This is a genomic window from Bifidobacterium thermophilum, from assembly GCF_037482445.1.
GTDB classification, from domain to species: Bacteria; Actinomycetota; Actinomycetes; order Actinomycetales; family Bifidobacteriaceae; genus Bifidobacterium; species Bifidobacterium thermophilum_B.
Genome location: NZ_JBBHLY010000003.1, coordinates 288357 through 346027, shown reverse-complemented (window position 1 = coordinate 346027; position 57671 = coordinate 288357). Strand labels below are relative to the sequence as shown.

The following is a 57671-nucleotide window of genomic DNA, read 5'->3' as shown; positions in this document are numbered from 1 at the left end:
TTCAGGCGCAAGGCCATATCCCAGGCGCGCGTGCCGGACACCGCCGCTACTCCGGTGCCGCGCAGGCCGGTGAAATCAACGTCCCACAGCCAGCTCATGTCGCGGCCGTCGGCGTATTCGTCGTTGATGATGATCATCGTGTCGTGGCCGGCGGGCGGGAACGAGGCGAGCGACAGGCGGAAGCCCATCGGGTTCTTGACCAGCAGCAGCTCGACAGGCGTGCCGCCGACGCTGATGGTCTCGCCGCGGCCGAACGCCGGGGTCACGCGGGACAGCGATTCGATCAGGCGATTGTCCGGGACGAGGCCTTGCGGGGTGTCGGCGGTGACCGCGCGCACGACCGTCGCGGCTGCGGCTGCATTGAACAGGTTGTAGACGCCTTCGAGCCTCACGGATGTGGCGATGTTGTGGCCGGCGATCCGGTAGGTGGCCTCGTGGTCGCCTACGTGGGTGAGTGTCACGTCGGCATTGAGGCGGTCGGGGGTGCAGGCGGCCGAAGAGGTGGCGGAGGCGATGGTCTGTGCGTCGGTGGACCGCATTTCGACATCCTGTACGTCTCCTGCATGCACGTCAGCGGACTGCATGTCGGCATTGTGCATGTCGTCATCGGATGGGAAATAGCTACGCAACGCCTGGGACAGGCCGAAATAGCGCACCTGCACACCCGGCTGCACCTCGTCGGCGAGCCGTGCGATACGCGGATCCTCGCGGTTGAGCACCACGGTTCCGGTGGTCGCGCGCGCCACATGGGCGAGCAGGCGGGCGGTGTTGTCGATTTCGCCGAAGCGGTCAAGCTGGTCGCGCATCACGTTGAGCAGCAGCGCGTATCTTGGCTTGATCTGGCGGACGAAATGCACGGCGTACGCTTCGTCAAGCTCCAATACCGCGATATCCGCATGCAGATGCCCGAAGGCACTCACCTGGGTGAGCAGGGAGGAGACCACACCGCGCGTGAAATTCGAGCCGGTCGGGTTCGTGAACACGCGCAACCCCATGTCGGAAAGCATAGAGGCGACCATGCGGGTCGTGGTGGTCTTGCCGTTCGTGCCAGACACCAGCACCACCCCGTACGGCAGCGAGCCCAAGGTGCGGGCGAGGAAGCCCGGATCGATGCGCTCGACCACCTTGCCGGGCAACGCGCTGCCGCCATGATGCAGCAGGCGGGACGCATGTCTCACGGCCCGGCCGATTGTCGGGGTCGCGAACGCGTACCACGGGTGCTTGGGCGCGGGCGCGGACTGAGCGGGCGCAGACTGGGCGGAATCGACGAGCGCGGCGGAATCCTGCCGTCCGCCCGATACCGGGGAAAGCTGTTGCGCCATGTCATACCTCCTGCTGTTGCTGATAATCCTGCGGCATATCCTTGAACTTCGACGTGGCGCCGAGGAAGGCGAGATGGAACGTTTCCGTCGGACCGTTACGATGCTTCGCCATGATGATATCGGCCTCGCCAGGGCGGTCCTCTTTATCGTAGAAATCCGGGCGGTGTACAAGGAACACCACGTCGGCATCCTGTTCGATCGAACCCGATTCACGCAGATCGGACAACTGTGGCTTGCGGTCGTTGCGCATTTCCGGGCCGCGGTTCAGCTGGCTCAGCGCGACAACCGGCACCTCAAGCTCCTTGGCGAGCAGCTTCAAGGCACGGGAGAATTCGGAAACCTCCTGCTGACGGCTTTCCACCTGCTTGCCGGAACTCATGAGCTGCAGGTAATCGATCACCACGAGTTTCAGGTCGTTCGTCTGCTTGAGGCGACGGCATTTCGCGCGAATCTCCATCAGGCTCATATTCGGGCTGTCGTCAATGAACAACGGTGCATCCTGCATCTTGTTCCAGAAATTATTCAGCGTATTCCACCGTTCCGGCGTAATGTCGTCCGCGCGGCGCAACGCGACCAGCGGGATGTTCGTCTCCGCGGAGATGATACGCTGCGCGAGTTCCACACGGCTCATCTCGAGGGAGAAGATGATGGTCGTCATATTGTGGTGCAGCGAGGCGGAACGCGCGAAATCGACGCCGAGCGTGGACTTGCCCATGGCCGGGCGGCCGGCGACGACAATCATCTGGCCCGGCTGCAGGCCCTGCGTCACGTCATCGATATCGCGGAAGCCGGTCGGCACGCCACGCTCGACCTCGCCGTTCTGCAGTTTGTCGAGCTGGTCGAGCGCGTCATGAACCACCGGGCCGATGGCCGAATAATCCTGACGGACCTTGCCCACGCTCATCTCGTAGACCTCGGCTTGGGCCATATTCACGACGTCCTCGGCCTGCGAGCCTTCCGCCGAATAGCCGAGCTGCGCGATTTTCGTGCCTGCCGCGATCACATTGCGCAAAATCGCGCGCTGATGCACGATTTCGGCGTAATACGTGGCGTTTGCGGCGGTCGGGACGGAGGCGACCAGGCTGTGGAGGTAATCGGCGCCGCCGACCTTTTCTAGGTCCCCGTTTTTCATCAGCTCGTTTGCGACAAGTACGGCGTCGACCGGCTGCGAGGCTGAGAACAGGTCGATAATCGCCTGATAGATCGTCTGATGCTTCGGCTGATAGAAGTCGGACACGCTGATCATCTGCGAAACCTCGCCGATGGCGTCCTTGCTCATGAGCATGCCGCCGAGCACGGCCATCTCCGCATCATCGTCATGCGGGGGCACACGGTCGAACACCGCGTCGCGCACGGGGGAACCGGTCGTGCCGGGCACGTACCCCGTACCTTGCTGCCGGTTATTATCCCACGGATTTCCTTCTGCCATACCTTTGAGTATAGGGGGCGGAATGTAAGGGAACCGCACTGACACCTTATACATCTCTATGGGCCGATGGTCCCGCACACTGCCTCCTCCGCACTCGAGAGACTGGGCGTCAATCCGCATCGTATGGAAAGGATACTGAAGGGCGGCAGACGGCGGCGGGAGCCTGCGGAATGAAAGATCGTTGGAATCATGCGGTTTGTTGACCACCACCGACTGTCCCGGCTCACCTCGGATGGCCGATATCCCTCCGTACCGGCGCAATCAGCCACCGATCCGTTTCGTGTGGAAAGGATACCGTGGGAGAAATGGGCGCACGCGGTATACGACGGGGAAAAGAGTGGCGGAATCCCGCGGTTTCCGGATTCGCATCCTGCTTTCCCTCGCCCGCGGGCGTTCCGCGCCCCTCCACACCCGCAGAATCAAACGTCTATCCGCTTCATGCGGAAACGCAACCGTGGCGGTCATGATGCAGGCCAGCACCTGCGGGAGCAGACGCGTCATGCGCAATCGGTCGGCTCGTGCATCGATCCCGATCCGGCGAGGCTGCATGCCCGGGCATACACAACCCGACAGATGCCGACCGGTACCGTCATCATGCATGGGGTTCCGGCCGGTTTCGCATGTCTCGGCATACGCCATCCGTAGAATCCCGCCAGAAGTCGCAGCTGTCGATGGCATTCCGTCAAGTTGCGTATGCCCGGGCATACGCAACCGGATAAGACACCCACAGCCAACAAACCCGCCACCGTGTGAGCCGATGCTCACACGACGACAGGTCGGAACCACAAATCCGAACCCAGCATCACCCAACCGCCCGGTGTGCGAACCAATCCTCACACGGAGACACTCCGACAGTCCCGGATAGTCAATGGGGACTCGTCCACCCATCTCTGTGTGAACCGATCCTCACACGATGACCCGCCCGGCAGTCCAAATGACCGAATCCCGCCATCAGACACCCCACTGTGCGAGCCAATCCTCGCGCGACGACGGGCCAGCTTCGCCGGGTGACCGGTTCCAACCAACCTGCCGCCATGTGAACCGATGCTCACACGCTGACACCGCCGGAACCACAAACCCGAACCCAGCATCACCCAACCGCCCGGTGTGTGAGCCAGTCCTCACACGGTGGCACCTCAACAGACCCGGATGGCCGAATCCAGCCGTACAACCCGCCACCGTGTGAATCAATCCTCCCACACAGGCGCCCTTCATTCCCCGCCAGCAGCAATCACGGCCTGCAACCCGCCGTTGTGCGAGCTGATGCTCGCACACAAGCAGCACTTGGATTTTCAGTGCCGCACATTCATCTTCGCTTCGCCGTGCCGGTACGCGGTTCGCGCGCTGTTTACCTGCACGACACGCGGATGCCACGAAATGTGGATAGAAAATCGAGTTATCCACATTGTGGGGATAACCGTGTGGATAACGCATAAAATTATCCACATATTGGGGATAATTCTGTGGATAGCTTGGGGATAATCCGCCGGTGGCACTACACCGACTTGCATCAATCCCGCCAAAGTGCTATGCACAACAATCCCAGCGAGACGCACGTCCTCGCCGCCTGCCCTGCAACCAACCATCTGCAAACGCCCATCACCATCACGCCCCCTGTATGGCGGCAACAACTTTCGGAATTATTGACGCTGGTGTCAGAAATTCCGAAAGTTATGGACGATTGTTGCGGCGGGCGCAGGACATGGGCGGGGACAGTTGCGCGAGTTCGGCAGCCCGACTCAATCCAGCCCGATCCAACCAGCATTGCCGCCATCCGGCCCACCGTTCGGCCCGGCTCTTGCCTACTCCGGCAAGCTTCACAACAGCCCCGTCAGCCCTGCCCCGTCAGCCCAGCCCAGTCTTGCTCAGCCCTCCATCGCCTCGCGCGCGGCCTGGTACATCATGCGCACGGTCGCTTCGCGCCAGCGCGACCAGCCGTACTGCTTGGTGATCGCCTCGCCGGATGTGGCGCCCAGCGACGAGCCGTCCGCCCGCGTCAGGTCGAACAGCATGTCCAGCAGCACGGGATCGCCGCCCACGCGGTCGGCGAGTTCGCGGCCGACCGCGGGATCCTCCGGATCCTTGCCCGTGGCGAATTGCGAAAGCGTCAGATGCTCGCGCACCAGCAGCGTCGCCCGGCGGACCACCTGGCCGTCGTAGCCCAAACGCCCCAGGATGACCGGCACGTGTCTCGCGCCTTCGGCCGCATGGTCGCGCACGCCCGGCCGCTTGCCGATGTCGTGCAGCAGCCCCGCCAGCAGCAGTGTCGCGTATTGCGTGTCATCGTAGCGCATGCCGCTCGGCGCCTCACGTCCAAGCCGTGAGACGACTTCAATCATATGGCGGTCAATCGTATAGCGGTGCGCCGCGGACGCGGACGGCCGGTTGCGCACGCCCAGCCACTCGGGCATCCACCGGCCCGGCAAATCAACGAAATCAAGCTCCTCCCACACCGGCGGCAGTGCCTGACCCGTGGCCAAGAACCGGATAAACAGTTCGCGCGTCTCGCGGTCCCAACTTTTATCGGTGACCGGGCAATGCTTGAGATTCAGCAGGGTTGACGGGTTAATCGGCAGGCCGTATTCCGCAGCCGCCACCCCGACACGCAACGGGAGGGTCGCGTCCCGGCTCGGCTCGATACCCACGGCGAGGGCCACCTCCTGCTCATGCTCGACCACACCGGGCGCGATGGCTTTGAAGGTCGGCGCCTCACGTTTGCCGCCCGCACGGGGTTGGAACATCTGGAAGAACGCGAACCGCGGTTTTTCGTGGGTGAGCGTGTGCCGTGCGTGCGAAGCCGTGGAATCAAGCGAGAACGCGATGCGGCGACCCAGCGTGGCCAGCAGGGTTTGCAATCCTTCAACCGCATCCGCCTCGCGCTCGCCTTCCGGCAGGGTCGGGTCGGCCAGGCCAAGCATCGCGGCAACTTTCGGCTGGTAGGCGGGCAGCAGCAAGTTGGTTTCCTTGCCTGCGACCACATGCAGGCAGTCGCGCACGTCCAGCAGCCGTTCGACCGCCTCGTCATACGAGCCATGGGGACGGTCGGCGAGCCATGATGCGGCGAGTGCCGACACCAGCACAGTGTCACGCAATCCACCGCGCGCCTCCTTGATATCCGGCTGGTTGAGGTACGGCAGCCGGCCGAACTCCTCAAGCCGCGACGACGCCGAATCAAGCAACTCCTGCAATCGTTTGCGCGCCGCTTTGCGCCAGCGTTCGAGAATGGATTTCGCCGTTTTTTCGATGAGTTCGGTGTCCCCGGCGACCGGCTGTACGAACAGCCAACCCATTGCCGCCGGCAGATCATGGTCGGTCACCGACTCGCACTGCTGCCGGGTGCGAACCGCATGGTCGAGGTCGAGACCGCTGTCCCACAGGGGGTACCACAGTTTGTTGGCCAGTTGGTTGAGCTGGTCGTCCTTCAACGTGTGCGGCTCGACCATGAGTACGACGTCAATGTCGGAGCTCGGGCCGATCTGCCCGCGCGCAAGCGAGCCGACCGCGGCAAGACCCACACCGTGTTCGGGCACGTCGAAGGGCACGGATTCGACCGCTTCCTTCCACAGTTCGCGCAGGCTGGTCATCGCGATTTGCGTACGCTGCTTGCGTTTGTCCTTGCCGTGACGGTAGACGCCGTCGGCGTCCGGCTTGCTGACGTCCATGAAGCGTTGTTTCAATCCATCAACCGCAGAAGCCATATCCCCTCCAAACGAGCCATGTTCCCCGCGATTGGGGCGGACCGCGCATCAGACGCGACCCACACCCGCACGGGTGACGAATGCGCTGGCGCACCGCCCGCCAACAGTCCGCTGGAACCTCGATACGAGCGTATAAAGAATCCCCGCACTGCGCCAGCACGTGCGGGGACCTGTCTTATCAATACCCGACCGTCAGCGCCGCGGCAAACAGACGAAACCGCGACACCGGGGACGGGAGCTTTCAGATGGCGGCCGAACCGGTTTCGCCGGTACGGACGCGGGTGACGGAGTCAAGAGGAGTGACCCAGACCTTGCCGTCGCCGATGGTTCCGGTGCCCGCGGACTTGACGATCACGCCGACCAGCGTTTCCGCGTCGGCATCGTCGGAGAGCACTTCCACGCGAATCTTCGGGATGAGATCCACCGTGTACTCGGCGCCGCGGTAGACCTCGGTGTGGCCGCGCTGGCGACCATAACCATTGGCTTCCGAGACGGTCAGGCCATGCACGCCCGCAGCAGCGAGCGCTTCCTTGACATCATCAAGCTTATGGGGCTGAATAATAGCGGTAATAAGCTTCATCTCACTTCACCTCCTTGAGGACGGAGCTGGCAGTGCCAGCGAAATCATATGCACGCTCGCCCTGGTCGGCCATATCGATGCCGGAGACCTCCTGGGCTTCGGTGACGCGCCAGCCCATCGTCTTCTCAAGCGCGAAGACGATGATCGAGGTCACCACAGCGGAGTAGAGGATGGCGATGAGAGCCACCAGGATCTGGACGACCAGCTGACGCCAGCTGCCACCGGTGAACAGGCCAGTGCCGACACCGAAGAAACCGATGAGCACGGTACCGATCAGGCCGCCGACGCCGTGAACGCCGACCACATCGAGCGAATCGTCATAACCGAACTTGAATTTCAGACCGCACGCCAAGCAGGTGACCACACCGGCGATTGCGCCGATCACCATGGCCCACAGCGGGGAGACCACGTCGGCCGCAGGGGTGATGGCGACCAGACCGGCCACCATACCGGATGCCGCGCCGACCGCGGTGTAATGACCGGAACGCACCTTCTCGGTGAAGCCCCAGGCGAGCATTGCGGCGGCCGCAGCAGCGGTTGTGCTGACCCACGCGTAGCCGGCAGTGCCGTTCGCGCCGAACGCAGAACCGGCGTTGAAGCCGAACCAGCCGAACCACAGCAGGAACGCGCCGAGCATGACGAACGGAACGTTGTGCGGGCGAATCGGCTGCGTGCCGAAGCCCTTGCGCTTGCCGATGATGAGCACGGTGACAAGGGCCGCGGTAGCCGCGTTGATGTGGACGACCGTACCGCCTGCGAAATCATGCGCGGCGGCGCCGAGAGCCTGCGAAATGGCACCCGTCGGGGACAGCAGGCCGCCGTTCCAAACCATGTGCGCCATCGGGGCGTAGTCGAAGGTGATCCACAGAGCCACGAACAGCATCCAGGTGCTGTACTTCACGCGTTCAGCGATCGCGCCGGTGATCAGCGCGACGGTGATCATCGCGAAGGTGGCCTGGAATGCCACATCAATGCTGCCCGGATAATCCCCGGACGTGTTGGCGGCGGTGAACACGCCGTCCTTGGCTACCATGGAGTCCTTGAGCAGGAAGCCGGTGGCCGGATCGCCGAAGATCCCGCCGATATCCTTGCCTGCGTATGCGATCGACCAGCCCCAGAACGTCCAGATGATTGCGGTGACCGAAATCGCGGCCGCCGACAGCATCAACATGTTCAGAACGGCCTTCGCGCGGACCATGCCGCCGTAGAAGAACGCCACACCAGGCGTCATCAAAAAGACCAGAGCCGCGGATGTCAACATCCACGCTGCATTTCCGGTGTCCATACATTACCTCCCTCTCCGGCGCCCGCCTTGGACGAGGCGGGCGGGCGAGCGAACCACTCACTTGTAATCCCCGTGTGAGGACTGACATGGTCATGGAACGCCCGCCGGGTTTTCGGAACGTTACGGAATGTTACGCCAAAGTTACAGCGTATTGGACATTTCCGCGTTCTCGTCTCGAATTCCGCGCTTTGCGGGGGACTGTGGGCGGGACATCCCCGCCCGTGTTGATGACCACATTGTGGGCATTGTCCAACGGCAGGCCACAGGTGACGGGCCAGAGGACGGCTACCTCGTGCTATTTGGCGGCGGCGGCCTCCTTCGCCGTTGCGCCGGTGGCACCAGCGGCCTCGGCTTCAGCTTCGCGGGCGACACGGGCCTCATAGGCGTCCTCGCTCTTGGTGAGCACGCTCGGCTCGAAGTCAGCGTAGGCGGCGACCAGGCCGTGTTCAGGCAGATCAAGGCCGGACAGCTCCTCCTTGGCAGAGACGCGCAGACCGATCGTATGCTTGATCGTCCAGAAGATGATGATCATGGTGACCGTGGTCCAGGCCGCAACCACGACCACGCCCAGCAGCTCCACGCCGAACAGCTTCAATCCGCCGCCGTAGAACAGGCCGCCGTCCTTCGCGAACAGGCCGACCAGCAGGGTGCCGCCGGCACCGCAGCAACCGTGGGCGGCGAACGCCCCGACCGGGTCATCGATCTTGAACTTGTTTTCGACGATGGACGCGGCGTACACGTAGATGAACGCGCAGATCAGGCCGATGAAGAAGGCGCCGACCGGGCTGACCACATCGCAGCCCGCGGTGATGCCGATCAGGCCGGCGAGCGCGCCGTTGATGGTCAGGCCGACATCCGGCTTGCCGTACTTCTTCCACGCGAGGAACATCGCGGTGAGCGCGCCGACAGCAGCCGCAAGGTTCGTGGTGATGAAGATGCTGCCCATCTCCACCCAGGTGTCCTTGCCGTCAGCGGTGATTGTGGAGCCGGGGTTGAAGCCGAACCAGCCGATCCACAGCAGGAAGATGCCAAGCATGGCGAGTGTGATGCTGTGGCCGGGGATTGCGCGGGCCTTGCCGTTCTTGTCGAACTTGCCGATACGCGGGCCGAGGAAGATCGCGCCGATCAGCGCGGAGATGCCGCCGACCATGTGCACCACGGTGGAGCCGGCGAAATCATGGAAGCCGAGCTGGGCGAGCCAGCCGTCCGAGTTCCAGCACCAGTGGCCGGAAATCGGGTAGACGATCGCGGAAATCAGGGCGCTGTAAATCAGGTAGGCGGAGAACTTCGTGCGTTCCGCCATGGCGCCGGAGACGATGGTCGCGGATGTCGCGCAGAACACAGTCTGGAACATCAGGTAGACCATCGTCGGAACGTATTGGTTGTACTGGTAGCTGCTTGTCACGAAGAAATCAGGCTTGCCGATGATGCCGCCGATGGACGGGCCGAACATGATGCCGAAACCGAAAATCCAGAACAGAACCGTGCCGATACAGTAGTCCATCAGGTTCTTCATGGCGATATTGCCGGCGTTCTTCGCTCGCGTGAAGCCTGTCTCAAGCATCGCGAAGCCGGCTTGCATCATGAACACCAGCGTCGCGGCGAGCAATGTCCAGATGACATTGGTCGATGACATGGCACCCACTTCCTTTCCTCTCTTGGGGATGGCTGTCTGAATCCGACAGGCTTGGACTCGGTATCCGCCACAGGGGCCGGCCTCGACCGCCCCTGCACGCCCCGGATTCTGGCAACCATGCTAAACAGGCGGATTTCAGGGGAATGCAAGCGCTGTTACGGGCGTATCACGTAGATTGCGCCCATGTAACGGCCGATACCGCGGCGAGATTACAGTAATTCCATATATATGAAGGCGTTGGCCTGCGGATTGTACAGGCGGCAGGAATACGTACATTCTTGTGCGCATATCTGTACATATCCGTGCACGCCGAGAGCGGTGGGGCGCCGATGGCCGAAATGTCCAAGGCGCCCGGGAAGGAAGGTTCCGATGGCGGTGTTCGTCGCAACGTTATGCGCGATCCTGGTGCTGACCATGCTGTCCGGCGCGATATGCCGGAAAACCGGGCTGCCCGAGGTCGTCGGGCAGATCGTGGTGGGCATCGTCTGCGGACCAGCCGTACTCGGGGTGATGCAGCCGAGTGATTCCACCGAACTGTTCAGCAATATCGGCATCATCGTGCTCATGTTCCTCGGTGGCGTGGGCTGCGACCTGGGGCTGCTCAAACGTTACTCCAAGGCGGCGCTCATCGTGGCGTGCATGGGCGTGATCGCACCGGTGCTCATCATGGGCGGGGCAAGCATGGTGTTCGGGTTCGATCTCATGTCGTCGCTGTTCATCGGCGTGGTGTTCTCCGCGACATCCGTATCCATTTCGGTGGCGGTGCTCAAGGAGGCGGGGCGTCTTGACACGAAGGAAGGCGCGTCGATTCTGGGCGCTGCCGTTGCGGACGACGTGATCGGCGTGATCCTGCTCAGCGTGATGAGCACGCTGATCAGCACCGGCAGCGTTTCCGTTCAGCAACTTGGGTTGATTGCACTCAAGCAGGTCGCGTTCTTCGCGGGGACGGTGGTCGTGGTGCTGTGGGTCGCGCCTTGGCTGATGACCTTGGCCGCGCTTATCAAAGCGCCGAGTGGCATCGCGATTATGGCGACGATCATCTGCCTGGCAATGGCCTGGTGCTCGGAGCTTGTGGGGCTGAGCTACGCGGTGGGCGCGTTCTTCGCGGGCATCGCCGTGAGCCGCAGCGACTACCGCGAGCAGGTGGACCGCGACATCGAACCGATCGGCAACTGCTTCTTCGTGCCGCTGTTCTTCGTGAGCATCGGTCTGAACACCGAAGCGGTGCATGATATGCATCTGATGTGGTTCATCGTGGCGATGACCTTGCTGGGCGTCATCACGAAGATCGTCGGATGCGGACTGGGCGCGCGGATGGCCGGATTCAACGGACGCAGCTCCATGGTCATCGGCACGGGTATGATCCCACGCGGCGAAATGGCGCTGATCACCGCGCAAATCGGTTTCTCGCAGCATATTCTGTCGGACAACTACTATTCAACGATCATCTTCACGATCTCGCTGGTGACACTCATCGCGCCGCTGTTCCTGAAGGCGGCGCTGCGGGGCGCGCCAGCTCGGGATGATGCGGCCGGAGTTGATAGCCCGGCGAGCGAGGCCGGCACAATCGGCGCCACAGCAACAGTCTCCTGATGCGCTGCGGTGAGCCAGTCACCCCACACCGGCGATTGGCTTGCAATATCTACAAACTGGTGGCGCATAGAAGCACGTCAGCGTAACCAGTTTTGAATGACAACGACATTCGGATACGCGAGGTAGGTACCGGCTGTCGCGGAAGGCGCATGATGATGCCGCCGACACGCTTCGTTGCGCACGGCGGCATCGTCACGCTGTGGTGGCGCTACCACGCTGCGGCAGCACCACACCGCTTCGGTTCCGGGCTCCAGTTTCGGACTTCAGTGTCAGGCGAGGATGCCGTCGACGAAATCCTCCGGTTTGAAGGGCGCCAGATCGTCCGGGCCTTCACCCAGACCGACCAGCTTGACCGGCACACCAAGCTCCTTCTGCACGGAAATCACGATGCCGCCCTTCGCGGAACCATCCAGCTTGGACAGCACGACACCGGTGATGCCAATCGCCTGGGCGAACACCTTCGCCTGTTCCATGCCGTTCTGGCCGGTGGTCGCGTCGAGGACGAGCAGCACCTCATCGACCGGCAGGTTCTTCTCGGTGACGCGGCGGATCTTGCCAAGCTCGTCCATGAGATTCGCCTTGTTCTGCAGACGGCCCGCGGTATCGATGATCAGCACGTCCGCGTTCTCGTCCTTCGCGCGCTGCGACGCCTCGAACGCAACAGAAGCCGGGTCGGCGCCATCCTTGTCGGAACGCACGACCGGCACGTTGACCTTCGCACCCCAGGTTTCCAGCTGGTCGGCGGCCGCCGCGCGGAAGGTATCCGCCGCGCCGAGCATCACGCTCTTGCCGTCGGCGACGAACAGGCGCGCGAGCTTGCCCGCGGTCGTGGTCTTGCCGGTGCCGTTGACACCGACCATGATGATGACGCTCGGCTTGTGCGCTTCGGGCTTGTCGGCGTTCAGACGACGGTCGGTATCCGTACCGACCATCGCGAGCAGCTTGGAACGCAAGGCCTCGCGCACCTGAGCGGGGTCGTGTGTGCCGGTGATGCGGGCGTCGTTGCGCAGTTCATCGACCAGCTGCTCGGAAGCTTCCGCACCGACATCGGCCATGAGCAGCGTGTCCTCGACATCCTCCCAATCAGCCTCGGACAGGTGGTCCTTGGCGAGGATGTTGAACAGGGCCTTGCCGAAGGGGTTCGCGCTGTTCGCGAGGCGCGCCTTCAGACGGGTCATGCGGGAGGTCGCGGATTCCGGCGTCTGCGGCTGGGATTCTGCGGTCTGGGAAGCCTGGCTCTCAGGTTGGGCGGATTGGGCCGAACCGGCGGATTCGGTTGGCGAAGCCGCTGATTGCGCTGATTCGGCTTGTTCCGTCGATTCGGCCGATTCAGCTCCCGCCTTCTGGTCGGACGGTGTCGGTGCAGCCCCGGCTTCGGAACCGGCTTCGGAACCGGCAGCCTGTTTCGCCGCAATCGCCTTGTCGGCGGCCGCTTTCGCCGCGGCCTCACGGTCCTCACGGGCCTGCTCGGCCGCATCGATGCGCTTCTTGCGCGAACGGTCGGCAAGCACGCCGGCGACAATGAGCGCGATGGCGATAACCGCCACCACAACAATCGCGATAATCTGTTGAGTATCCATACCCCCAGCCTATGGTTTTCAAGGGACAGGCGAGACTAGACGCGCAAATCCAGAATGCCGGACAGACGCAACGGCAGCAACCCACAGATGGGCACACAACCTCGGCAATACCAAAGAGATACGTACACATCTGCCGACGCCCGCACCACCCCACGCCCGGCAACCGGCAGATGGGAACGCATCCCCGACAAGCCGACACCACCCAACCACAACAACCCGCAGATACGCGCACATCTCAACAGCACCGGCGAAATACGCATCCAACCGCCGGGTTCTGCGCCGCAGGGCGAACAGGAACCTCGAGATACCTTGCTATCTTTGGGTGCCTTTGAGCGCCAGCGCCCCGGGACGAGGTATCCGCCCCCGGCGGCACCGCCGACCCACCATCCCGCCACACAGCTGAAATCCACAAGGGGTGAGAAACTAGACACTATGGCAGGTAGTTCGAGGATGACGTCGTATCAGCGGCGCGAGCAGCTCATTGCAATCGGGAGGGCATTGTTCGCGTCCAAAGGGTTCGAAGCGGTGAGCGTCGAGGAAATCGCCGCCAGCGCGAAAGTCAGCAAGCCCATCGTCTACGAGCATTTCGGCGGCAAGGAAGGCTTGTACGCCGTGGTCGTCGACCGCGAAATGCGCGCGCTGACCGACGCACTCATCGGTTCCCTCAGCGACACGGACGCCCACCCCCGGCAGATCGTGGAACGCGCCGCCCTCGCACTCCTCACCTACATCGAGGAGAATCCGGAAGGCTTCCAAGTCCTGGTGCGGGATTCCCCCAGCACCGACCCGACCGGCTCGTTCAGCTCGCTGCTCGGTGATGTGAGCTCAAAAGTCGAACAGATCCTCGTCGAATGGTTCAAACGCCAGCATCTTCCCGTCAAAAGCGCGCCGTACTACGCGCAGATGCTTGTCGGCATGACCGTGTTCACCGGCCAGTATTGGGCCGACCGCCCCAAGCTCGGCAAGGAACAGCTCGCCGCGCTCATCGTCAACCTCGCCTGGCATGGTCTGTCCCGACTCGAAGCCAAGCCGGAACTGCGCTATGAGGGCGCGAAGGCCAAGCGTGCGCGCGAAGCGGCTGAAAAGGCGGCGCAGAAGACGAAGCGCGGCGATGGCGGCGAACAGCGCAATCCGCCCGCCGCAGACGCCAACTCCGTCGACACCGCCGACACCGCCGACACCGCGGAACCGATTCCGCCGGCTGCTGCAAATCAGGCGGATTCTGTGCCTCCAGAGAACGCGACCCCGGAGAACGCGGCATAATCCGGGCACCTTCCGCGACTTGAACCTGCGGTAACGCCTTTGTGAAATCCTCATGCAAATCAGGCGCCGAAACCCGCAAATCGGGCAAGCCCCGCCACGCCGCCACACTCCCCGTGATAGCCTTGCACGGGACATACAGAAGGTGAAGCAATGACTAATTTCACGGACGCCACGCCGGATTCTCACCACAGCGTTCAACGGGGAACGTCACAGCAGGCCAAGACGTTGACTTTCGTTGTGCCCGCATACAACATGGAGCAATATCTCGAGCGTTGTGTCGCCTCGCTGCTCGACACGCCCGATACCAGCGACATTGAGGTCCTCATCGTCGACGACGGTTCGTCCGACACGACCCCCGCGCTCGCGGACCGGCTCGAAGCCGCGCATCCCGGCACGGTCAGGGCGGTCCACCAGCCGAACAAGGGCCATGGCGGCGCAGTCAACACCGGCATTCGCGAAGCCGCCGGCATGTACGTGAAGGTCGTGGACGCCGACGACTGGGTCGGCAGCGACTCGCTCGGCAAAGTCATGCAAGCCTTGCGAGCGCAGCGTACAGAGCAGGAACCCATCGACCTGCTGGTCACCGATTACGTGTACGACAAGGTCGGCAAGCGCAACAAGCATGTCGTGCATTTCAGCAACGTGATGGATGCGAACCGGCGGCTCGGCTGGGACGATCTGCGGCATTTCGGCATCTCGCAATACATGATCATGCACGCGCTCACCTTCCGCACCTCGGTGGTGCGCGAATCAGGCATGATCTTGCCGGAGCACACGTTTTATGTTGATTTTATTTATTCGTATCAGCCGTTCCCATGGGTGCGCAGGCTCATGTACCTGGATACGCCGTTCTACCATTACTTCATCGGGCGCGAAGGCCAGTCCGTGCAGACCGATGTGATGATCCGGCGCGTGCGGCAGTTGCAACTCGTCAACCATCTCATGCTCGAGGCGACACCGGAACGCGGCACCGTGCCGGACGGGCTGTACAGGTACATGATCCACTTCCTGTCGATCAACAGCGTGGTGACCAGCGTTTTCCTGATTCTGTCGCGCGACCGTGAAAATTACCGTCAGAAGGACCGGCTGTGGCACGACATCGATGTCACTTCGCCGCAAATCGGGCATGACGTGCGGCATAAACTCGTCTCGCGCGCAATCAACCTGCACGGGCGGACCGGGCGATTCATCATCCGGCACGGCTACAACATCGCCGAACACGTCGTCGGTTTCAACTGACAACCGTTGTCCCGGGCCGGCTACACCGCAACGGGTTTCGGGCGGTAGCCGGTCCGAGAGCCTAGGGCGCTCAGCGGTCGGACATGGCGAAGGCGTTGCGCATCAGGTTGCTGGACGTGTACAGCACCTTGCTGAGCAGCTCCTGGGTTTGCGAACGCAAGTAATCCGCCATCTGCTGGTTCGCCTGCTCGAGGGCGTCGCACGCAGTACGGCAATCGGCGGATTCTCCGGAAGTAGCATCGTCGGCCGCCTCGACGGGTGCATCCACGCGCACGCCGTTATGCTTGATGCCTTCGACATCCTCGATATCGGCGCAACTCACGGCATGTCCAGCACCGGCACCCGCGACACCCGCACCAACGCCCGTTGCGCCCCGCAGCGCGGCATCAACACGCGCGATATGCGCATGCCCTTGCGACATGACATTCTCACGGTAATGCTCGATCGCGTTGCTGTTCGACACATAATGTGGGTCGGCGAGCGCCGCGATAATCCGGCTCGTCCAGTAGAACGAGTCCGTCGACACCTCCGCGCCCGTGTCACGCAAATACGCGGGCGTGTCGCGCACATTCGTGTAGAACGGTGTGAGCGTGGTGAACGGGCCGGACCCGTATTGCAACCACATCACCGACCGGTTCGATTCCGGCTCGTACGGGCGGATTTGCAGCAATCCCATCTGCCCGGTGCGGTTGATGCCAATCGGACGATACCGATGCCGCGTCTCATCCGTACCGCGCGTACCATACGGGTCGTACGGCGTGTCCTCGAAATGCGAAGCCATCAAAAACGCGACATCCTCTACCGTCACGCGGTTCTCCGGTCGGCGGCACCATGGAATGTCATCAGATATCGGCGTGTACCGGGCAGCAGGCGAGTCCCAATCCTCGCTCGGGTTCAGATAACGCTCCATATACCAGGCGCGCGGGGTGTTGTAAATATGGTCTTTCGTCGTGCGCGTGCCGAACAGCGTGCGCGGATTGAACTTCTCCGCAAACCGCACGCCATTACCCACGCCATTGCCCATGCCGCGGTCGAGATGATTATCACGGATGAACTCCACCAAATCGGCGCTGCACATATGATCGTGGGCATCGCCGAACGCATCCTCCACATCGAAATCGTCAAGCCCCAACTGGTTGGGAATCGCAGCATAGCAGTCATCCGGCACACGCTTGGCAATCCAATGGTGTCCGCCAATCGTCTCCACATACCACACGTCGTCCACATCCGAAATGGCGATGCCGTTCGCCTCGTACGTGCCAAACCGTTCCAGCAGCTCGCCCAGCCGACGCACACCCTCACGCGCGGAATGCACATACGGCAGCACCAGCGTGATGAAATCCTCCTCGCCGATGCCACCAGGGATTTCCGGCCGGTAATCATCATCGCCGGGCTTGCCGTGGGCCGGCTGCAATTCGACCATCGGGTCGGCGCCGAGCACCCGCTCGTTCACCGCGATCGTCTCGGTCGCGCTCATCGCGATATTGCGCTCGCTGATCCCGCATTCCGCGAGGATTCCGCGGCCGGGCAGTGCGTTCGGGACAATGCTGTAGCGGCACGGGTCGTCCGGCAGGTCGATGCTCACGTGGCTCAGTTCGCTGCGGTAATGCCGCGGCTGGTCGCACGGGTTGACGGCGATGAAGCGTTTCGGGTCGTAGCGGCCGGAACCGGAATCATCGTTGCGGGCGATCATGGTCGAGCCGTCAATAGTGGCGGATTTTCCGACAAGAAGCGTAGTACAAGACATGATTCTACTGTAGAACGGCATCGGGATGGGCTGGGCAGAGGCGGGGTCGGGCTGATAGCCCGCGATAGGCGATTGGTATAGCCGCGCCGGAAACGGTCACCGGCCCGACCTATACAGTTGATAGATACGAATCCGCCATATAGGTCCCGTGAAAGGAGCGTCAATGATCACCATCCGCGACGTGCATAAACGTTTCGGCGAGCATGATGTGCTCACCGGTATCGATCTTGATATTCCGCACGCGGCGACGGTTACCGTCATCGGTCCGTCCGGATCGGGCAAATCCACGCTGCTGCGTGTCATCGACGTGCTCGAACATGCCGATAGCGGCACCATCGATTTCGGCGACGGTCCGGTCGATTTAGCGACCCGCGACAAGGCGACGATCCGCGCAATCCGCTCACGCATCGGCTTCGTGTTCCAGAACTACAATCTGTTCGCCAACAAAACGGCGCTGCAGAACGTGACTGAGCCGTTGATCTACGCGCAAGGCAAGCCGCGCAAGGAGGCGGAAGCCATCGGGCGCGAGCAGCTTGACCGCGTGGGGCTCGCCGACTTCGCCGACCGCTACCCCAGCACCCTGTCCGGCGGGCAACAACAACGCGTGGGCATTGCACGGGCCATCGCTGCGAAACCCGAACTTCTGCTGCTTGACGAGCCCACCTCCGCCCTCGACCCGGAGATGGTCGGCGGCGTACTCGAAGTCATCCGGCAGCTCGCCTCGGACGGCATGACCATGCTGATGGTCACCCATGAGATGCGGTTCGCTAGGGAGGCTTCCGACCATGTCGTGTTCTTCGAGCACGGCGGCATTGTGGAGCAAGGCACGGCAAGCGACATTTTCGACCATCCGTCGCAGCCGAGGACCGCGGAATTCCTGCAATCCTTCGCTTCCTGATCCTCGTCTCAGGCCACACGCCAATCGTCGACTGCCTGCCAGCGCAGTCCCCGCAATCGGCACGCCTCTGCCATATGCCAAACGTCATACGTCATCGTCGGCAATCAATCACCATCAATCACATACAAATACAAGGAGAGCAACCATGACCACACGCACACGCCACACCCTGCGGCTCGCCGCCGCGGCCCTCGCCGCCATCACCCTGATCGCGCCCCTGGGCGCTTGCGGTTCCTCCAGCTCGTCTACCAGCGCACTGCAGGAAGTCAAGAACAAGGGAACGCTGGTCTTCGGCACCGAAGGCACCTACGCGCCCTACAGCTACCATGATTCGAAAACCAACAAGCTCACCGGCTACGACGTGGATGTCGCCACCGCCGTTGCCAAGGACCTTGGCGTGAAAGCCGAATTCTCCGAAGCGAACTTCGATTCGCTGCTCGCCAGCGTGGATTCGAAGAAAACCGACAGCGTGGCCAACGAAATCACCGTCACCACCGAACGCAAGGCGAAATACGATTTCACCGAGCCGTACGCCTACTCCTACGGCGTGGTCGTCACCCGCAAGAACGACAATTCCGTCAAATCCTTCGACGATATCAAAGGCAAGAAAGACGCCGGGCAGAACGGTAGCAACTGGGCGAAAGTCGCGCAAGACAAAGGCGCGACGCTCGTACAGGTCAACGATTTCTCACAGGCCGTGGAAACCCTGACCTCCGGGCGCGCCGACGTGATCGTCAACGACGGGCTCGCCGTACTCGACTATCTCAAGCAGAAGCCGAACGCCGACATCAAAATCGCCGTGAAAAGCGAGAAAACCCCGGCCGCGTACTTCCCGCTGCGCAAGGGCAGCGACGACCTGACTCAAGCGATCAACAAGTCCATTGCCAAGCTGCGCAAGGACGGAACGCTCAAGAAGATCTCTGAGAAGTACTTCGGCGAGGACGTCTCCACCAAGTAGCCCTCGGTTTCGCAGGGAATTGAAATCCGGCATAGAGTACGAAAGGAGCCGCAATGGACGGCAGGGTCTGGCAGATTGTCGTCGATTCATTCGGCAAACTACTGATTCCAGGAATCACGGTGACGATTCCGCTCACCTTGGTCTCCTTCGCCATCGGCCTGGCGCTGGCGATTATCGTGGCGCTCACCCGCGTGGCGCACACGCCGGTGCTCACGCAGATCGCGCAGTTCTACGTGTGGGTGTTCCGCGGGACCCCGCTGCTCGTGCAACTGTTCGTGATCTTCTTTGGCCTGCCGTCCATCGGCGTGACCATCCCGGCGATTCCGTCCGCTATAATCGCGTTCTCGCTCAACGTGGGCGCCTACGCGTCCGAGACCTTGAGAGGCGCAATCGAAGCGGTGCCGCGCGGGCAGTTCGAGGCGGGGTACGCGACGAATATGTCGTACGTGACGATCATGCGGCGCATCGTGTTGCCGCAGGCGTTCCGGTCGGCGTTCCCCGCGCTGTTCAACACGTTCATCTCGCTGGTCAAGGACACGTCGCTCGCCGCGAATATCACCGTCGTCGAGATGTTCATGACCGCGCAGCGCATCACCGCGGTGTATTACGAGCCGCTCGCACTGTACCTTGAGGTCGGGGTCATCTACCTGCTGTTCTGCACGGTGCTCACCTGGGTGCAGCACTGGTGCGAGCGGCGGTTGGCGGCACACAGCTGATTGCGGGGCGCTGTCCGTTTTGCGCGGACTGCGAATCCCGATGCCGGACAGCTGCATCAGCCATCGTCTTGCCTTAGCATAGGCAACCAACGCGCGGGGCGAACGGACGGGAGCCCCGCCGGCAACCATCAACGAAAGAAGGAACCATGAGCGATATCAACGTGTACGGCGCAAGCTGGTGCGGCGACTGCAAGCGGGCCAAGGAGGCGCTGAACCGGTTCGGCGCGGCGTTCGACTGGCACGACATCGAGCAGGAGGACGGCGCCGCTGACAAGGCCGTGAGCATCAGCGGGCAGAAGCACATCCCGGTCGTCCAGTATGCGGACGGATCGTTCCAAGTTGAGCCGTCAGCCAACGATATCAAGGCGAAATTGCAGGAGCTGGGCGCGCTGCCGGCGGAGGCGTAAGCGCGGCCTGGCGCAACCATGGCTGAACCGCGTGGGCGGCTGAGGCGTGAAGCCGTGGCTGAGTCATAAGCGTGCTGAAACGCAAGCACGACTGGGGTCCGCGGAGTCACTGACCGAAACCGTCGAAAGGCGCAGGCGCGTTGGCGGTTGATTCCCGCGAGCCCCAGCCGCTCACGCACCTCCATCGGCAATGACCGGCGTGCCGGTCGAGCCATGGTGTACAATACCGTTTGTTGCCCCTCTAGCTCAATTGGTTAGAGCAGCGTCCTTTTAAGTCGTGGGTTGTGGGTTCGAGTCCCACGGGGGGCACTTTTCTCAGAGTTCGCATGTGGTGTAGATTCGCCGCGCATACAGCAAATTCCCCCGCATGGATTGTCCCCAATTTGCCACGTAAGGGACTGCTTCCCCAAACTGCGTTGATACAATAAATGATACAATAAATGATACAAAACACGGCAAGGATGGCCGCATATCTGTATCAAGAGTGATGAACTCCCCTTTCCTTTCGCCTGATGGCTGTTGGGCGATTTGTTGCAATGTTGCCGGGTCATCTGCCTGATGGCAGCGAATCTGCACAACACAAATAAGTATGATAAGAGGCGCGGCGAGTCTTGCGACGCGGGCTGCGGGGGACTACTGTGACAACCACGGTATGTTCGTAGCGGCAATCACCGAGGATTGTTGCGACAACCGAAGCACGGAGTGGAGGGCGAAGATGGACGACAAGCACAGCAACAACCGCAACAGAGCGATTCGTGCGGCTTTGGCGGCGGTAGTCGTCGCGGCAATGATTATCGCGGCGACGGTCGCGCTGACGGGTATCATCGGCGGACATGCCGAGCGCGGCGGGCACGGCGGATATGCTGCGAAAGAGCAGGCATCCTCGGCAACAAGCCCATCAACCTCAACAAGCGACACATCCAAAGGCAGCACCGGCGGCAAACGTGCGACGGCTCCGAAACTTCCGGCATCATATACGCGGCAAATCGAGGAATCGCTCGACGCCGGCAAGCTGGCAATCGAAAACGGTGACGGCGAGCCCGCAGGCGCGGAGCTTGTCACGCAATTCGGCCCATCGCCCAGCTATTCCACCGGAACATACGGATTGCGGCAGCTCAATGTCGCGCACAACGTGGAGAACCTCCAGATCGAGGCGGGAACCTATCAGCTGACGGTGTACTGCATCGGCACGGGAAATCTGACGGCTGATTACGAAATCGGTAGCACCGCGAAACGCGGTACCGTACGGTGCGACGACAAGCGGGTGGAACAAACAACGTTGAGCATCGACTCGGACGGCAACGACACCGCCCGTATCGTCACCATCACCCCGTCCTACGGCACCGCCTGCGTGTTTGCCTATCAGATTCTGCGCTTCCCGCAGTGACCGCCGTATGGGTGGTGGTGTGCGGTAGATTTCCGACGATTTTGCGGGAACCCGGCTTATGCGTGGCGGATTTGTACCACAGGTAAGGCTGATAGGACCGACCGGACCGCCGCCCCGGCATTTTGGGCGGCGAGGGTCATGTCCGACTGGTGACGGTTGAGGTCTTCGTACGCCTCACCGCAACGGTTGCTCATCGCCCGCACGGCCAGGAAAGGCACGCGGTTCTTGGCACACACGTGGGCGGCGGCTGCGCCTTCCATCTCCTCGCAGTCGCCATGCCAGACGCGGCGGGTGTGCTCGAGCACGTCGGGATCGGTGTTGAACTGGTCACTGGTCGCGATTGTGCCGAGCGTGTACCGACGGTTGGAATCGTTGTCAGTGGCGGCAGTGGCGGCAGTGGTGACGGCGGCAGTGGCAGCACCGTCCATTTCGGCCAACGACGGCACGCGACGATACCCCTGCTCGTCCAGCACCTGGCAGGCGAGCGCAGAAAGACGGTCATCGGACGTATACGTGTGCAGGAAGGGGTCGCATTCGGCAATGATGTCGTTGTTGGTCTCCAAGTACACCAGCGAACCGCCGACCACAATATCCCCGACCTCCAACAGCGGATTGAGACTGCCAGCAATACCGCTGAATATCAGGGCATCCGGATGATATTCGCAGATCAGCATCTGGGCGGCGGCACCTGCGGCGACCTTCCCCATACCGCCCACGCACACGACGACAGACACCTCACCAAGCTGCCCGGTGACCAGATCAGTGCCGTACCGGCGGTTGCGCTCGATTCCATGCAACGTCTCGACGATGGGTTCAGCTTCCTGCGGCAGCGCACACAGCACCGCGATGCGATGATGAGTCTCCATACTCCGATCGTCGGGCACGGTTGCGACATTCGGCGGACGGTCGACACGCCCAGCGGGAGACGGATGGCGGCAGACGAATGGCGGCGGGCGGATGGCGGACGATTACCCGGCCGTTGTGCGACGTGGCAGTTGCACGACGGGCAGGATAGCCTGATGGCACAGCCGTGCCCCCGTGATATCTGGCCGCCCTGCGATCGGGCAGTCACACGGCGGAGAGATATCCCAATCCCATCGGCAGATAACCGCCAAATCCGGCCGGGATGCGACCGAGCAGTCGCACGGCGGGAAGATAGCGCGACGACAGAACCGAAATCCGCAGATACCTCACAACCATGCGGCACGTCAGTCGCACGGCAGGAAGATACCTGACGAACAACAATCCGCCTGCTAGGACACCACGCTCCCGTGCGACCGGGCAGTCGCACGACGGAGAGATAGCACCTCCCCACTGCCGATAGCCACCGGTATCCGGCCGATTTGCAACCGGGGAATCACACAACGCTGAGATAGCTCAACGACAGAACCGAAACCGGCCGACATCTGACAGCCATGCGACACGTCAGTCGCACGGCAGGAAGATACCTGACGAACAACAATCCGACTGCTAGGACACCACGCTCCCGTGCGACCGAGCAGTCACACGGCAGGAAGATACCCGGCAGACAGCAAGCCAAAACAGGGCGCCCACCGCGATACGCCAGTCGTGAAATCCGCACCGCAGCGCGGACGGCCCGGAACCAAACACCTCCCCCACACGTATTATTGCCACTATGAGTAACACACCAATCTGGACCAACCCGCTGCGCGACCCGCGCGACCTGCGTCTTCCGCGCATCGCCGGCCCGTGCAGTCTGGTGATTTTCGGCGTAACCGGTGATTTGGCTCAGAAGAAGCTCCTGCCAGCCGTCTACGACCTGGCGAACCGCGGTCTGTTGCCGCCGAGCTTCGGTCTGACAGGCTTCGCCCGCCGCGACTGGACCAACGAACATTTCATCGAATTCGTCAAGAAGGCAGTCAAGGCCCGTTGCCGCACCCCGTTCAAGGAATCCACGTGGGAGAACCTCGCCAAGGGCATCCGTTTCGTACAAGGCACCTTCGACGACCCGGCTGCATTCGAACGGCTGAGCAACACCGTGCAGGAACTTGACCGCGACCGCGGCACGCAAGGCAATCACGCCTTCTACATGTCGGTGCCGCCGCGCGCGTTCCCGCTGGTATCCAAGCAGCTCGCCGCATCCGGCCTGTCACGCTCTACCGAAGGCGCATGGCGTCGCGTGATCATTGAGAAGCCGTTCGGCCATGACCTGGAAAGCGCCCGCGAGCTTGACCGCGTGGTGTCCGAGGTCTTCGACCCGAGCTCGGTGTTCCGCATCGACCATTATCTCGGCAAGGAAACCGTGCAGAACATCCTCGCGCTGCGATTCGCGAACGAGATGTACGAGCCGATCTGGAATTCGAACTACGTCGATCACGTGCAGATTACGATGGCCGAGGATATCGGCATCGGCGGTCGTGCCGGCTACTATGACGGCATCGGCGCTGCACGCGATGTCATCCAGAACCATCTGCTGCAGCTCATGGCGCTCACCGCGATGGAGGAGCCGGTCAGCTTCTCCGCGCAGGATCTGACTGCTGAGAAGACCAAGGTGCTGTCCGCCGTCCGCCTGCCGAAGGACCTGCGCGCCCACACCGCCCGCGGCCAGTACGCCCGCGGCTGGCAGGGTTCGCACGAAGTGGTCGGCTACCTGGACGAAAAAGGCATCGACAAGTCAAGCACCACCGAAACGTATGCAGCGATTCGCCTCGACGTGGACACCCGCCGCTGGGCTGGCGTCCCGTTCTATCTGCGCACCGGCAAGCGTCTGGGCAAGCGCGTCACCGAAATCGCCGTCGTGTTTAAGCGCGCCCCGCACCTGCCGTTCGAGCAGACCGCGGTCCGCGAACTCGGCAGCAATGCGGTCGTGATTCGCGTGCAGCCGGACGAGGGCGTGACCATGCGGTTCGGCGCGAAAGTCCCCGGCGGCTCCGCGATGGAAGTACGTGACGTGTCCATGGACTTCAGCTATGGCCGTTCATTCACCGAAAGCTCCCCGGAAGCCTACGAACGCCTGATTCTTGACGTGTTGCTCGGCGATCCGCCGCTGTTCCCGACCACCGAGGAAGTGGATCTGAGCTGGAAAATCCTCGACCCGATCGAACAGTTCTGGTCGACGCTCGGCCAGCCGCAGCCCTATCGTTCCGGCACGTGGGGCCCGGCTGAAGCCGACGAGATGCTGGCCCGCGACGGCCGCCATTGGAGGATGCCATGATTATCGACCTGCCTAATACACGAACCCGCGAAATCTCCGCGAAAATCGACGAGCTGCATGAGGAGCGCGGCGAATCGGCGACCGGGCGCGTGCTCACACTGCTGATCCGTACCGACGACGCCGAGCTTGAGAACTCACTGGAAGTCGCGAATGCGGCGAGCCGTGAGCATCCTTGCCGCGTGATTGCGATTGTGCCGAACACGCATGCCTCCATCGCTTCCGGCGCAGCGAAGGCCGAAGGCGAGGATGCGTCCAAGGAATCCAATCTCGACGCGCAAGTGCGATTCGGCGCGGACGCAGGCGCCGGCGAAGTGATTGTGCTCCGCCCGCGCAACGGCCTGGTCGATCATCTCGATACGCTGGTCATCCCGCTGCTCGTGCCGGATGCGCCGGTCGTAGCCTGGTGGCCGACGAATCCACCCTCCAACCCGTCGAAGGACCTGTTGGGCGCCATGGCGTCGAGCCGTATCACCGACGCGATGCGTTCCAGCAACCCGGAAGCCACCATCGAACGGCTCCGTCGCAACTGGTCCGCCCAGGATGTGGACCTGTCGTGGACGCGTCTGACCGTATGGCGTGCCATGCTCGCCTCCATGGTCGACCAGCCGCCTCACATCCCGATTGTGCGCGCCCGCGTCATCGCGCCGAACGACTTCCTGCCCGCGGACCTGCTGTGCGCGTGGCTGCGGCTCAAGCTCAATGTGCCGGTTGATTTCGAAGCTGACGAGCATGCTGAGGCGGTCACGGGCGTGTATCTGACCCGTCAGGACGGCGGCGTGCTGTCGCTGGAACGCCCGCACGAGGACCAGTCAATCATCAGCATCCCCGGGCAGACCCCGCAGCCGATCAGCGTGCCGGTGCGTACGCTCGAAGACTGCCTGACCGAGGAGCTGCGCCGCATGGACCCTGACGAGGTTTACGCGGACGTCATCAACAAAGGCTGGGATCTGATCTGGCACTGAATCAAACGGATTGACGGCCCCGGACCTGATGACCGAATACCGGTTATTCGGTCATCGGGTTCATCACGATAACGCGACGCCCGGCTGTGCGGCGCCGACTGGGAATTGCTTCCCGATCGGTGTCACGCAGCCGGGTGTTGCTGGTGTTGCTGGCGTTGTCGGTACTTGGAGCCAAGCGGCACGAACACGACCATGTTGGCGCCGGTGCGTTCCTTCATGGTGCGCAGGCTTTCGCGGGCTTCGTCAGTGGCGAGTTCGCCGCGGCGGGCGAAGGGGCGAAGGTGATGCCGTGGATTTGTTCGGGCAGCATGTGGTTCTCCTTTGATGTGCTGGCGCTGGCCACGCATCGTCAAGTTGATGCGTGCGCAATTTTCGCATTCCCAGCATAACCGCTTAAGTTGTTGCGACAGGCCGAATTTGAAGATTGATTTCACGAGCTCGACTTGGCAGGGACATCAGGAAGTCTTACGCGACGCAGACGGCTGCGTAATCGCACAGAGCCGCGCTGATGTCACGCAACCAGTCACGCAATAGACCACGCAGACGTCCCCACACAGACAGTCACGCAGCCAGTCACCCGCCCGGTTACCGCGCTGCGACTATGCTGGCAAGAAGATCGAGAACATGCCCGCCGAACGCAACCGTTGGTATGGGGCACGCGGAATCAGGAGGAATCATGGCCCAACGCACACTCGTGGTATATCCGATCAAAGACGCGGTCGCCCAAGCCGGGGCGCAACGTCTGCTGCTTACTATCGCCGACCTGCTCGGCGAACGGCTCGCCGGCGGCAAGACCCGCGCCCGCGTGGACGTGGCGCTCACCGGCGGTTCGGACACCATCAAAGCGTTGGAATACATGGCGTCCAACCCGTTGACCGACACCATCGACTGGACGCGCGTGCACCTGTGGTGGGCGGACGAACGATTCGTCGCCGCCGATGACGACGACCGCAACGCGCTGCAGGCCCGCCGCATGCTGCTCGACCGGCTGGTCGCCGAAGGGCGGCTCCCCGAGTCCAACATCCACGAGATGGCTGCGGATACCCGAAATGCTGCGGATATCGCGGCCGCCGACGACGCGACAACCGATGCGCTGCTCGATGAGGCGGCGCACGCGTACGAGCGAGAACTGGTCCGTGAGCTGGGTGCCGTGCCGGTGATGGATATCGCCGTGATGGGTATGGGCCCGGATGGCCATTACGCGTCGCTGTTCCCGGGGCATGCCGAGGTGTCCGTCACCGACCGGCTGGTCGTCGGCGTGAACCACTCCCCCAAGATGCCGCCGCTGCGTCTGAGCATGACCGCGCCGCTGCTCGCACAAACACGACGCATGTGGTTCCTGACCGCCGGCGCCGGAAAGGCCGACGCGCTGGCCCACGTATTCGCCACGCGCAACGACCCGGCATGGCCGTCATCCTTCGCGGACGCCACCGGCGAGCTCGTCTGGTTCACCACCCCTGACGCCGCCGCGCAGCTGTGAAGCGTCCGATGCGCGTGCAACAGGCAAACTCCCCGTCTGCCCCTGCGCACGAAAGCAGGCTGTGGGATACCCCGGGGTACGTGCCGTGGTTCGCGGCGGACACTGCAACGGCAGTCGGCGTTGCCTTGCGGTATCTGGCGGTCTCCCTGATCGGCTACAAGCTCACTGGATCGACCACGGCCGCAGGTTGGTTGGGCTCGCTGGCCGCAATCGCGCAGCAGGTGACCGCCGTGTTCGGAGGCACATTCGCCGACCGGCACGACCGCAAGACACTGATCATCGTGAACGCGACGGCGGGTGTCATCTGCTGGGGGTCGGTCGCCGCGCTCCTCATGGCCGGCAAGCTGGTCTTCCCCGTATTGCTCGCTATCGCGGTGTTCGAGTCCGCGGTCAACGGGTTTCTCGGCCCCGCCTCGGATGCAATGCTGAAATCCATCGTTGGCATTCGCTCATATCCGAAAGCACGCAGTCTCAACGAAGGCCGTGACGCGACCATCAATATGGCCGGTAGCCCAGTCGGCGGACTGTTGTATGGCATCGCCCCATGGCTGCCGTTCCTGTCGGCTGCGGTCATGTATCTGCTGGCAGGCGTGGCTGCGACACGCATCCGGGTCGGCGGGAATCCGCGGAACGGTAGCGATAGCGGCAGCGGCAATAGCGACGATGACAGCGAAAATGCAGGCGGCACATCGTTCTTCCGTGATTTCGCCGAAGGATGGTCGTGGTCGCTGCATCGCAGGATGCTGGTGCTGACAATGGTGTCGTCCGCACTGGCAAATTTCGGGGTCAATGGCTTTCAGTATGCGATTCAGCTGCATCTGATGCGCACCGATGTGAACGCGACGCTCATCGGTTTCGTGAATACTGGCGTATTCATCGCGATGCTGGCTGGAGCGTTCATCGCTGGGCGGATCAGCGATACCGCACCGGTCGGGCCGGTGACATGCTGCGGATTCGTGTTCATCTGCATCGCCTCACTGCCGATGCTGCTGACCGACAACTACTGGGTACTGCTTATCGCCAACGCCGTGATGTGCCTGCCGTTCCCGATCATCAACGCGTTGCAACTCGGGTTCATCTTCGGCAAGACGCCAGACACGATGCAGGGGCGGATTACCGTGACGCTTACCGTGCCGGCCCAAGCACTGTCCGCGTTCTGCTCGGCGACGGCCGGGAGCCTGCTGCCCGCGCTCGGATTCGGCGGGACGATGCTGGTGTTCTGGGCGGTGATGCTCGTCAGCATGCTGCTAATCGTCAGTTCGCGCAGCCTGCGCACCATTCCACGCGCCGACCAGTGGGATCGCACACCGCTGGAGTAGCCGCGGAGGGCCGCACAACACACCGGACTATGCGCCGCCGCACATTGTCTTCTGCACATGTTCCCTATTCCGCAAACTGGCCACGCTTGCAGGCCGCGCGCGAATCACTCGCATCTCTATACATCGCATCTCTGCCCCGCAATCCTCGCGCCTTTCTCCGCGCCCTCGCTTCGCAATCCTCACTTCGCCACTCCCCGCGCCCTCGCTCCGCAATCCTCACGCCTTTCCTACACCCTCACTTCGCAACCCCTGCGCCCCTTCTTGCATTCCTTACGCAATCCTCATCTCCTTTCCTTTGCGAACCGCCGTATCATCAGCCCCTCATATCCCCCCTCTCACAAACTGGCTACGCTGAGTGGGAGATGAGCGTAACCAGTTTGTGAGGAATCTCAAAATCTCGATTCAGACGGCTCGATTTACGAGTTATTGAGACTTCAGTCTGAAAATCTCGACGGGAAAGGCAGATTCCGAGAGAAATTGAGAGATCGGGATGGCCACCGGTTCGACCGGTTTCACAAGAACCGCGGAATTCCAACGATTTTGGGACAGTCGATCGAGACGGCATGAGCACGGAATCTCAAAAACTCAGTCAGATGGCGATTGCTGCGAGATTTTTAGATTTTTCTCTATAAATCTCGCAGCAAGGTGGCGTAATTGAAAGATTTTAGGATTATCGAGATTGGCTGCTGGGTATCGAGCGTCCCAGTAACTGAACGGGATATGGCCGGGCGAATATGACCAAAACCGATGTGGGAGTTCTGTTACGAATCGCCACGAGGACAGCAAACTCCCGGATATCCGCGGGAGTTTAGAGCGGAAGGATAAATCCGGCGGAGTTCTCCCAACAACGGCTTCGAGGCCGATTTTTGACAATCGCGGAATTCCAACGTTCCTGTTGGGAGATTGTCCGTGAGAGTGCCGGATTTTCATGAACTCCCACAGTCGATGCGGGAGATTAGCGACGAATTCCGGAAATCTGCGTAAACTCCCGCGGATTTTGGGAGATTACAGCCCGGCGAGGCCTATCGGCATGAACTCCCGGATTGGCCACCGTTCAGCAGACGGAAACGACCATAACATCGCAGCCGCCAGCATCTCGGCCACCCGACTACACAAACTGGTTACGCTGAGAGGCCGGTGAGCGTAGCTAGTTTGTGGGGGACCAACAGTCCCAATCCAAAACAACGCATGAGGATTAGACGCCATCCCCACAGAGATCCGGTTACACAAACTGGTTACGCTGAGGGATTCGTCAGCGTAACCAGTTTGGAAAAGCAGTGAGCCTCTTGGTCCTGTAGGGCGCGATACGGCGTAACTACCACGCGCGCACCACAGACGAAGCCTAGGCGCGGCTCACCTGGCCGGTCCGCTGGGACACGACCACGAAGCCGCACCCACCAGTCCGACCACTTGGCCGGTCCACCAAGCCAGGCCACTTGGCCGGACTGCGGGACGAAATCACGCAGTGATTTCAGGACGGCCGGGTTCGCCTTCGGCCCTGCAATTATTGACCGGCCTACGGCCGGGCCCAATATTTACTGCGACGCGCACTACCGCGCGCCGCAGCCGAGCCTTGCGACAGCCCCACTGGGGCTGTCGCAGGCGTCGTGAAATCACGCGGTGATTTCACGACGCCCCGGCTCGGCCCACAACGTGTGGAAGGCGCCGGGCTGGTCGATGCGGCCGTAAGTGTGGGCGCCGAAGTAGTCGCGCTGGCCCTGGATCAGGGCGGCGGGCAAGCGGTCGGAGCGCAGGCCGTCGTAGTAGGACAGCGAGCTGGCGAACGCCGGGGTCGGCATGCCGTTCAGCGCGGCCTGGGCGACCACGCGACGCCAGGAATCCTGCGCCTTGGCGATCGCATCCTTGAAATACGAGGCGAACAGCAGCGACACGTTCGCTTCGCCGGATTCGAAGGCCTCGGCCACGCGGTTCAGGAACTGTGCACGGATGATGCAGCCGCCACGCCAGATGCGCGCCACCGCAGCAAGATCGATATTCCAGCCGTACTCCTTGGCACCGGCCTGGATCTCATCGAAGCCCTGCGCGTAGGCGACGATCTTCGAGGCGTACAGCGCGTGGCGGATATCCTCGATGAACGCGGCACGCTCAGCCGGCGCAACATCAAGCTTCTGCTCCGGGCCAGCGAGGTGCTGCTTCTGCGCTTCGGCACGCTGCTCGGTCATGCCGGACAGCCCGCGCGCGAACACCGCTTCGGCGATACCGGTCACCGGGATCGCCAGCGACAGCGCGGTCTGCACGGTCCACGTGCCGGTGCCCTTCATGCCTGCACGGTCTACGATCACATCCACCAGCGCCTTGCCGGTCTTCGCGTCCACCTGGTGCAGCACTTCGGCGGTGATCTCGATCAGATACGAATTCAGTTCGGTCTTGTTCCACTCCTCGAACACGTCACCGATCTCGGCGGCGTCCATGCCGAGCCCGCGGTGCATGAGATCGTAGCTTTCCGCAATGAGCTGCATATCCGCGTATTCGATGCCGTTGTGGACCATCTTGACGAAGTGGCCGGCACCGTTCTCGCCAATATGCGTGACGCACGGCTCACCTTCGGCGACCGCCGCGATCGACTTGAGGATCGGGCCGAGGGTCTTCCAGGATTCCTCGGTGCCGCCGGGCATGAGGGACGGGCCGTTGAGCGCGCCTTCCTCGCCGCCGGACACGCCGCAGCCGACGAAGTGCAGGCCACGCGCGCGGATGTCCTTCTCACGGCGGATGGTGTCCTCGAAGTAGGAGTTGCCGCCGTCGACGATGATGTCGCCCGGCTCCATGGCGTCGGCGAGCTCGTTGATCACCGCGTCGGTCGGGCCACCGGCCTTGACCATGATGATCGCGGTGCGCGGGCGCTTGAGCGAAGCGACGAATTCCTCGACGGTTTTCGCGGGCACGAACTTGCCTTCGTTGCCATGCTCGTTGATGAGCTTTTCCGTGCGCCCGTAATGCCGGTTGTACACGGCGACGGTGTTCCCGTGATGCGCCAGGTTGCGGGCGAGGTTGGAGCCCATTGCCGCCAGTCCGACGACGCCGATGTTTGCTGTAGCTTCTACGGCCATTACGTTACCTTTCCCAAGTCCAATGACAGGTTCGACGACACGTTCATACGCGTTCATTCGCAGGCGCGGCTGTTCGCCGCGTATATCAGCTGTCAGTCTATCGCGAGCCTTGGGCGGAATGCCCGTTGCATTCCACGAATACGCCCTGAGCAGTACCGCGGATTGCTCCGACGACGGCGAAAACGAGATGCGCCCGCGATACCCGCACTCGCACACGTGGACATGTCAAGTCAGAATCACGGATTTGTCGGATACCTCACATTTCGATTGTCGGTTGGCATCGCCGCCGCCCAGAACGCGCACACCCCGGAATCGTTCTCCCGACTATGATGGACAGCTTCCGGAAATCACTAGATATAGTGGCGACACGCTCGACACGCTACTAGTGATGGTGGTTTTTTGTTCCAGCCCGGTCGTGTAGCGTAACAGTTCCGACACCGCCACGACAGCTTCCGTCATGACGCTTTCGACCAAGGAGGACAGTTGACCATCACCGTGTTCACCAAACCGCAATGCCAGCAGTGCGAGGCAACCAAACGCCGCCTGCGCGACCGCGGGATCACCTTCGAAACCGTCGACTTGAGCGAGAACCCCGCAACGCTGACGCAGCTGGTCCAGGCCGGATACCGCCAAGCGCCCGTTGTGATTACGCCGGATGCCGCATGGTCGGGATACCGGCCGGACCTCATCGACCAACTCGCCGGAGCGCTCGCGACCGCAGACACGACAACAGACACGACCGCGAACGCGAACGCAGACACGCAGTCCACCCCGGCGACCGACGGGAACCGGGCATGACCGACGCAACCGCATGCATGAGGGGCGACTTGGGTTCCAGCGTCGCGGCACCCGACAGCCCGGCAACCGGCTCCCCAGAACCCGGCTCCCCGGATTTCAACGTCCCGACACCCAACGTCCCTGCGTCCGACACACAAAACCCCGGCACGCCAAGCCCCAGCGCACCTGAATCCGCCGCCACCGCCACCCATATCGGCGCAGTCGTGTATTTCTCCTCCGCATCGGAGAACACCGCGAGATTCATCGCGAATTGCCGTCTGCCCGAAGTCGGGCTCAACGTGTATCGCATCCCGCTGCGCCCGAAGGACGCCCCGCTGGTTGTCAACGAACCATTCGTGATCGTCGTGCCGACGTATGGCGGCGGCGACATCTCGAAAGCCCTGCCGCCACAGGTCCGCCGTTTTCTCAACGACCGCGGCAACCGCAGCCTGCTGCGCGGAGTCATCGCGTCCGGCAACACGAATTTCGGCGACGCGTTCTGCGCGGCGGGCGACGTAATCGCCGCGAAATGCCACGTGCCGTTCCTGTATTCCTTCGAACTGACCGGCACGCCCGAGGACATGCGCAAGGTCCGCGAAGGGCTGCGCGGCTTCTTCCTGCGGCTCGCGGCGTCGGAAAACGCTTGAGGCCCATACCAGCACACCTCACTCACAATCACCACACCAACCAGAAAGGCCAACCATGACCGCAACCGCCACATCGCCCCAATTCACCATCCCGCAGGCGGCGCCCGACTATCACGCCCTCAACGCGATGCTCAACCTGTACGACGATAACGGCCGCATCCGCTTCGATGCCGACCATCAGGCCGTCGACGCGTATATGCACGACCAGGTCGAGCCGCGCACCATGCGGTTCGCCTCCACCCGCGAGCGCCTCACCTACCTGCTGAATCAAGGCTATTACGACCGTCGCGTCTATGACCAGTATTCGGACGATTTTCTGGACAGCTTCTACGACCATCTAGAACATCAGGGATTCACGTTCGAGACCTTCCTCGGCGCGTTCAAGTTCTACGCATCCTACGCGCTCAAAACCTTCGACGGCTCGCAGTATCTGGAGGATTTCCCGCAACGTTGCGCCGCCGTCGCGCTGGAGCTTGCGGACGGTGACGAGCAGCGCGCGAGCGAATATGCGGACGCCATCATTTCCGGCCGCTACCAGCCCGCCACGCCGACCTTCCTGAACCTTGGCAAGGCGCAGCGTGGCGAGGCGGTGAGCTGCTTCCTGCTGCGCATCGAGGACAATATGGAGTCGATTTCGCGCGGTATCAACGCGGCGTTGCAACTGTCCAAGCGCGGCGGCGGTGTAGCGCTCCTGCTGACGAACCTGCGCGAGGCGGGCGCCCCGATCAAGCGCATCGAACACCAGTCAAGCGGCGTGGTCCCGGTCATGAAACTGCTCGAGGATTCGTTCAGCTACGCGAACCAGCTGGGGGCGCGCCAAGGCGCCGGCGCGGTATACCTCAACGCGCATCACCCTGATATCATGCGCTTCCTCGACACGAAACGCGAGAACGCGGACGAGAAAATCCGCATCAAATCGCTGGCCCTCGGCGTGGTGATCCCGGACATCACCTTCGAGCTGGCCAAGCGCCGCGAGCGTATGGCCCTGTTCAGCCCGTACGATGTGGAGCGCGTCTACGGCGTGCCCTTCGCCGATATTTCGGTCACGGAGCACTATGACGAGATGCTTGCGGATGACCGCATCCGCAAGACGTATATCGACGCGCGCGAATTCTTCATGACGCTCGCCGAATTGCAGTTCGAATCCGGCTACCCGTACATGCTGTTCGAGGACACCGTGAACCGCGCGAACCCGCTCAAGGGCCGTGTGACCATGAGCAACCTATGCTCCGAAATCCTGCAGGTGCAGGAGCCGAGCACCTACCGCGAGGACCTCGGCTACGAGCATGTGGGCCGTGATATTTCCTGCAATCTGGGCTCGCTCAATATCGCGAAGGCGATGGACGGGGGTCTTGCGCAGAGTGTCGAAACCGCTGTCCGCGCGCTTACCTCGGTCAGCGACCATACGCGGCTGGATTGCGTGCCGTCCATCCGGCGCGGCAACGAGGAAAGCCACGCGATCGGCCTGGGGCAGATGAACCTGCACGGCTTCCTCGGCCGCGAAGGCCTGCGGTACGGCAGTGATGAAGCGCTTGATTTCACGGATATGTATTTCATGACGGTCGCCTACCACGCGTACCGCACCTCGCATGCGATCGCCGTCGAGCGCGGTACCCATTTCGCCGGGTTCGACGACAGCGCGTACGCCAAACCGACCGGCGAAGGCAACTATTTCGACAAGTACGTCGATGGCACATATCACACCGAACCGCGGACCGACACCGTACGCGACCTGTTCGCCCGCTTCGGCGTGGTCATCCCCTCGGCCGACGATTGGCGCGAGTTGCAGGCCCAAGTGCTGCGCGACGGCATCTACAACGCCTACTTGCAGGCCGTGCCGCCGACCGGGTCGATTTCGTACATCAACCATTCTACGAGTTCGATCCACCCGATCGCCGCGCGCATCGAAATCCGCAAGGAAGGCAAAACCGGCCGCGTGTACTACCCGGCGCCATACATGACCAACGAGAATCTCGGCATGTTCGAGGACGCGTACACCATCGGCTGGAAGGCGATCATCGACACCTACGCCGAAGCCACGAAGCACGTGGACCAGGGGCTGTCGCTCACGCTGTTCTTCCCTGACACCGCCACGACCCGAGACCTCAACAAGGCGCAGATTTACGCGTGGCGCAAGGGCATCAAGACACTGTATTACATCCGCATCCGCCAGCAGGCGCTCGAAGGCACCGATGTCGAGGGCTGCGTCAGCTGCATGCTGTGAGCGGCGTCATTCCGCCAATCCCTGTCCCATGAACCAATGAACCATTGAACCGACCGAAGGAACATCATGACCGCTACGACCCCGACCCCCACCACACCCCGCACCGTCCGCATCGCCGATGACGCGATGATGACCGCGTCCATCACTCCGGCGCAATACCGGTACCATCACGGTTCACGCGTGCGACCCATCAACTGGAACCGCATCACGGACGACAAGGACCTCGAGGTGTGGAACCGTCTCGTCGCCAACTTCTGGCTGCCCGAGAAAGTACCGCTGTCCAACGATGTACCCGACTGGCGGGCGCTCAGCGAGCGCGAACGCACCACCACCGTACGCGTGTTCACGGGTCTCACACTGCTCGATACCACGCAGGCCACCATCGGTGAAATCTGCCAGATCGAGCATGCGCGCACCGAACACGAGCAGGCCGTGTACACGAATATCGCGTTCATGCAGTCCATTCACGCGCGTTCGTATTCGTCGATCTTCTCCACGCTGTGCTCCAGCGAGCAGATCGATGAGGCGTACCGTTGGGCCGTGGGCAACGACATCCTGCAGGAGCGCGTCGACACCGTGCTCGAGCAGTATGAGAGCGACGACCCGCTCAAACGCAAGGTCGCCGCCACACTGCTGTCGTCGCTGCTGCTGTACGCGGGCTTCTATCTGCCGCTGTATTTCGCGGCCCGCGGCACCATGATGAACACCGCTGATATGATTCGTCTCATCCTTCGAGACAAGGCGATCCACGGATATTATTCGGGCTACAAGTTCCAGCGCGGCCTTGAAACCCGCAGCGTCGAAGACCAACGGATGCTGCACGACTTCACCATGGATCTGCTCGACCGCCTCTACGAGCTGGAAATCGAGTATTCCAAGGACGTGTACGCGGGCTTCGACTTCCTGCCCGACGTGCTCGCGTTCGTGCGATACAACGCGAACAAGGCGCTCATGAACCTCGGCTACCCCACGCGCTTCACCGCCGAGGAAACCCAGGTGAGCCCGGAAATCCTAGCCGCGCTGTCGCCTTCGGCGAACGAGAACCACGATTTCTTCTCCGGCTCAGGCTCGTCCTACGTGATGGGCAAGGCCGAGGAGACCGACGACGACGATTGGGATTTCTAGGGGCTGGAGGCTTCCGGCTCGGATTGCCTCCAGCCGGGAATCGCACGGCGGTGTGCCCAAGGCGGCAGGGCCCCTGGCGCGCCGCCGGCACGTCACTACCTGATGCAAGCGCCGTCACTTGCCGTACAGATGATAGTGCAGCTCGATGTCACAGCTGGTGATGACACCATACGGCTTCAAATACTTCCCATGCGATGGACCGTCCCCGGGCTCATAGTAGCCGCCTTCGGTATCCCCTACAGAGGCGGGGACGCGATCGGGGGTATTCTCCTTGGTCAGCTGACCGGTCGCCGAATCATAGAGGAAGTACACGTCAAGATTGTTCCTGTTCGTGCCATAGATCCGATACGTCAAGCCGTTCGTCGCCCCGAAAGCACTACCGCCGCCCTTTATCGGCCTTCCCTTCTTGTCCAGGAAGGTGGTGTCTGATGTAAAGCACAACGCCACATCGGGCGACAACGATATCTGGGCATCATCTATCGGCTTGTTGCTGGTGTCGCCCCAAGTGAAGCTCTTCAACGTATAGATGAGATTGGGATCGCCCGCCTTACGCGCCTGCCGTTCGAAACTCGCCGGCAGCCTGCCTCCCATGTCGACGCTCGCCGTCTCTATGGTGAGCTGCGCGTTCTTCACATCCGACTGGGCGGCAGCATTCCACGCTGTCCTGCGCGCGTTCAGATAAATCGGCACGGCGATACTCGCCAGGATGCCCATAATCAGGATGACCACCAGCAGCTCGATGAGCGTGAAACCAAGCTCGCGACGCACACGGCTGCAGGCGTGCCGCCGGCTCGCGTATATACCACGCATGACGCACCATCCTTCTTCGCCGCGGAACCGCCTCACTGCGATTCACGTACCATCCGACGCCACAAAAACGTCTACTGAAGGTATGGGGCTGACACTCTCGCTTCCATCAACGTCTTTGTCGCTTCATGCACTTTTCCATTATATCGTCACGACCGCGGCATCGCGCGGGATACGCCGCCCGGCACCGGTGTAGAACGGTTGATGATTTTCAGTGTGTCGTATGGCATCGCGAACGTCACGCCATACGACCGGACTTCGACGGGTCGATGGTCATGGTCTGGAACCGGTGCTGCATATACGCGTCATCGAAATGCTCGGCGAAGAACCGCGTGACCGGGGCATCCTGCGGCATGCCGGAAACGCGGCTATACCAGCAGTCCAGCGCCATCAGCGTCATGACGATATCAACCAGCATCAGCGCCGCGCACACCGCGGTCAGCGAATACCGGACCTGCCAGGGGATCCGGTTGATGAGCCGCAGCAGATGCGGCAGCACGAACTTGATCCACGCAAGCCCCAGCAGCCCCCAGAACACCATGTACTTGCCCGATGTACGACCGCCGATCGACAGCCACTGGCCGGTGTAGTCCCATGCGGTAATGCCGAACGCCGCCTCCATGAACCAGCTGACGAAGAACTCGAACGCGCCGCCGATCACCGCGCTCGCGAAGAAGATCAGCACCGGGTTCTTGCACCACAGGCGGTTCAGGCACACCGTCAAAATCACCGCGCCGCAGCCGTAAATCGGCGAGAACGGCCCCCACAGCAGCCCCGCACGGTCCTGGTATTCATGTACGAGCACGAAATGGTAGATGGTCTCGATGATCAGCCCCACAACGCAACCGACAACGAACAGCCAGAAAATATTGAAGAAATCAAGAGAGATATACCCCTTGCCGCTCCGGTCACGGCCGAGCATGTCCTCGCGGACGGCCTCATCATACGCATCATGCTCGTCCATGCGCCTGAGATGCCATTGCAGCTGGCGTTCCTGGAGCAACGCCGGATCAAGCGTCACCGACAAGGCGATCAGAATGGTCATCTGCACGAACGGCCCGAGCAGATTCTGGCCGAAACCTTCCAATGCAAGCGACAGCATGCCATGCGCGAGGGTGAGCGGCATCAGCGCGTACGCCCAGCGGGCGGCATGCCGGCGGTGGCTGCGCAACAGTTGCACGCCGAACACCACCATACATGCGGCGTTGGCGATCAGCACCACCACTTCGACGCAGGAGAGGATGAACGGCAGGGCGAGCGCATCGATGGTGACTTTGCCGTCAAGGACTTGGCGGATCTCGTAGGTGAGTTCGTAGATGATCAGCGGGATGGTGCACACACCGAGCAGCATGATCAAGCCGCCGTAGAGGCGGGTGATGAAGGGCAGGGTCCGGCGGGCGTCATCGCAATCGGCGAGCTGTGCCGCCGACTCGTCCTCGGCAAGCTGCTCGCCGATCGCCGCACGTGTCGCGTCATCCATGGTCAGCCCGGCCACCGCCAAGGCGTCAGCCGTAACACCTGCCGCGGTATCTGCAGCAGCGCTAGCCTCGATGCCAGCCGGGGTATTTGATATGTCAGGCTTGTGCGGCGTACCCATCTCTTGCGTCATTCGGCCTCCCGCTGTTACGTCTCGTTTGCGCGTCACGCGAGGCATTCGACATGCCGCCACGCACCTCCACCGTATCATCCGGCATCGTTTTCAGGATTTACCCAAGTATCCGACAGACAGTTATGTGGATTTTCTAGGTGGCCCATACGTCGTTTTGCAGGGCTCGCAAGGGTTCATGCGGTTATCTTGAACCAACATCTACCGCAAGCCGGCACGCCGGCACCAACGGAAAACGGCACGATGAAGGGAGCCATGACATGAGCGCAACAGACAGCGAAAACACCGCCGCGGCCACAACAACCACCGGGAACCGCACCGACACCGCGAACACCGCATCGGGTACGGGTGCAAGCGCAGCGGCATCCACCCTACAACGCACGGGCGGCGACAACAATACCGCGGACAAGACCGGGAAAGCCGCAGCTACCGCCGACGGACGCACCAGCGAGGCCACCGGCACCTCGGCCACAGCCGCGTCCGAACCACACGAGGTCGACGGCGTCAGCTGGAACTGGGCGGCGACCCACCGCGGCGAATCCGGCACAGGTGCGGCATCCGAGGCACGGCAGGCACCGGAGGGACAGCCGCATCGCACCACGCCCGCCGCACAACCCAGAGCTACGACACCGACGACACAGCCAGGCCCCGCACCCACCGCGCAGCCTGGAACGATGGGCGGCAACCCCTACGGGTACGCCGCACCGGGAACATACCCGCAATCCCCATACCAACCCCCATACGCCGCGCCGGGAGCATACCCGGCACCGGCAGTTGCCCAGAAGAAACCGAAGAAACCATCCAAGGTCAAGGCCTTCTTCGCCAGCCTCAACACCGGCACCATCGTGTGCGCGGCCATCGCCGCCCTGGTCTGCGGGTTGCTCGGCGGCATCGCAGGCGGGTATATCGTGCGCGCCACCACGCCCAGCCGACAGCAGCAGAGCGTGCAACCGTACGGGTACGGACGCATGATGCCCGGCAGCTCGAGCGGCAACGGGTCGGGGTCGAGCGGATCCGGGTCTGGCTCGGAGAGCGGATCCAGCTCGTCCAGCAACGGCTACGATCTGAGCGACATGTTCAGCGACTCCGACAGCATGTGATTCCCGTGCGGGGTGCCGCATAGGATTGCGCACGGCCCGGGCACAGCCCGCCGAATCATCCATGACCATGATCCATGACCATGATGGGCCGGCGTCCATTGCACGATGATGGACGCCGGCCCAGCGCGTTCTCATCCCATGCGCACTCCGGTCCAGCACATGCAATCCCGGATTACCCACGAAACACGGTCCAGCACGATTCCCGACCGACCCGCTTCCCCTCTTCTCCTGATCTGCTTCTCCCGATTTGTGCCCGCTTCATCGCATATCCCTTCAGTATCCTTTCCATACTGTGCAGATACCCCGTCGAAATTCCAACCACGGAGGGGGCGACCGTGCCGGCGGGCGGATGACGGGGCCCACCCGCTTCACAAACCGCATGATTCCAACAATCAGCACCACCCGCGCTCACCTTGCCCGACCACATTCCCATGGTTTCCGCTCCACACCATGCGAACCACCGCCCGAAACCCCAGCCGCGGAGGCGACCGGGTGCCGAGACAGAGCCGCAGACGGAGCAGAACCGCGGAAATCCGCCCATCACACATCACCAGCCACCACCCCAGACAGCCCCGGATAGCACAAATCCCCCGGTTTCCGCTCCACACCATGCGGACCACCGCCCGAAACCCCGACCGCGGAGACACGGAAGACCGCAGCCCAGGCACAATCTAGGCACCACAATCTAGACATACCGGGGCGAAACGCGCAGAAACCGCAATCCGACAGCGAAGTCCTCGAGGCCCCCCATTACGCTACTTGCTTCGTAGCGCTACGTGTCACGTATCGCTTCTACAATGAGCGAGGAACCATCAACCAAGCACAAGCGAGGGGCCGCCATATGAGGAATGCATTGAAAATCCTGCGCCGCGATCTGCTGCGCTGGATCAAAGCCCCGACCGCCTGGGTCATCGCGTTCGGCCTGTGCTTCATCCCCCCGATGTACGCGTGGTTCAACGTCCGCGGATTCTGGAACCCCTACGGCAACACCGTCGGCATCAAAGTGGCCGTCGCCAACAACGACAAAGGCACCGACAGCGCCGTCATGGGCAAGATGAACGTCGGCAAGCAGGTCGTCGACCAGCTGAAAAGCAACAAGCAGATCGGCTGGACGTTCATGAGCGAAAGCGCCGCCATGGACAGCGTAGAATCAGGGCGCTCCTACGCGGCGATCATCATCCCCTCGGACTTCAGCGATTCGCTGGCAACCCTCGCCACCGGCGGGTCAAGCCGCCCCAAACTCAGCTATTACGTCAACGAGAAAGAGAACTCCGTAGCCACCAAGGTCACCGACACCGGCGCCACCACGCTCGACCAGCAGATCAACAGCAGCTTCGTGTCCACCGCCAGCAAGGTGGTCATCGACATCGTCAACAAGACCGCGGACGCCATTGAAACCCAGGCGTCCGATGCAGGCGGGAGCGTCGCCAAAGACCTGGCGACCACATCCAAGAACCTGTCCACCATCAGCACGACCATGCGCGACCTCGATACCACGCTCGGCGAGATACCACAGAAAACCAAGGCCGCACGCTCGGCGCTCAGCACAGCCACGCAACTGGGCAGCCAGGCGGGCGCCGGGCTGAACACCGCCTCGCAGCTGCTGACCACCACGCAATCCAGCATCAGCACCTTCTCCGCGCAATCCTCAAGCGCACTGGACAACGGTTCCAGCCTGCTCTCCCAAGCCAGCGCGCAAACCAATCTCACCGTCGCCGCGCTCGGCACGGCGCTGACCGATGCGAACGGTTCCGTCCGCTCCGCCATCAGCACCGCACAGGACGTCAGCGACACCAACGCCGGCATCATCGCCGCGCTCACCGAGCTCAACACCGACCTCAACAACGCCGGCATCACGAACGACACCGGCACCGCCGCACTCAAACGGCTCCAGCAGCACAACACCGCACTCCAGCAGTCAATCTCGGACCTGAGCAGACTCAACAAAGACCTCGACGCCACCGTGGCGGCAGGCACAAAAGCCTCGGATTCCCTCAACACCGCCACGCAAACCACGCTGCAGAACACCGGCAAGGCACGCAGCACCATCAATTCCCAAGCACTGCCCCAGCTGACCGGCGGGCTGAACACCCTCGCCTCGACCAGCGCATCGCTCAGCGCACTGATCACAGGACAAGGCTCGCTTATCACACAAACCAACGCCGTGCTTGACCAGCTCGACCAGGCCGCCTCCAGCACACGCACCGCGCTGAGCAGCGCGAACAGCGGTCTGGACCGGCTGCGCGGCAAGATTGATTCCCTATCCACCGATCTGACCGCGTTGAGCACGTCCAACGCGCTGAGCAACATCCTCGGGGAGCACGGTAAGCTCGACGCCGAGAAAATCTCCGAATTCATGCTCTCGCCGACCGTCCTGTCCACCAAGGTCCTGTACCCGGTGAACTCCTACGGTTCCGCGATGGCACCGCTGTTCACCGCGCTGGCCCTGTGGGTGGGCGCGTTCGCGCTCACCGTGATCCTGCGTACCGAAGCGGACGATGACGGCATCGACAATGTGACGCCCGGCCAACGCTATTGGGGCCGATGGCTGCTGCTGGCGATCCTCGCTGCCAGCCAGGGCATCACCACGACCGTGGGTGAGATGCTGCTCGGCGTGCAGACCGTCAATCCGTTCGCCTTCGTAGGTACCGGCATCCTTGTAGCGCTGGTCTACCACAGCATCATCTACTCGCTGGCGACCACCTTCCTGCATATCGGCAAAGGCATCGCCGTCGCGCTGGTCATCGTGCAGATACCGGGCGGCACCGGCCTGTACCCCATCGAGATGATGCCGGGCTTCTTCCGTACGGTCTACCGGCTGTTCCCGTTCACGTACGCGATCGGGGCGTTGCGTGAGTGCATCGCCGGATTCTACGACGGCCACTGGTTCGCGAATATGGGCCATCTGATGCTGTTCGCCATCGCCTTCTTCATCCTCGGACTGTGGCTGCGTCCGAAAGTCGCGAACGTCAACCGGCTGTTCACCCGCCAGCTTGAGGAAAGCGACATGGTCATCAGCGAGAAGATCGAGATGCCCGGCCGCACCTATGGTTTCGCCCAGGTCATCCGCGTGCTTGCCGGCCGTGACGAATACCGCAAGAGCATCGAACGCAGGGCGGCACGCTTCACGCTGCTCTACCCGAAGCTGCTGCGGGCGGCGCTCGTCCTGGGCATCGCCGTGCCGGTGACCATCGCCGTCCTGCTGTCCGTGCTGACCCCCGGCAGCAAAGTCAACGCCATGGTGATCTGGCTCGTGTGGATCCTGCTCATCATCGGCTTCCTCATGACCATCGAACTGATCAAAGACAATATCGAACGGCAGACACGTCTCGGCAATCTCGACGAAGCCGCGATCCAGCAGATCCTGCTTGACGAGCAGGGCAACCGCCAGTCCCGCTCAGGAAGGCACTCCGCATGAAAACAGCATGGAAACTGTTCACCGGCGACATGCGCCGCTTGTTCAGCAATGTCGTCACCATCATCATCGTGATCGGGCTTGTGGTCATTCCCGGCCTGTTCACCTGGTTCAACGTCGCCGCCGCATGGGACCCGTTCGCCAACCTCAACCAGCTGAAGATCGCCGTGGCCAACACCGACAAAGGCTACAAAAGCGACCTGATCCCGGTGCGGATCACCGTGGGCGACAACGTAGTCAACGCGCTACGTTCCAACGACCAGCTCGACTGGACCATCACCAGCAAGGATGACGCGATCGACGGGGCAAAATCCGGGAAATACTATGCGGCGGTCATCATCCCGTCCAGTTTCAGCAAGGACATGATGACATTCTTCTCCGACGACGTGCAGCATGCGAAACTCACGTATTACACGAACGAGAAAATCAATGCCGTCGCCCCGAAAATCACCGGGCAGGGCGCCGACCAGGTGGCCGCCCAGGTGAACCAGACCTTCGCGCAGACCATCGCGAGCGTCGCGCTCAGCGTCGCCAGCGACCTGTCCAACGAGCTCAGCAGCGACCAGGCCGGCAAGCTGCTCACCACGTTCAACGCGAATATCGGCGACATGGCCGGGCAGCTCAACGACGCCGCATCCACGCTCACCACGTTCGCCGGACTCACCGACACCGCGCAATCCTTGCTGTCAAGCTCGAACCAGCTGGTCGACAACCTGTCCGTCAGCGCGAAGAACGCCGACAGCACGCTGAGCGGCACCGAGCAGGGCGCCAAAGACATCACCGGGGCGATGACCACCGCTTCCAAGGCCCTGACCCAGGCGTTCAAGACCAGCAGCTCAAGCTACCAGGCCGTCGCCGACACCATCGGCACGACACTGGACAATGCGGGCACCAGCGCTTCCGACACCTCGGCAAGCCTCAAAAGCCAAGCCGATATCGTCAATCAGCAGATCACCGACTTCCAGTCGCTCAGAGACAGCATCGCCTCGATCACCCTGCCGGCCATGACCGACACGGCGGCGCATGACCGCATCATCGCCGCGCGCGACGCGGTGCTCGGCAAGCTCGATACCGCCATCGCCGCCCAGACCAAGGTGCGCGACGCCATCACGGCAGCCGCTGACACAATCGACGCCGGCAAAGCGAACGCCGAATCGCAGCGCGCCAACATCACCAAACTGGCCACCCAGGCGCAGCAGGCAATCAGCGGACTGAAAACCAGCTACACGAAGGAGCTCAAACCGCAAATCACCACACTGGCCGACTCCATCACCAGCGTGAGCGCGACATTGGAAAACGGCTCCGACTCGCTGGATTCCACACTCAACGACCTGGACGACACCACCCAGACCGCCAGCAGCGCGCTGACCAGCATCCGCAAAGTCCTGACCTCCACCGCCAAACTGCTCAGCGACAACGGCACACGGCTGGGCAAGCTCAATGACAGCCTCGCCAAAGCGCTGAGCAGCGGCGATATGAGCGAAGTGCGCAGCATCCTCGGCAACAATCCGGAAACCCTCGCCGCCTCGCTCGCTGCCCCGGTCAACATCAGCCGCAAAGCCCTGTTCCCGGTCGGCTCCTTCGGTACCGGACTGACCCCGTTCTACACGTTCCTGCCCCTGTGGGTGGGCGCACTGCTTATGGCGGTCACGCTGAAAACCCAGGTGTCGTCGCGCATACGCAAAGAACTCGGCGACCCGAAGCCCCACGTGCTGTTCTTCGGCCATTACGGGGTGTTCGCGGTGATCGCCCTGCTGCAGAGCACGTTCTCCTGCGGCGGCACCCTGCTGTTCCTGCGTGTGCACGCCGTCCACCCGATGCTGTTCATGCTCACCGGATGGCTGAGCTCGCTGGTCTACTCGTTCTTCACGTACGCGATGATCGTGACCTTCTACAATGTCGGCAAGGCGATTGGCGTCATCATGCTCGCCATGCAGATCTCCGGGTCCGGCGGCGGCTACCCGCTCCAGGTTCTGCCGCACTTCATCACCCAAATCAGCCCGTTCCTGCCGGCCACACATTCCATCACCGCCATGCGCGCCGCCATCGCCGGCATCTACGGCAACGAATACTGGATCGCCATGGGCAAGCTTGCGCTGTTCATCATCCCCGCGCTGCTGGTCGGGCTGGTGATCCGCAAACCGATCATGCAGTTCAACCGCTGGTATGCGCACACGCTTGAGGAAACGAAAGTCATCCAATGACCCGGAGCCGGGAGGGTGGCGGGGCGGCGAGCCCTGCGCACCCCCACTCCGGCACCGTGTCAACACCGATGGCAAGAGAGAGAACAGAAACACGAGGCGATACACCATGAGCAACGGTGAGCAAGAGGCCGGACACACCGACACCCGCTCCATGCTGGAGCAAGTCACGGCCGCGGCAACAGCCAAGGATTCGCCGCAGGCCCGGACGCTGATACAACGCCGCGAACGGCGACGCGAGGAGACCGACCGCAAGATTTTGCAGGCCACCTTGCAGATTGTCGCCACGCAAGGCATCGGCGCGGTGACCATCGAGGAAGTCGCCCGGCGCAGCGGGGTCGCGAAGACCACGATCTACCGCCGGTATCGCAACACCGATGATATGCTGCGACGGCTCAGCACCATGCAATGGCCGGCGAATATCATCAACCCCATCAACCTGGAGCCCAGTCGCTGCAACCTGCAGCATATGCTCGAAGCCGCGACCACCCGGTTCGACGAGGAAATCGGCCTCAAAGCCGTCGGCGTGGTGCTGTCGGCCAGCAACGGGTATTTCGAGCAGATCGTGGAACAGGTGATCCAGCCGGTCAAGCAGCATTTCATCGAGTTCTTCACCCGCGGGCAGCAGGCCGGGGTGTTCCGGCATGGTCTGGATCTGAGCTTTATTTTCGCGACCATCATCGGCTCGATGATGGCGAACCAGGCGCTCACCGACGAGACCAGCGCGTCGTGGGCCACGAAGATGACCGACCTGTTGTGGCCGATGATCGCGGCGTAGGCGGTCGGGCCGGTTGCCGGCGGATGGCGATGCCCGGCAGCGACGGCTGCTGACGGCGGTACCGGCACACTGTGCGGCCCGGCTGTCGCATCATGGGCGGATAGCAACCGTGGAGCCTGTTTCAGCGCGGCCACCGCGCCGCCATGCGACGGAGCAGTCGCACTGTGGCGGGATAGCGCCACGACCGGCACGGAAATCACACGTATCCGCCTGCCGTGCGACCCGGCAGTCACACCGCGGACGGATACCCGGCGCCATCAACCACGGAATACACCAACCCCGACGGCAAGAGACTCACCAATCACACCACATCCGGATACCAGCCGCCAATCCGGCGAGCAGGCCCGAAACCGGCCGCCGTGCGACCCGGCAGTCACACCGTGGGCAGATACCCATCACGACACCAACCGACACCAGAGCAATCCGCACGCCGTGCGACATGGCGGTCACATCACAGGCAGGTACCCCACCAACCACCACAGGAACCTGGCCCAACAGCCTGCCATGTACCCCAGCAGCCACACCACGAGCAGATACCCGACATAACCTGCCGGTAGACGCCACCAACCCGGGCATGGTGCGACATGGCAGTCACACCACTCGCACAATGACGGTCAGCAAGCGCAACCCGAACCCGCCGTGTCACTCGGAAGCCTGCTCGCGGGCGGTTGCGAGCGCCTTGTTGAAAGCCTCAGTCGTCCAGCTGGCCCCGGCGACGGTATCCACATCCAGCCCCTTGAGCTTCTTGCCGACCACCACGCCGGGAATCGCCTTGGCGAAGGCATCCTGATGCTTCTTGGAAATCGGCGTGAACGGGTGTCCGGTAACCTCGACATCCGCGATTTTCTGGTCTTTGACGGTGACCTTCACGTCAATCGAGTCCTCGTTGACCGGACCGTACTTGCTGTTGACGCTGTATGTGCCGTCACGGTAATCGCCGGAATCCTTGCTGTCCTCCGAAGCGGACGCCGACGGGGATGCCGAGCCCGACAGCGACGACCATCCTGACGAACCCGACGCACCCGAAGCCCCGTCGGAACCTGAAGTCCCCGAGGAATCCGGCACCGCACTCGATTCCCCGGAGTTGCCCGCATATTCGTCATTCATCGGGATCGCTTCCGAGCTGCCGCAACCACCGAACAGGGACGTCGCCGCAACCAGCCCGACCGCGGCCATCGCCATCGCGCGGCGACCGCCCCGCGCAACGCTTGCCTCACTGCCACGAGCGGTATCGCGTTCGATGACACCAGTCCCGTGATCAGCAGCCCGGTCCGGCTTCTGAGCTTCTTCCGCCATCACAGATTCTTCCGCAGTTCCTTCCGTCACCGCGCATCACCCCCGGTTTTGGCCGCTTTGGTGGGGTCCTCGAATTCGACCGGCAGATCGCCGTGCTGCGCGCCTTCCACCTGAGCCCCAGTAGAGGCAGGACGCCCGCCCATCGCCTCGTACTGAGCGCGAGCCTCATCGCTGTTCCATTTCTCTCCGACCAGTACACCGTGATTCAGCATGATTTCACGTTGTGCACAGGAAGCGACGAGCGCATCGTGCGTGACCACGATGATCGTGGTTCCCTGCTCATGCAACGCGCGGAACAGGTCAAGCACGATATGCTCGTTTTTCTCGTCCAAGTTGCCGGTCGGCTCATCCGCGAGGATCAGCTTCGGGCAGTTGATCAGCGCCCGGGCGATGCACACGCGCTGCTGCTCACCGCCTGAGAGCTGACCGGGCAGATGGTGTGCGCGATCCTTGAGCCCGACCTTGTCGAGCGCTTCGAGCGCCTGCCGCTCATCGACCACGGAATGGTAGTATTGCGCGACCATCACGTTCTCCACTGCGGTCAGGTGCGGCACGAGATAGAACTTCTGGAAGACGAGCCCGATCACGTTCTTGCGCACGTCGGCGAGCTGCCCCGCGTTGAGGTCCTCGAGCCGCCGCCCTTCAAGCTTGACCGACCCCTTGGTGGGGGTATCCATGCAGCCGATGATGTTCATCAGCGTGGTCTTGCCCGAGCCCGACGATCCGACAATCGCCAGCCACTCGCCTTGCGGCACGGTCAGACTCAGATTGTCGACAGCATGCAAATCCCCGTATATCTTCGAGATGTGGTCGAGTTCCAGCAGCATCTGCCCGTTGCCGCCGTTGCGGCCGTTCTGCCCCGACGATATCGCCGATTCCGCTGCTTCCGCCGCTTGCGTTACCCCTGTTGCATCGTTGTTCATGATTTCTCCCTGATTATCGCTGATTGCTTTTGATTTCGCGCCACCGCCGCCATTCGCAGCACCCATGTCACTCCTCCCTCAGCACGACGGCCGGGTCGATTCGTGAGGCTCGACGCACCGGCGGCACGGACGCCAGCACCGCCACGATCACGCTCAACAGCACCGATCCGACGGCCAGCGGCCAGTCGAAGCCGAGCGTCCGCCCGAACACAGCGGAAGTCAACAACCGCGCGAGCAGATACCCGAGCGCCGTGCCCAGCAGCCCGCCGACCAACCCGTACAGCCCGGATTCCGCATAGAATTCAGCGCCGATGCTGCCCGAGGACGCTCCAAGAGCCTTACGCAGGCCGATTTCGTTGCGCCGCTGGGCGACGATGGACGAGATGGTCGTGGAAACGCCGACCAGCGTCAGGGCGAGCACTACGACCGACACCATCCAGAACAGGGTGCGCAGCATGGTGATGATACGCGTGTCGGACGAGGTGATTTTGGTGACCTGCTGCGCCTGCACGTGCATGGAGGTCATGTCGTTGATGCTTTTCACGACTTGCGAAACATCCTCCGCGCCCGACGAATATTCGATGACGTCAACCCCGCGCGAACCACCGGCGAGCTTGTCGACATCCGAGGCGATCGCGTAGATAATCTCGTCTTCTGAACCGCCCGTGTCGACGATGCCGGCCACGCGGAATTCGGTGCCGCTGGTGTCGAGGATGTCCCCGGAACCGCCCGAAGCCGTGGATGCATCCGCAGACGATGCCGCATCCGCCGCGGAAGAACCGGCCGCGGAAGAGCCCGTCGCAGAAGAGTCGGCAACGGAAGAATCAGACGCAGAAGACCCCACCGTAGAAGCACCAGACGCAGCAGCACCAGTACCCGCAGCATTATCCGCCGCCCGATACCTAATCGTGATCCGCGAGCCGACAGCAAGCCCCATCGCGTCGGCGACATCACGCCCGACCATCACGTTGCCGGCGCTCGGCCACGCCCCTTCCACACTCCAGTGGTGGTTGAGGGCCTTCACCTGCGCCGGGTGCACGCCGGCCAGCACGTATGGCGCCGCATTCACGCGAACGTTTTCATACCGGTAGGTCGCATAGGTCGCCGCCCCCTTGGCCTGCACCATGTCAGTCGTATGCTTGACCATCGCAGCGTCGATTCCGCTTTTCCCGCTGCCGCTCTCAATCGGCGTGACAATCAGGTTCGCGCCGTATGAGCGCATTTCCTCGTTCATCTGCTGCGGCACGGCGATGCACGTTGCCGCAAGGCAGAACAGCGTCGCCGCCCCCACCAAAGATGCCACGACCGCCATGATTGCCCTGCCGCGGCGGCGGAATATCGCGCCCCACAGCATCACGAGAAACATCCTCGTATTGGTCATGGCGTGTGATTCGGTTGACATTGTTGATTCCTGTTGACGTATTGATTCGGATTCACTCAAATCGCTTGATTTACCGGCCATGCAGCACCTCCGCCGGATGGACGCTCAAAATGGAGCGGATGGATGACAACGCGGCAACGCACACGACGACCGCCAGAAGCACGAACACCAGCAAGTAGACCATCGGGCGCATGGTGATGCCAGAACCGAACACCACGTGCCCGATGACTTGTGCGAGCCCAGAACCGACAACACCCCCGACCAGCGCGCCCGCCAGCGAGACGGACGCGGTTTCCGCGAGCATAAGCCGGGACACCCGGCCGTCAGTCGCGCCGATGGCTTTCAGCAGCGCCAGTTCGCCGGAACGTTCGGTTATCGAGGCGGCCATCAGGTTCGCAACCGCCACTGCCGCGGAGACCAGGGTGAGCGCGGTCATAAGCATCATCACCGCCTGGGTCTTGTTGAGCACGTTGCCTTGCAGCGCGGCAACCTGCCGCACCTGCTTGGCGACCGCGCCGGGCAGCACTTCCTCGATCTGGTAGGCGATCGAGCTCGGATACGCAGTGCAATACCACGTCTCCCACTCGTCCTGGCTGAGCGCCGCCGGATTTTTCGCGGCTTTGCGGGCAAGATCATTGTCGGGCGTGGTGAGCGCCTTCACTTCGATCTTGTTCACGCTGTCGGTCAGCCCGGCGAGTGTCTGGGTCACGGCGGTCGGCATGTAGATGGCTTCGTCGTCACCGTCGCCGGAGGTGTATTGCCCGACGATGGTGATGGTCTGCGTACGCCCGGATTTGCTCAGGGTGAGGCGGTCACCGGTATGTACGCCGAGCGCGGCGGCCGCTTTGGAGCCGATCATGCCTTCTGCCGCACCGTCTTTGGGCCATCTGCCGCTCGTTTTCCACCATGAGCGCATGCCGCCTTCAACGCCGACGACCGTGGTCTCGCCCGAGGCGAGGTGCAGGGTTTTGTTGAACCATGTGCCGACGAGTGGTACGTCGGTGCCGTTCACGCTGGCGTGAATGGTCAGTTCGGGCGCAAAATTCGTGATGTTGTACGCCCAGAAGATCGTTTTGATGTTTTTCGCGTCGGATTCCTTGAGAAACGCGGTCGGGTCTTGGCTGGTGGCCGCGCCGCCGTTACCGCTCCCGCTGCCCGCCGTACCGGTCGAACCCGTGCCGCTCCCCGTGGTGTACAGGTCGGAGACGACGGCGTTCGCCTTGGGCTGCACGATGATATTCGACCCGTATGTGGTCAGTTCGGCGGTGAGCTTGTCGCCAACGTCAAACACCACGCCGAGCATGGCCACCGATACCGCGGCGGACAAGCCTACGGTCAGCGCGATGAGCAGCCGTTTGCGCAGCTGCCGGCTGAAGGAGCGGGCTACCATTCTCGCAAAGAACATGGAACCTCCCTGTGCTTGATGCGGAACGCTTGATACGGAATGTCTGATACGGAACGCTTGATACGGGTTGCATTGCAACAACGCCTGACACGAAACGCTTGAAGCGGAACATGCCTCGACGCTTACTGGAAGTGGGCGCTGAGCGCGTCGAGGTCAGCGGTCTGGATGGTGATTTTCCCGCCGCCCGCCTTGTACGGCAGGGGCACCGGATTGCAGCCGCCCTTGAAACCGATGGTGGCGAGGTTGATGGCGACATCGCATTTCTTGCAGATGATTTTGCCGTCTTTCTCGTAGTACCCGGCATCGCCGCAGTTCTCGCATGCGTCAAGGCCGATGCCGTAGGCGCCGCCATTTTTCTTGATGATGATGAACCGCATCACCGTGCCGTCCTTTGCCTTGTATTGGAAGCGGTGCAGATGTCCGTCGGATACCTGCGCGAAGGTGATTGTCGCCACGCCGTCTTTGAGCGAGTAGCTTTCCGGCGGGGACAGCGTGACGGTCTGCCGGGTGGCGGCGACACCGGCGGTCAACGTAAGACTCACACCGATCATGGCAATCAGACTCCATACCGCGGCGCCGACCGCTTTACGCCGAAACGCCCGGTGTTTACGGCTTTCCGCAGCATCCATGCCCTGCAACGGCATACGCATACCCGCCACAATCGAGGCGATGGCCGGAACGGCAAACACCCATGCCTGCGCCTGGACAATCCACAATCCGTGATTGATCAGCCACACCAGAACCCGGAACGCGACACCATGCAGCATCACCATGCCGCCTTGCGCGATTTGCAGAATCGCAGTCAGGTGCTGGACGGTCACGAGCACGACCACCGCGAGCGCGGCAAAGGTGAATGCCTGCCGGTACGCCGTCAATCGCATAGAACGGCAAATCGCCGCCACGATAACCGACATGCCGACGCCGAGCAGGAATCCAAGCGCCCGCAGCAGCATCTCCGATGTGAAAGGCGATTCGCCGGGTTCAACGAACACGGTGAGCTGCAAAATCACGTCAGGAACCGCGTAGAACGTGGCGAGCGCGATGCACAACGCGGCCACGGCGTTCGCCGCGTTGAGCAGACCAGCATGCTGCCGCCAGCGCGCGCTTGCGACCAGCCGTCGGGAGTTCGCCACGGCGATAATCGTGGCGATATCGGCGATGATGGCGACCACAAGCACGGGGAAATTCACCGCCGACCGCTGATTGATCACCGATGTTGCACGCAAAGCACCGAAAACGATGGCAGCGAGCAACCCAATCAGCAGACCCCAGCGTCGCCATGTGGCGCTCAGGGGCTTGTCGCGCCCCTCTCCGACGTCGAGCATCACGCCCAGGCTCATCACCAGTAACGCGACCGGCAAGGTGCCGGGCATCACGGTTACGAATTGTTTGAGCATCTATCCCTCTCCTGTCTTGGCGTGTTTCGGCGTTGCCTTGCCGCTGTGCTTTCGATGATTTGCAGTGCGCAGTGTTGCAGTGCGCAGTGTTGCAGTGTGCAGTGTTTGCCGCGCAGTTGCCGTCTCGCATCGCACGGCCGCGGCAACGCACGAAAACCTTCCTCGCCGTCTCATCATTGATTCCGCTAGATGAGACGGCGGGAAGGGGGTATCGCGTCACGCATGGTGCCAGTCATGTTTGGCTTCTGTCGCACATGCAGCCTGTCGCGTTGGCAATGAACCGCGGCAGGCTGCCGGCGCAGACCGCCTCACCACTGGCGTGGCGTGTAATCCCAGTTGTCAAACGTGACTTCGATCGGTTCGGTCCAGAATTTGCCGGTGACGCCGGTTTCCTTGTCGACGTGCAGCATCCAGCCCTTCTTCGCCGGCGATTCGATCGACAGCTTGAGCTTGTACGATCCCGCCTGGTCAAGCTTGATATTGGCGCCGTAATGCGGGCCGTCGGACGCGTTCATCTGCATGAACGTGCCGGATTGCACGGACTTGTTGGTCGACTTGTCGATGATGCTGTAGTTGACGGTCAGGTCGGGAATGAAATCGCCCTTGCCGTAGCCGAGCGTCGTGCCCTTCTTGTTCGCGTGGATATCCGCCTCGAGGTGGAAGCTCGCGTCGGCGGCCTTGAGGCCCATGCCGGAAGGCTCCATATCAACCGGCTGGAAGTAGACCGCGCCGACCATAAGCGGGCCGACTTCCTGGTCTTGGTCCGGGCCGACCGGGACTTCTTCGAAGCCTGCGCTGTCCGAGGAGCTGGAGCTCGAGCTGGACGCGGACGAGCTGGAGGAGGATTTCGCGCTGGACGAGCCAGACGAACTGGATGCGGATGAGCTACCGCACCCGGCGAGCGCGAGGACTCCGGACAGCATGATCGCGGCGAGCGCGATTGCTTTGTTCTTCTTCATGTGATTTCTCCTGATTTGTTGTTGTGGATGGGGAAGTTTCATGGACGGGCGAACGGGCCGCGGTAGTTGGGGCAGGCCGTTTCGCGCGCAACCGTCACGATTTATCGACAGTCTGTTCGGGCGTGTCGGTCTTTTCGGCCAGTCGACGCCGCGTGTTCGCGTCTTTGATGAGCGCCACGACCATCAGCACGACGACCACGACCGCCGCAATCGCTTGCGCGCCAATGGTTTCGGCATACGGGTACAGGCCAAGCCAATCGCTGGTCGGCACGCCTTGCAGATAGGTGCCGTCAATCGCATCGCCCTCGATGAGCGCGTGCACGCCACCGCCGGCGAAAATCACCACAAGGATGGCCATAAGCACGCTCGTGACGAGGAAGAACGGCCTGATCGGCATGTTCACCGAAGTGAAGCGAATCAGCAGGAACACAATCACCAGTACCACGGCGGCGCAGGCGGCTCCCCACCAGATGCCGGACGTGTCGCCGGAGACCATCGAGAAGATCGCCTGGTAGAAAATCACCGTTTCGGCGCCCTCACGGAACACCGCAAGGAAACTCAGCATCGCCAGCGATATCAGGCTGCCCTTGGATACTGCCGCAACCGTCTTGTCTTTGATGTAGGCGTTCCATGCTTGCGTTGAGGAATGCGACAGCATCCAGTTGCTCGTGTACAGCAGCATGAGCATGGCCACGAGCGCGACCACGCCTTCGGTGATCTCCTGCTGGGGGCCGGAGCCGCCGAACAGCGCGGTGAATACGGCAGCCAGCACGCCGCTCGCCGCAAGGCCCGCGACCAGACCGATGTAAATGTAGCGGGTCATCGGCTTGTTGCCGGATTTGATGAGATAGGCGATGATCGCGGCCACCACGAGAATCGCTTCCAAGCCTTCGCGCAGCAGGATGATGAAGGCCTGGCCGAACGCGCTGGTCACGAATTTGGTGAACGGGTTGATGTTGCCGGCTGCACCGCCATCGAGCGTGGCGGCATCTTCGACGAGCATGGCCTTGAGATCGGTGACATACTGCTGAGCCTGCTTGAACGACTCGCCGTTGTTCATCGCCTGACGGCTTTCCTTGAACTGGTATTCGACCTGGGAAACGCGGCTGCCGCTGATCGCGTTCATCACGTTCTTCTCGAAACCGAGCTTCTCGTAATACTGGTAGTAGGCGTCATTCACGTAGCTTGCGCCCTTGGCCCCGTCGCCCGTCTTGTATGCAGCGACGGCTTTGTCAAGCACCTCGCCCATTTCCTTGGCGACCTCGCCCCACGTGCGCGTGCCCTTGCCGTTGTTCTTTTTCTTGGCGGCATCGAGCTTCTTGCGGTCCGCTTTGATTTGCGCGGCGAGTTTTTGGGCGTAGACATTGGGCTTGTCAAGGCCGGATGTCGCGTCCAGTGTGGCGGCTGCTGCGTTCAGATCGGTTTCGAGCGCGGCGACCTGCTGCGAGATCTGCGTGCCGTTGCCGGCAGTGTATGACAGGTCGATGATTGACTGGAATTGCTGCTGGTGGCTGGATTGCTTGTCCGCGCCGAGCGTGTCATGGACGACCGTGGTGAAGTTCGAGCCGACATAGATGGTGTTGTAGGCGGCCATGAAGTCCGACGAAGCGCCTGCCGTATTGCCGGCCGCATATGCCTGCTCGCCCTGGTTCAGCTGATCGGCCATGGCGTCGGCCACCTGCTGCCACGTGGTGTAGGTGACTTCGGCGGCATCGGCGCGGGATGGCGTAATTGACGGGGAGAACACAGCGAGAACGACGACGAAGGCCATGACGCATGCCGCCGCGATGGAGCGCATTGCGGCGGTGACTCTAGTGATGGCGGTGACGCCGGTGGAGCTGGTGGAGTCAGTGGAACCGGTGAAACCGGTGGACTCAGCGGAACCGGTAGTGCCAGTGACGCCGGTAACGCCGGTGGAGCCGGTAACGCCGGTAATCCTGCCGTCTTGTGCAGTTCCGTTCATCCGCATTCGTCCGCACCTCGGTTGCTGTCAGGTATGGCCGGGCGCCGCGGACGGCGACCCGCCAGAAGATACACTTGCCCCAGGCACACTTATGCCAGTGTTTTCAAGGGTTTTGTCGAAATGGATTCCGCGGCTTGTGGCCGCGAACAATCCTGAGTGTAAAAGAAAAAATCCTCAGGCAACAGTCTTGTTTTTTTGAATCTTTTGAGGTATGGAGACGGCGATTTGGGCCCCGATATGGGCTCGATCATCGGCGTGTCGCGGGCTTTGACGACGGTCGCATGTCGCGATGAAGTCCAACATGCGGACACAAATATCAAAAATCATCCCCGCCCCTGCACAACCCGCCACCGTGCGAGCGGATTCTCACACGATGACGCCCCCAGACCAGCCAATCAGCTGATTCCCACCACCAAACCGTCACCGTGCGAGCGAATCCTCACACAACGACCCACTCGACCAGCCGGACGACTGATTCCAGCCAGCCAAACCGGCACCGTGCGAGCCAATCCTCACACAGTGACACCCCCGGGCCAACAAACCATCTGATTCCGACCACCAAACCGTCACTGTGTGAGCGGATCCTCACACAATGACACTCCCAGACCAGCAAACCAGCTGATTCCCACCACCAAACCGCCACCGTGCGAACCAATCCTCACACAGCGACCCACTCGACCAGCCGGACGACTGATTCCAGCCAGTCAAGCAGTCACCGTGTGAGCGGATCCTCACAAAGTGACGCCCCCAGCACCTCCAAACCAGCCGATTCCCAACCACCAAGCCGCCACCGTGCGAGCCAATCCTCACACAGTGACGGTCTGGGTCAATCATCCGGCCAATCCTGTTGATGCAATCATCCGCGGTGCGACAACCCAATCACACGACAGACAGATACCGATATATCCAAACCCTAAAGCCATACTTACCCGCCCACCATGCAACACGGCAGTCGCACCACAGGCAGATACCACCGACAGACACCCCCAACGACGGCAACATCAGCCCGCCATGCGACTGGCACATCGCACACCAGCCAGATATCCCGCCAACCAGCCCGAGAACCGGACCTACCAGCCCGCCGTGCAACACCACAGTCGCACCACAGGCTGATAACTCCAGCAACCGCACCGCCAGCCAACCTATCCGCCCGCTGTGCAACCAGCCAATCACACCACAGGTCGATTACCCCGGCAACCACCCCACCGGCCGACCTATCTGCCCGCCATGCAACCGACCAGTCACACCGCAGCCAAATAACCCCACAATCCGACCGGAAGCCAGCCGAACCCGCCCGCCATGCGACCGACCAATCACACACCAGCCAGATATCCCACCAACCAGCCCGAGAACTGGACCGACCAGCCCGCCGTGCAACACCACAGTCGCACGGCGGGCGGATATTCAGCTTGACGGCACACCTGCGCAGCGGCATACCGGCGAAGCGTCACAGCGCCACGCCTGCACACCGTCACGCCTCCAGCGCGCCGCGCCGTACTCACGATTCCAACACAGCCAGTACCTTGTGCTCGTCGTAGAACGCGAAGATGAAACCACCGATCGCGCACAACACCGCCGCGCAGATCGCCGCGACACGGTATCCGGTTCCGGCCGCCGCGCCGATGGTGCTCACGCCGGTGAACAGCAGCATCGCCACGCTCTGCCCCATCTTCATGGCGAAGGTACGGGCAGCATAGAACATGCCCTGACGGTCCTGGCCGGTGGTCTTCGCGCTGGCATCCGCGATGTTCGCGACGATCGCCTGCGGCAGGATGCCGAACGCGGCCATCGGCACCGCGCCGACCACCGACAGCAGCACGCCCTGCACCATCGGCGGAATCGCACTGATTACGCCGGATCCGAGCAGCCCCGCGAAGGCGAACGCAACCGTGAAGATCACGAACGCGATGAGCAGCAGCCGCTTC

Annotated in this window: 41 protein-coding genes and 1 tRNA gene (2 of these 42 cut by a window edge); 21 read left to right on the top strand and 21 right to left on the bottom strand. The window is 62.1% G+C overall.

What is annotated here, in order from left to right; translation table 11 throughout:
* The 6 genes from WD012_RS04065 to WD012_RS04040 form a co-directional block, all read right to left on the bottom strand.
* Positions 1–1322: the 5' portion of a Mur ligase family protein gene (locus WD012_RS04065; RefSeq protein ID WP_339562493.1), read on the bottom strand. Its footprint begins 178 nt before the window's first position; the window shows 1322 of its 1500 coding nt (coding positions 1–1322); it begins with the start codon at positions 1320–1322; the stop codon falls past the left edge of the window.
* Between the two features lies 1 nt (position 1323).
* Entirely contained in the window at positions 1324–2751 is a 1428-nt protein-coding gene (gene dnaB / locus WD012_RS04060) for a replicative DNA helicase (RefSeq protein ID WP_339562492.1), read from the bottom strand.
* A gap of 1865 nt (positions 2752–4616) precedes the next feature.
* Entirely contained in the window at positions 4617–6449 is a 1833-nt protein-coding gene (locus WD012_RS04055) for a [protein-PII] uridylyltransferase family protein (protein ID WP_339562491.1), read from the bottom strand.
* A gap of 241 nt (positions 6450–6690) precedes the next feature.
* On the bottom strand, positions 6691–7029 hold the full coding sequence (locus WD012_RS04050; protein WP_015449732.1) for a P-II family nitrogen regulator: 339 nt from the start codon (positions 7027–7029) through the stop codon (positions 6691–6693).
* Between the two features lies 1 nt (position 7030).
* The gene (locus WD012_RS04045) at positions 7031–8314 is read right to left on the bottom strand and encodes an ammonium transporter (RefSeq protein ID WP_033506608.1); all 1284 of its coding nucleotides are present in this window, start codon (positions 8312–8314) and stop codon (positions 7031–7033) included.
* Positions 8315–8609: 295 nt separating this feature from the next.
* Positions 8610–9950, bottom strand: a complete 1341-nt coding sequence (locus tag WD012_RS04040) for an ammonium transporter (protein ID WP_339562490.1) — start codon at positions 9948–9950, stop codon at positions 8610–8612.
* A 369-nt stretch (positions 9951–10319) separates the two neighbouring features.
* Between WD012_RS04040 and WD012_RS04035 the strand changes: the two genes are divergently transcribed.
* A complete protein-coding gene (locus tag WD012_RS04035; RefSeq protein WP_339562489.1) occupies positions 10320–11543 on the top strand; it encodes a cation:proton antiporter in 1224 nt (407 codons plus the stop codon).
* Positions 11544–11812: 269 nt separating this feature from the next.
* Here WD012_RS04035 and ftsY read toward each other — a convergent pair whose 3' ends face one another.
* Positions 11813–13123 (bottom strand): signal recognition particle-docking protein FtsY, encoded by a 1311-nt coding sequence (gene ftsY, locus WD012_RS04030; RefSeq protein WP_339562488.1) that lies wholly within the window; start codon positions 13121–13123, stop codon positions 11813–11815.
* A 450-nt stretch (positions 13124–13573) separates the two neighbouring features.
* On the opposite strand from ftsY, the gene WD012_RS04025 reads away from it, so the two are divergent.
* Positions 13574–14386 (top strand): TetR/AcrR family transcriptional regulator, encoded by an 813-nt coding sequence (locus tag WD012_RS04025; RefSeq protein ID WP_422614352.1) that lies wholly within the window; start codon positions 13574–13576, stop codon positions 14384–14386.
* Between the two features lie 150 nt (positions 14387–14536).
* On the top strand, positions 14537–15625 hold the full coding sequence (locus WD012_RS04020; protein ID WP_339562486.1) for a glycosyltransferase family 2 protein: 1089 nt from the start codon (positions 14537–14539) through the stop codon (positions 15623–15625).
* A 70-nt stretch (positions 15626–15695) separates the two neighbouring features.
* Here the strand turns inward: WD012_RS04020 and WD012_RS04015 are convergent, their stop codons facing one another.
* On the bottom strand, positions 15696–17372 hold the full coding sequence (locus WD012_RS04015) for a C69 family dipeptidase (RefSeq protein WP_339562485.1): 1677 nt from the start codon (positions 17370–17372) through the stop codon (positions 15696–15698).
* A gap of 163 nt (positions 17373–17535) precedes the next feature.
* On the opposite strand from WD012_RS04015, the gene WD012_RS04010 reads away from it, so the two are divergent.
* From WD012_RS04010 to WD012_RS03985, 6 genes are all read left to right on the top strand, one after another.
* Entirely contained in the window at positions 17536–18270 is a 735-nt protein-coding gene (locus WD012_RS04010) for an amino acid ABC transporter ATP-binding protein (RefSeq protein ID WP_339562484.1), read from the top strand.
* Between the two features lie 145 nt (positions 18271–18415).
* Entirely contained in the window at positions 18416–19228 is an 813-nt protein-coding gene (locus tag WD012_RS04005; RefSeq protein WP_339562483.1) for a transporter substrate-binding domain-containing protein, read from the top strand.
* Positions 19229–19281: 53 nt separating this feature from the next.
* Positions 19282–19944, top strand: coding sequence for an amino acid ABC transporter permease (locus WD012_RS04000; protein WP_339562482.1), 663 nt, complete (start codon positions 19282–19284; stop codon positions 19942–19944).
* 146 nt (positions 19945–20090) lie between these two features.
* On the top strand, positions 20091–20351 hold the full coding sequence (locus WD012_RS03995) for a mycoredoxin (RefSeq protein ID WP_044092619.1): 261 nt from the start codon (positions 20091–20093) through the stop codon (positions 20349–20351).
* A 235-nt stretch (positions 20352–20586) separates the two neighbouring features.
* Positions 20587–20660 (top strand) — tRNA-Lys (locus WD012_RS03990).
* A gap of 406 nt (positions 20661–21066) precedes the next feature.
* Positions 21067–21738, top strand: a complete 672-nt coding sequence (locus WD012_RS03985) for a hypothetical protein (RefSeq protein ID WP_339562481.1) — start codon at positions 21067–21069, stop codon at positions 21736–21738.
* A gap of 56 nt (positions 21739–21794) precedes the next feature.
* Here WD012_RS03985 and WD012_RS03980 read toward each other — a convergent pair whose 3' ends face one another.
* On the bottom strand, positions 21795–22604 hold the full coding sequence (locus tag WD012_RS03980) for a 5'-methylthioadenosine/S-adenosylhomocysteine nucleosidase (RefSeq protein WP_339562480.1): 810 nt from the start codon (positions 22602–22604) through the stop codon (positions 21795–21797).
* 770 nt (positions 22605–23374) lie between these two features.
* Here WD012_RS03980 and zwf point away from each other — a divergent pair.
* Both zwf and WD012_RS03970 read left to right on the top strand, forming a co-directional pair.
* On the top strand, positions 23375–24913 hold the full coding sequence (gene zwf / locus WD012_RS03975) for a glucose-6-phosphate dehydrogenase (protein ID WP_339562479.1): 1539 nt from the start codon (positions 23375–23377) through the stop codon (positions 24911–24913).
* On the top strand, positions 24910–25875 hold the full coding sequence (locus WD012_RS03970; protein ID WP_339562478.1) for a glucose-6-phosphate dehydrogenase assembly protein OpcA: 966 nt from the start codon (positions 24910–24912) through the stop codon (positions 25873–25875). The genes zwf and WD012_RS03970 overlap by 4 nt, the downstream gene beginning before the upstream one ends.
* Before the next feature lie 122 nt (positions 25876–25997).
* Here the strand turns inward: WD012_RS03970 and WD012_RS03965 are convergent, their stop codons facing one another.
* Positions 25998–26309 carry a hypothetical protein gene (locus WD012_RS03965; RefSeq protein ID WP_339562477.1) on the bottom strand — a complete coding sequence of 104 codons (312 nt, stop codon included), beginning with the start codon at positions 26307–26309 and terminating at the stop codon, positions 25998–26000.
* 242 nt (positions 26310–26551) lie between these two features.
* Here WD012_RS03965 and pgl point away from each other — a divergent pair, with 242 nt between their 5' ends.
* Together pgl and WD012_RS03955 are read left to right on the top strand one after the other, a co-directional pair.
* Positions 26552–27355: a 6-phosphogluconolactonase gene (gene pgl / locus WD012_RS03960; protein WP_339562476.1), complete on the top strand. Its 804-nt coding sequence runs from the start codon at positions 26552–26554 to the stop codon at positions 27353–27355.
* Between the two features lie 8 nt (positions 27356–27363).
* Positions 27364–28674 (top strand): MFS transporter, encoded by a 1311-nt coding sequence (locus WD012_RS03955; RefSeq protein WP_339562475.1) that lies wholly within the window; start codon positions 27364–27366, stop codon positions 28672–28674.
* Between the two features lie 1613 nt (positions 28675–30287).
* On the opposite strand, the gene gndA is transcribed toward WD012_RS03955, so the two are convergent.
* On the bottom strand, positions 30288–31742 hold the full coding sequence (gene gndA, locus WD012_RS03950; protein WP_339562474.1) for an NADP-dependent phosphogluconate dehydrogenase: 1455 nt from the start codon (positions 31740–31742) through the stop codon (positions 30288–30290).
* A gap of 483 nt (positions 31743–32225) precedes the next feature.
* Here gndA and WD012_RS03945 point away from each other — a divergent pair, with 483 nt between their 5' ends.
* The 4 genes from WD012_RS03945 to nrdF all read left to right on the top strand — a co-directional run bounded on the left by WD012_RS03945 (position 32226) and on the right by nrdF (position 36515).
* Entirely contained in the window at positions 32226–32540 is a 315-nt protein-coding gene (locus WD012_RS03945) for a glutaredoxin domain-containing protein (RefSeq protein WP_339562473.1), read from the top strand.
* A 17-nt stretch (positions 32541–32557) separates the two neighbouring features.
* Complete coding sequence (gene nrdI, locus WD012_RS03940; RefSeq protein WP_422614359.1) at positions 32558–33166, top strand: class Ib ribonucleoside-diphosphate reductase assembly flavoprotein NrdI; 609 nt, start codon at positions 32558–32560, stop codon at positions 33164–33166.
* A gap of 55 nt (positions 33167–33221) precedes the next feature.
* Positions 33222–35390: a class 1b ribonucleoside-diphosphate reductase subunit alpha gene (gene nrdE / locus WD012_RS03935; RefSeq protein WP_339562472.1), complete on the top strand. Its 2169-nt coding sequence runs from the start codon at positions 33222–33224 to the stop codon at positions 35388–35390.
* 126 nt (positions 35391–35516) lie between these two features.
* The gene (gene nrdF, locus WD012_RS03930) at positions 35517–36515 is read left to right on the top strand and encodes a class 1b ribonucleoside-diphosphate reductase subunit beta (RefSeq protein WP_422614358.1); all 999 of its coding nucleotides are present in this window, start codon (positions 35517–35519) and stop codon (positions 36513–36515) included.
* 114 nt (positions 36516–36629) lie between these two features.
* Here the strand turns inward: nrdF and WD012_RS03925 are convergent, their stop codons facing one another.
* On the bottom strand, positions 36630–37325 hold the full coding sequence (locus WD012_RS03925) for a type II secretion system protein (protein WP_339562471.1): 696 nt from the start codon (positions 37323–37325) through the stop codon (positions 36630–36632).
* Between the two features lie 235 nt (positions 37326–37560).
* Entirely contained in the window at positions 37561–38802 is a 1242-nt protein-coding gene (locus WD012_RS03920) for a putative ABC transporter permease (RefSeq protein WP_339562613.1), read from the bottom strand.
* A gap of 386 nt (positions 38803–39188) precedes the next feature.
* Between WD012_RS03920 and WD012_RS03915 the strand changes: the two genes are divergently transcribed.
* The 4 genes from WD012_RS03915 to WD012_RS03900 all read left to right on the top strand — a co-directional run bounded on the left by WD012_RS03915 (position 39189) and on the right by WD012_RS03900 (position 46422).
* Positions 39189–40028 carry a hypothetical protein gene (locus WD012_RS03915; protein WP_339562470.1) on the top strand — a complete coding sequence of 280 codons (840 nt, stop codon included), beginning with the start codon at positions 39189–39191 and terminating at the stop codon, positions 40026–40028.
* A gap of 841 nt (positions 40029–40869) precedes the next feature.
* Positions 40870–43446 carry a YhgE/Pip family protein gene (locus tag WD012_RS03910; protein ID WP_339562469.1) on the top strand — a complete coding sequence of 859 codons (2577 nt, stop codon included), beginning with the start codon at positions 40870–40872 and terminating at the stop codon, positions 43444–43446.
* Positions 43443–45647 (top strand): YhgE/Pip family protein, encoded by a 2205-nt coding sequence (locus WD012_RS03905; protein ID WP_339562468.1) that lies wholly within the window; start codon positions 43443–43445, stop codon positions 45645–45647. Before WD012_RS03910 ends, WD012_RS03905 begins: the two co-directional genes overlap by 4 nt.
* Positions 45648–45753: 106 nt before the next feature.
* Positions 45754–46422 (top strand): TetR/AcrR family transcriptional regulator, encoded by a 669-nt coding sequence (locus tag WD012_RS03900; protein WP_339562467.1) that lies wholly within the window; start codon positions 45754–45756, stop codon positions 46420–46422.
* A 642-nt stretch (positions 46423–47064) separates the two neighbouring features.
* Here the strand turns inward: WD012_RS03900 and WD012_RS03895 are convergent.
* From WD012_RS03895 to WD012_RS03860, 8 genes are all read right to left on the bottom strand, one after another.
* Entirely contained in the window at positions 47065–47598 is a 534-nt protein-coding gene (locus WD012_RS03895; RefSeq protein WP_422614357.1) for an FMN-binding protein, read from the bottom strand.
* 146 nt (positions 47599–47744) lie between these two features.
* On the bottom strand, positions 47745–48545 hold the full coding sequence (locus WD012_RS03890) for an ABC transporter ATP-binding protein (RefSeq protein ID WP_339562611.1): 801 nt from the start codon (positions 48543–48545) through the stop codon (positions 47745–47747).
* 163 nt (positions 48546–48708) lie between these two features.
* Positions 48709–50022, bottom strand: coding sequence for an ABC transporter permease (locus WD012_RS03885; RefSeq protein WP_339562610.1), 1314 nt, complete (start codon positions 50020–50022; stop codon positions 48709–48711).
* Positions 50023–50092: 70 nt separating this feature from the next.
* The gene (locus tag WD012_RS03880; RefSeq protein ID WP_339562466.1) at positions 50093–51427 is read right to left on the bottom strand and encodes an ABC transporter permease; all 1335 of its coding nucleotides are present in this window, start codon (positions 51425–51427) and stop codon (positions 50093–50095) included.
* A 122-nt stretch (positions 51428–51549) separates the two neighbouring features.
* On the bottom strand, positions 51550–52824 hold the full coding sequence (locus WD012_RS03875) for a Fe-S-containing protein (RefSeq protein ID WP_339562465.1): 1275 nt from the start codon (positions 52822–52824) through the stop codon (positions 51550–51552).
* 308 nt (positions 52825–53132) lie between these two features.
* A complete protein-coding gene (locus WD012_RS03870) occupies positions 53133–53783 on the bottom strand; it encodes an iron transporter (protein ID WP_339562464.1) in 651 nt (216 codons plus the stop codon).
* A gap of 94 nt (positions 53784–53877) precedes the next feature.
* Complete coding sequence (locus WD012_RS03865) at positions 53878–55581, bottom strand: FTR1 family iron permease (RefSeq protein WP_422614356.1); 1704 nt, start codon at positions 55579–55581, stop codon at positions 53878–53880.
* Positions 55582–57244: 1663 nt separating this feature from the next.
* Positions 57245–57671, bottom strand: the end of a protein-coding gene (locus WD012_RS03860; protein WP_339562463.1) for an MFS transporter. It continues 1076 nt past the right edge of the window; only the last 427 of its 1503 coding nucleotides appear in the window; its start codon lies beyond the right edge, outside the window; it ends in the stop codon at positions 57245–57247.

Excerpts from the sequence above, each read along its gene's own strand:
- dnaB (WP_339562492.1), bottom strand. The coding sequence starts at position 2,751 with ATGGCAGAAGGAAATCCGTGGGATAATAACCGGCAGCAAGGTACGGGG.
- WD012_RS04055 (WP_339562491.1), bottom strand. The coding sequence starts at position 6,449 with ATGGCTTCTGCGGTTGATGGATTGAAACAACGCTTCATGGACGTCAGC.
- WD012_RS04050 (WP_015449732.1), bottom strand. The coding sequence starts at position 7,029 with ATGAAGCTTATTACCGCTATTATTCAGCCCCATAAGCTTGATGATGTC.
- WD012_RS04045 (WP_033506608.1), bottom strand. The coding sequence starts at position 8,314 with ATGGACACCGGAAATGCAGCGTGGATGTTGACATCCGCGGCTCTGGTC.
- WD012_RS04040 (WP_339562490.1), bottom strand. The coding sequence starts at position 9,950 with ATGTCATCGACCAATGTCATCTGGACATTGCTCGCCGCGACGCTGGTG.
- WD012_RS04035 (WP_339562489.1), top strand. The coding sequence starts at position 10,320 with ATGGCGGTGTTCGTCGCAACGTTATGCGCGATCCTGGTGCTGACCATG.
- ftsY (WP_339562488.1), bottom strand. The coding sequence starts at position 13,123 with ATGGATACTCAACAGATTATCGCGATTGTTGTGGTGGCGGTTATCGCC.
- WD012_RS04025 (WP_422614352.1), top strand. The coding sequence starts at position 13,574 with ATGACGTCGTATCAGCGGCGCGAGCAGCTCATTGCAATCGGGAGGGCA.
- WD012_RS04020 (WP_339562486.1), top strand. The coding sequence starts at position 14,537 with ATGACTAATTTCACGGACGCCACGCCGGATTCTCACCACAGCGTTCAA.
- WD012_RS04015 (WP_339562485.1), bottom strand. The coding sequence starts at position 17,372 with ATGTCTTGTACTACGCTTCTTGTCGGAAAATCCGCCACTATTGACGGC.
- WD012_RS04010 (WP_339562484.1), top strand. The coding sequence starts at position 17,536 with ATGATCACCATCCGCGACGTGCATAAACGTTTCGGCGAGCATGATGTG.
- WD012_RS04005 (WP_339562483.1), top strand. The coding sequence starts at position 18,416 with ATGACCACACGCACACGCCACACCCTGCGGCTCGCCGCCGCGGCCCTC.
- WD012_RS04000 (WP_339562482.1), top strand. The coding sequence starts at position 19,282 with ATGGACGGCAGGGTCTGGCAGATTGTCGTCGATTCATTCGGCAAACTA.
- WD012_RS03995 (WP_044092619.1), top strand. The coding sequence starts at position 20,091 with ATGAGCGATATCAACGTGTACGGCGCAAGCTGGTGCGGCGACTGCAAG.
- WD012_RS03985 (WP_339562481.1), top strand. The coding sequence starts at position 21,067 with ATGGACGACAAGCACAGCAACAACCGCAACAGAGCGATTCGTGCGGCT.
- WD012_RS03980 (WP_339562480.1), bottom strand. The coding sequence starts at position 22,604 with ATGGAGACTCATCATCGCATCGCGGTGCTGTGTGCGCTGCCGCAGGAA.
- zwf (WP_339562479.1), top strand. The coding sequence starts at position 23,375 with ATGAGTAACACACCAATCTGGACCAACCCGCTGCGCGACCCGCGCGAC.
- WD012_RS03970 (WP_339562478.1), top strand. The coding sequence starts at position 24,910 with ATGATTATCGACCTGCCTAATACACGAACCCGCGAAATCTCCGCGAAA.
- pgl (WP_339562476.1), top strand. The coding sequence starts at position 26,552 with ATGGCCCAACGCACACTCGTGGTATATCCGATCAAAGACGCGGTCGCC.
- WD012_RS03955 (WP_339562475.1), top strand. The coding sequence starts at position 27,364 with ATGCGCGTGCAACAGGCAAACTCCCCGTCTGCCCCTGCGCACGAAAGC.
- gndA (WP_339562474.1), bottom strand. The coding sequence starts at position 31,742 with ATGGCCGTAGAAGCTACAGCAAACATCGGCGTCGTCGGACTGGCGGCA.
- nrdI (WP_422614359.1), top strand. The coding sequence starts at position 32,558 with ATGAGGGGCGACTTGGGTTCCAGCGTCGCGGCACCCGACAGCCCGGCA.
- nrdE (WP_339562472.1), top strand. The coding sequence starts at position 33,222 with ATGACCGCAACCGCCACATCGCCCCAATTCACCATCCCGCAGGCGGCG.
- nrdF (WP_422614358.1), top strand. The coding sequence starts at position 35,517 with ATGATGACCGCGTCCATCACTCCGGCGCAATACCGGTACCATCACGGT.
- WD012_RS03925 (WP_339562471.1), bottom strand. The coding sequence starts at position 37,325 with ATGCGTGGTATATACGCGAGCCGGCGGCACGCCTGCAGCCGTGTGCGT.
- WD012_RS03920 (WP_339562613.1), bottom strand. The coding sequence starts at position 38,802 with ATGGATGACGCGACACGTGCGGCGATCGGCGAGCAGCTTGCCGAGGAC.
- WD012_RS03915 (WP_339562470.1), top strand. The coding sequence starts at position 39,189 with ATGAGCGCAACAGACAGCGAAAACACCGCCGCGGCCACAACAACCACC.
- WD012_RS03910 (WP_339562469.1), top strand. The coding sequence starts at position 40,870 with ATGAGGAATGCATTGAAAATCCTGCGCCGCGATCTGCTGCGCTGGATC.
- WD012_RS03905 (WP_339562468.1), top strand. The coding sequence starts at position 43,443 with ATGAAAACAGCATGGAAACTGTTCACCGGCGACATGCGCCGCTTGTTC.
- WD012_RS03900 (WP_339562467.1), top strand. The coding sequence starts at position 45,754 with ATGAGCAACGGTGAGCAAGAGGCCGGACACACCGACACCCGCTCCATG.
- WD012_RS03895 (WP_422614357.1), bottom strand. The coding sequence starts at position 47,598 with ATGGCCGCGGTCGGGCTGGTTGCGGCGACGTCCCTGTTCGGTGGTTGC.
- WD012_RS03890 (WP_339562611.1), bottom strand. The coding sequence starts at position 48,545 with ATGCTGCTGGAACTCGACCACATCTCGAAGATATACGGGGATTTGCAT.
- WD012_RS03885 (WP_339562610.1), bottom strand. The coding sequence starts at position 50,022 with ATGACCAATACGAGGATGTTTCTCGTGATGCTGTGGGGCGCGATATTC.
- WD012_RS03880 (WP_339562466.1), bottom strand. The coding sequence starts at position 51,427 with ATGTTCTTTGCGAGAATGGTAGCCCGCTCCTTCAGCCGGCAGCTGCGC.
- WD012_RS03875 (WP_339562465.1), bottom strand. The coding sequence starts at position 52,824 with ATGCTCAAACAATTCGTAACCGTGATGCCCGGCACCTTGCCGGTCGCG.
- WD012_RS03870 (WP_339562464.1), bottom strand. The coding sequence starts at position 53,783 with ATGAAGAAGAACAAAGCAATCGCGCTCGCCGCGATCATGCTGTCCGGA.
- WD012_RS03865 (WP_422614356.1), bottom strand. The coding sequence starts at position 55,581 with ATGCGCTCCATCGCGGCGGCATGCGTCATGGCCTTCGTCGTCGTTCTC.